Source organism: Exiguobacterium sp. KRL4, from assembly GCF_001870785.1.
GTDB lineage: Bacteria > Bacillota > Bacilli > Exiguobacteriales > Exiguobacteriaceae > Exiguobacterium_A.
In genome coordinates this window covers 1-57,671 of sequence record NZ_MOLV01000003.1, presented here as the reverse complement: position 1 = coordinate 57,671, position 57,671 = coordinate 1, and the positions used below count along the sequence as shown (strand labels likewise).

Below are 57,671 nucleotides of genomic sequence, written 5' to 3'. Positions count from 1 at the left end.
GCTGTCAGAGACAAACAAGACCCGATTCCCTGCCTCACTGAGGTAGGGAAACTGGCTTGTGTCTCGCCTGAGGAAAGCGCGTGAAAAAAAGCGTGATTTCTAAAAAACCTATACGATTTACTATGCCGCCTCAGAAAAGCGGGCGAACGGCTAGTTTTGTCAATCAACACGCAACGCAAAAAAACAGCCCTCCGCCAAGCGGAAGACTGTCGACTCAATCCATAGATCGGGTAATTAATTTTCAACCTCAAGAATAGCCTCGATTTCTGCTTCGACTTCTTTATTCACCATCTGCGAACGTTTTTTTCTCAATTCAAGATCCATTTCTTGATCAATGAAATTGTTCGTATGGTTGTCAAAACAACTGTAACAAATCGAATAAAAGTCTTTTTCCTCTGTCTTCAAAGAATTAAATTCCCACGTATTCAGTTCCAAATAACTGACTTGGTTATTCGTTTCTTTTCCGCATATTTCGCACGTCATTTTCATTATTCTCCCCTTCGTCATGCATCGATCTTAGTTTTTGCTAATTGGCGATCCTTGATGCGTTTCAAACGCCCGTGATATTTCATGATGTTCGCTTGTGATTGTTTGGCCTCTTCGCCCGTAGGTTGCAAGTTGGCAATGTCCCAGTATTTCACGACGACATCTAATACTTGGTCAAAGTATTGGAGTGGTCCGTAATTCGTATCGATCGCAATGGTTTTCATGCGCTCGGTAAAGTCCGGCATGATCGCACCCGGCATCGAGAAATTGATGATGACATCTTCAAAGAACACGATGAAGTTCGGATCGAGTTCAAGGTGCGCTTTCACTGTATCGCGGTAGAACGCATAATGAAGGGCTTCGTCTTTCGCTAAACGGCGAAGCAGTGTCGCTAAATCTTTATCGTGAGCCCCTGCTACCTTCGCTACGTTATTATAGAAAACGAGTGTCGCCAGTTCTTGCAACGACGTATAGGCCATGGTCGCTAAAGGATTCGTGAAGTCCGGGAACCAACCACTTTCAACGACGCGTCTTCTTAATTGATGCAATCGTGTCGGATTGACGTTTCGTGTCACGAGTAAATACGTTTCCAGTAAGCTCGAGTGCTGGTCTTCTTCCGCCGTCCACGTGCGGACGAAATCATTGATGACTTCCATCGAATTTTTAAATGTGTAATCCAAATGTGACGTATACCAAGGTAAATTCACTTCTGTCAGTAATGCGGTTTCTACTGCAACGATGACACCTTCCGGAAGCGTGACTTGACTCTCCTCCCAAGGAACCCGTTTAAACGACATCGCCTTGTCCCAGGGAATGAATTCGTGATAGCTCCAGTCAATATTGGCAGAGCGCTCCTTATGTAATCGATACAGTTCTTTAATGCGTGGTTCTAAGCGTATATCTAAATCTGAATTTAACATGATCATTTCTCCTTTAGATGTTTTTTGAACCTTAACCCATTCAAATGTATTTAAGCCTTATAATGATTGTACTTCAACTTATTTATAACTATAACATTTTAATGACCAGGTAGTAAAAAACAAATTCTCGTAAATTCGTTTTTTTAACGGTTAGAATTGAATGACCCTAGTATGATTGATTGAGACCGCCTGTTTCGAGTCATTTCTCATTTTTTGATCGAACTCAAATTCCTTTAACAAATCAATCATGAACATAAAAAAACCTCCTATTCGTGTGTGGATTTCACACACAAATAGGAGGTTTTGGCTGTACAACGAAGTTCAGGTTTCTGTCTTGCATGACTCAGAATCACTGAACCTGTGCTGTACAACACACTTCAGATCATCATCAACCTGTAATTACTTCTTGAGGTTGTAGAATGATTTGATTCCGTCGTAGACAGCAACGTCTGAAAGCACGTCTTCGATGCGGAGAAGTTGGTTGTATTCTAATTCAAAAAATCATATAACTAACTAAAAATATAAAAGGATACAAAAGTTATTCAACAATGAAAAAATTACCTCTCCAAATTTTCCCACTCGCTATAAACTTTTAAAATTGCTTTGTATCTAGAGGTAGTAGAATCAAACTTTTCTTTATATTGATCATTTTCTACTAATTGTCTGATTTCTACATGAAATGTTTTTTTAAACCTATGTACGTCAACCTTTTTATCAATATATTTTCCACACGCATCTTCGTATGCATTTAACTCTTCTTCTATACAAGCATTATAAAATCTTTTTAGATATTCCAATTTTTCATTTGGTTCAGAATTTATATTTCTTTCTTTGAGCTCTTGAATATAATTTATTAAATTATATGAACTTTCACGTGTATTTTTTTTAGCATTGCTAATTCGTTCATTTATCGCAGTTTCAAGTGCACCGCTTGAAATTATATTTGCATTATTAGCAGTTTCATTTGCTTGATTCGCTGTACTACTTGTTTTATAAAATGTATAGATTGACAGTAATACAGCAAAAATTGAAGTTCCTAAAGTAATTAGCTCGTAATTCATTACTTAGTTCCCCTGTCTTATAATCTCATTGACATAATTTATGAGAGATAAATGCTCTTTATTATCTGCTTCTTTTAACAATCGATCGTTTACAGCAGAATAGTTTATTGCAAGTTCAATTTCTTTAACAATTTTCATTTTATCATTAAGAACTAGTTTTCTATCTGTATTTTCATAAACAAGATTATTAATTTTATTAGCAATATTGTTTGCGTTGTTTATACTAGGATTGCTTTTTAAATTGTTAGCGTATTTTTCTCCTAGTTCCTTAAAAGTATACATATCATCTAACTCCCATTCAAATAGTTGATATAATTAAATGTCCAATGCAATCATTTTTGTATTTATACATGAAAATAAAATATTAGAAAAATATTATAGTTGTACTCTTTTTGTTTAGAGTAAGCCGTCTATATGTTATATAGACGGCTTATACTCACAAAAATTCTTAAATATTAATTCTCGACTTGAATAGATGGGTAGAGTTAATTATATTTAACTAATTTTTTGAAGTTATCATACTTCTCTTTATTTGACCCTCTTGTAGCTACAACTAAACTTCTAAATTGTTCAATTGATTTTTTTATATCTTCATGAACTTTTACTTTAGAATCTAAAGCTTCTTTCATATGTGCAGAAAATGAAATGAATAAAGGTATTATTTCTTTCCAATTCTCTACATATTCTTCTAGCGTTAAAGATTCTTTGAATGATATAGAAAATTTAGAACTAACTTTTCTTTCGATTATTTCTTCTAAAGTTTCAGATACTGCATTAATAATCAAATATATTGATCCAGCATAGCTGAAAAAATTTAAAATATCTTCTTCGCTTGAAGTCAGACCATTTTCTTTAGACTTATCTTTTAAAACTTGTTTATATTCAACTAACGATTTAAACAAAGAATAAACAAATACAATATGGCTAGCTTTTGTATTCTCATTAAATACATTTGAATATAAATCATCATTTGCCCAAATTTTTGATTTTGAGTGTGTTGCATCTGTTGGATTTCCATGAAAAGCTGTCAGAGACTGCGCTACTTGATCCGAAACAACAAGATTCTTTATTCTTTTTATTACATCGTCAGTTCCACCTCTTCTTCCACCAAGGTAATTCATTGTTGGAAATTCAGCTTTAAATTCTTTCTTAACTCTATCTTGTATGAAATCTGTACTTCTAAAATCGGATACAGTGACAGCATTTTGGCTATTATTAAATCTAATTATACTATCAATAACCTCTCCATCTTTTGATTTAATAAAGCGTACGGGAATAAGAGTAGTTTCATCTACTTCTTCTAATGCTCCAATTGCACCAGTAGTCTGCGCGCCATTAACTATGGAAATACCACTAATAATAATTTTCTGATTTAATGGACTTTGTGATCTAGTCTTTTTTGAAATCTCTATGTCGTTAACTAAAGCTGTAATTCCATTATTAAATACTAAAAAATTACTAGGTTCTGTTAACAACGTAGTTTTTATACCATTATTAATATTATATTTAGTATTTATGCTACCTAAATAATTTCTAATATTTGCAGAAAAAAGTTTTTCGTCATACTGTTTAAACATTTTATGGATCCATTTTCCACTAATAGCAGTACTAAATACTTCCCAAGTATCTTTTTGAGTAAAATATCCACCAGCAGTCTCAATCTCAAATTCATCAGTTACTAAAATTTTTGCACTTGAAGAGTCGTACCATTCTTCAATGGTCTCAATGCCTATTTCTTTACTAGAAACTTTTATTGTACTTCCGCTAAAGTGTCTTTCGAGTAATGCCTTTGCAGATTCCCCTACAATCTCCATTTCACTTTGGACTCTACTATGTTCGTGACAATTATGAATATACCAAACGTCTAACTGTTCAATCTCATCATCTAAAATTGCATTACGTAACTCTAAGATTCTTGGTAATAACAATTTGGGTATTTGCTCTTCATGCGAAGATAATACCCAACCTACTGCTGTATTCAAATCAGATGCTTTATTTGTTTTTGCAATTTTCGAAATTTTTTCTGCGAAATAACTTTGAATTATAACTCCTCTTTTGTTTTCTTTATCAATATATATTAAGTCACATTTGCGGTCATTTTTTCCATCTGTAATCGATGTGCTTGCGATATACTGAATGTTCTCTATTCTAAAGTACAATTCTAAAGCAAATAATGGCCAAGCTTCTGATTTGTAAACTTTCAAATCATTTCTTTTTTTAAAGTTTTCTATACTTGAAAACTTTACATCTGTTAAATCGTTCAATTAAATCCCCCCTATATTTAGTAAATACAAATATAATCTTACTTTAAAAGAATTTATTTGGCTATTATTTTAAAAAAATAATAGCCAAATATTTCATCTTTTTTAACATACGAATTATAATTAATCTTAACATCTAATAGAAAACACAGAAAACCTCCTACTCGTGTGATAAGTACACACGAGTAGGAGGTTTTCACTGTACATTGTTTAAACAATCAACTCAAAATTACTTCTTGAGGTTGTAGAATGATTTGATTCCGTCGTAGACAGCAACATCTGAAAGCATGTCTTCGATGCGGAGAAGTTGGTTGTATTTCGCGATACGGTCTGTACGTGAAAGTGAACCTGTTTTGATTTGACCAGCGTTTGTCGCAACAGCGATGTCCGCGATCGTTGAATCTTCTGTTTCACCAGAACGGTGAGAAACGACTGCTGTGTAACCAGCTTTTTTCGCCATTTCGATTGCGTCGAATGTTTCAGTCAACGTACCGATTTGGTTAACTTTGATGAGGATCGAGTTCGCGATGCCTTTTTCGATACCTTCAGCAAGTTTCTCTGTGTTCGTTACGAACAAGTCATCCCCAACGAGTTGGACTTTGTGTCCAATACGATCTGTAAGAAGTTTGTGGCCATCCCAGTCGTTTTCGTCACAGCCATCTTCGATTGAGATGATTGGGTATTTGTCAACGAGTTGTGCGTAGAATTCAACAAGCTCTTCTGTTGAAAGGATTTTGCCTTCGCCAGCGAGGTTGTATTTTCCAGCTGCTTTGTCGTAGAACTCAGAAGAAGCAACGTCCATTGCAAGGTAAACATCTTCGCCTGCTTTGTAGCCAGCTTTTTCGATTGCTTCAAGGATAACTGTGATTGCTTCTTCGTTTGATTTCAAGTTTGGAGCGAATCCACCCTCGTCACCAACTGCTGTGTTAAGACCCATTCCGCTAAGAACTGATTTCAACGCGTGGAAGATTTCAGCACCCATACGAAGTGCTTCTTTGAATGTTGGAGCTCCAACAGGCATGATCATGAACTCTTGGAAATCAACGTTGTTGTCTGCGTGTGATCCACCGTTGATGATGTTCATCATTGGAGTTGGCAATGTTTTCGCGTTGAATCCACCGAGGTATGTGTAAAGTGGAAGACCAAGCTCATCTGCAGCAGCACGTGCAGCAGCCATTGAGATACCAAGGATCGCGTTAGCGCCGAAGTTTCCTTTGTTTTTTGTACCGTCGAGGTCGATCATCTTTTTGTCGATTCCTGCTTGGTCGAAGACATCGTAACCGATGATTTCAGGTGCTAATTTTTCATTGACGTTGTCAACTGCTTTTAAGACACCTTTACCGAGGTAACGTGATTTGTCGCCATCGCGAAGTTCAACTGCTTCGTGCTCACCAGTAGATGCGCCTGATGGGACGAGTGCGCGACCAAAGCCGCCGTCTTCTGTATATACTTCTACTTCTACCGTTGGGTTACCGCGTGAGTCAAGAATCTCGCGTGCATAAATCTCTGTAATCATTGACATTTAAATTCGCTCCTTTGTGTGTGGAAAAATTAGTTTTTACGTGTGAGGCAGAGAACAGGACGTTCCATCGACGGGATTATTTCTTTAATACGATGGATTGACCTGTCATTTCTGCCGGTTGGTCCGCATCCAACAGATAAAGCATCGTTGGTGCCAGATCCGCCAATGCACCGGTCAATGGCTCAAGGAGTTCGACGTCCTCGACTGTGACGATACATGGAACAGGTTCTGTCGTGTGCGCCGTCATCTTACTACCATCGGCATTCAGCACTTTGTCTGCATTCCCATGGTCCGCTGTGATGATGGCTGCGCCACCTTTACTGATGATCAAGTCAACGACTTTACCAAGACACTCATCGACGGCTTCGATTGCCTTGATTGTCGGCTCGAGCATACCCGAGTGACCGACCATATCAGGGTTCGCAAAGTTCAGCATGATGGCATCGTGTTTGTCCGAGTTGATCGCATCAATCAGTGCGTCCGTTACTTCGTAGACACTCATTTCTGGTTTCAAATCGTACGTCGCGACCTTTGGAGATGGGATCAAGATGCGATCCTCCCCTTCGTACGGCTCTTCACGTTGTCCGTTAAAGAAGAACGTGACGTGCGGATACTTTTCGGTTTCCGCAATCCGTAACTGGTGTAACCCTTGTTTCGACAATGTTTCACCAAGCGTGTTTTTGATGTCTTCCGGTGGGAAGACGATATCCGTATCAATCGCATCCGAATATTTCGTCATCGAGACGAGCAGCAGGTTCTTCGGTGCGTTGTCCGGTAATGCAAAACCAGTGAAACCTGTTTTTTCTTTGTACGCCTTGGCGAGCTGAATCGCACGGTCCGGACGATAGTTGAAGAACATGATCGCATCATTGTCGTGGATCGGTGCTACTGGAGTACCGTCTTCCTGCACGACTACCGTTGGTTCAATGAACTCATCTGTTACGTCTGTTTTGTACGAAGCTTCGACCATTCCGATTGGATCGGTTGTTGTTGGACCCTCTGCGAACGTAATGACGTCATAGACTTTCTTGACGCGTTCCCAACGGTTATCACGGTCCATCGCATAATAACGACCGGAGATACTCGCGAATTGTCCAACGTTCAATTCGTCCATCTTCGCTTGTACGTCACGGAGGAAACCAGCACCCGACTGTGGATCACAGTCACGGCCGTCCGTGAACGCATGCAAGTAGACTTTTTTGATTTCGTGAAGTTTCGCGAACTCAAGCACTGCATACAAGTGATTGATATGACTGTGGATTCCACCGTCAGAGACCAAACCGAAGATATGCAAAGCTGAACCGTATTTCTTCACGTGACCTGCCGCATCGTTCATTGCTTGACGCGAGAAGAACGAGCGATCCTTAATGGCATTGTTGATTCGGGATAGCGATTGATAGACGACGCGACCTGCCCCGATGTTCAGGTGACCCACTTCTGAGTTACCCATCTGACCATCTGGCAAACCAACGTATGCACCTTGCGCATTCAACAACGTATGCGGGTATTGATTCCAGAAACGATCGAAGTTTGGTTTGTTTGCCGCCGTAACGGCGTTTCCGAACTCCTCGTCACGCATACCGAAACCATCAAGGATGATTAGTGCGACTGGACGTTTTTTCATTTAAATCGCCTCCAACAGTTTGAGGAACGATCCTGTCTCAAGACTTGCGCCACCAACTAGAGCCCCGTCGATGTCAGGTTGAGCCATATATTCTTTGATGTTTTCCGGTTTGACGCTACCACCGTACTGGATACGGACCGCTTCAGCTGCTTCTGTACCGAATTCAGCTGCGACGACGTCACGAACGAATTTACAAGAATCTTGTGCATCTTGTTCTGTCGCTGATTTGCCTGTTCCGATTGCCCAGACAGGTTCGTATGCGACAACAAGATTTTTCACTTGATCGACTGTTAATCCTTTAAGGCTGTTTGCCGTTTGTTCACGGATAACTGACTCGAATTGACCGCCTTCGCGTTGTTCGAGTGTTTCACCGACACAAACGATTGGCACGAGACCGTGTTCGAATGCTTTTTTCGCTTTGCTGTTGATGAACGCATCTATTTCACCAAAGTATTCACGGCGTTCTGAGTGACCGAGGATGACGTATGTCACGCCAAGATCTTTCAGCATGACCGGGCTGATTTCGCCTGTGTATGCGCCGCTTTCTTGGTCATACATGTTTTGAGCGCCGATTTTCAAGTCTGTTCCAGCTGCTGCTTCTGTCAAATGTGCAAGGAATACAGACGGTGCACAGACAGCCGCGTCGACTTTCGAAGAAGCGGGTACAGTTCCTTTGACTTCCTCAGCGAATGCGACAGCATCCTTGAGGCTAAGATTCATCTTCCAGTTACCTGCGATAATTGGTTTACGCATTAAAAACACTCCCTTGTGAACTTTAGATTACTTGTCGTTAAGCGCTTCGACACCTGGAAGAGCTTTTCCTTCCATGAACTCGAGGCTTGCGCCACCACCTGTTGAAATATGGCTCATTTTTTCAGCAAGGCCAAACTTCTCAGCTGCTGCTGCAGAGTCTCCCCCACCGATGATCGAGTATGCATCGCTGTCTGCTAACGCTTGAGCGACACCTTTTGTTCCGTTTGCATATTTATCAAGTTCGAAGACGCCCATCGGTCCGTTCCAGACGACGAGTTTCGAGTTCTTGATTGCTTCTGCATAAATTTCAACGGTTTTCGGACCGATATCCAGTGACATGTGATCCGCTGGGATACTGTCGATATCGCATGGTCCGACGTATGTTTCTTCGCCGAATTCCTTCGTGATGATGCAGTCGACAGGCATTAAGAACTTCACGCCTTTATCTTCTGCTTTCTTCATGAATTCCTTCGCCTGTTCGATTTTGTCAACTTCAAGAAGTGACGTACCGACTTCATAACCTTGAGCTTTGAGGAATGTATAAGATAATCCTCCACCGATGATCAACGTGTCGACGATATCAAGCAAGTGATCGATGACGCCGATTTTATCCGCGACTTTCGAACCACCGATGATCGCTGTAAACGGACGTTCCGGATTCGAGAGTGCTTTACCGAGAACTTGAAGTTCTTTTTCGATCAACAATCCAGCTACAGCAGTCTCGACATGATGGGCGATTCCTTCTGTAGAAGCATGCGCACGGTGCGCTGCACCAAATGCGTCGTTGACGAAAATATCTGCAAGTTTCGCAAAACCTTCTGCGAGTTCAGGATCGTTTTTCGTTTCGCCTGGGTAGAAACGAACATTTTCAAGAACGATGACTTCGCCTTCTTCAAGCTTGCTGACCGCTTCTTCAGCGACCGGTCCGTATGCTTCTTCAACGAGCTTGATGTCTTTACCAAGTAATTCGCTGAGGCGTGCTACGACTGGTGCAAGTGAGAATTCAGGGTTCTTCTCGCCTTTTGGACGTCCCATGTGGCTTGCGAGGATGACTTTCGCTCCACCGTCAACCAAGTGTTTGATTGTCGGAAGGGCAGCACGGATCCGTGTGTCATCTGTGATCTTGCCGTCTTCTAACGGTACGTTGAAGTCCACACGTGTAAACACGCGTTTTCCTTTTACATCGATATCGCGAATTGATTTCTTATTCATACATTCGTCCTCCGTCTCATACGTATAGTGAGGGGCTAATGCGCCCCTCCAGACTTTTTTCCGCAATAAGAGCGGAGACTGGTATCGTTTCCGCTCTTATTCAATTGCTATTTAATTGCTCGAATTACTTAGCGATTTCTGCGAAGTGTTTGAGTGTGCGAATGAGCTGGCTAGTGTAAGACATTTCGTTGTCGTACCAAGCAACTGTTTTAACGAGTTGTTTGTCGCCGATTGTAACGACTTTCGTTTGTGTTGCATCGAAGAGTGATCCGTAAGAGATACCAACGATGTCAGAAGAAACGATTTCGTCTTCCGTGTAACCGTAAGATTCGTTAGCTGCTGCTTTCATTGCTGCGTTAACTTCTTCAACTGTTACTTTCTTCTCAAGAACTGTTGTGAGCTCAGTGAGTGAACCTGTAGCAACTGGTACACGTTGTGCAGATCCGTCAAGTTTACCTTGAAGTTCTGGAAGAACAAGACCGATTGCTTTAGCAGCACCAGTTGAGTTTGGAACGATGTTAGCTGCCGCTGCACGTGCACGACGGAAGTCACCTTTAGGGTGTGGAGCGTCGAGTGTGTTTTGGTCGCCTGTGTAAGCGTGGATCGTTGTCATGAGACCTTGAACGATTCCGTAGTTATCTTGAAGAACTTTTGCCATTGGCGCGAGACAGTTCGTAGTACATGAAGCACCAGAGATAACTGTTTCAGTTCCGTCAAGAATTTCGTGGTTCGTGTTGAAGACAACTGTTTTCATGTCGCCAGTAGCAGGTGCTGAGATAACGACTTTTTTAGCTCCAGCTTTCAAGTGAAGCTCAGCTTTTTCTTTGTCTGTGAAGAAACCAGTACATTCGAGAACGATGTCAACACCGAGCTCGCCCCATGGGAGTTCTTCTGGGTTGCGGTTAGCAAGTGTTTTGATTTCTTTACCGTTGACGAGGAAGTAACCATCGTGTACTTCGACTTCGCCGTCGAAACGACCTTGAGTCGTATCATATTTTAAGAGGTGTGCAAGCATTTTAGTGTCTGTAAGGTCGTTGATTGCGACTACTTCGATTCCGTCAAACTGAAGAATTTGACGAAGTGCCAAACGTCCGATACGTCCAAATCCATTAATACCAACTTTTACTGCCATGATAATTTTCCTCCTTTTAATGTAAAGCGAGTTATCTATTATTCAAAAGGGGGCTACCCTTTCAAAATCGTTGTTGCTGCCCCTTCATCCGTAATCAGGATGATGTTCGGGGACTGTTTGACATACGCGTTGATGGCTTCTGCCTTGGAATGTCCACCCGCGACGACGATGACGTGTTCGACTTGTTTCAAGTCGTCGAGTTGCAGACCAACCGTCTTCACCCGGTGCACGATTTTCCCGTCCCGATCGAAATAATAACCAAATGCTTCTGCCACTGCGTGTTCGGTTTCAAGCTGTTCCAGTAACTCGGTTGAAGCGCGACGACGTTTCGCCATCGTTTTTGCCTCACCAATTCCATGTACCACGATTGAAGCATCTCTAATCATTTGTAACACATTTTTTATGCTTGGCTCTTCCACCATCTTGACAAACGTTTCCGTGCTGACCATGTCCGGGATGTGCAATAAGTGATAATCACTTTGTGCACGGGACGCCATTCGTGAGCAGACCGTATTCGCTTGTAATTCAAGGGTTTCGCCTAGTCCACCACGTGCTGGCACAAATGTCATCGGACGGTTTTCCTTGTCGGGCGACATCATCGCCGCGACGGAAGCCATCGTTGTTCCTCCTGTGACGGCAATCGTGTTGTGTACAGATGAAGAAAGTTCTCGTTTCAAACGTGCGACTGTCGCACGTCCCATATCGCGTTGTACCCAAAATGTCTGATCCGAGTCACCCGGTACGATGACGACATCCCGTACGCCCAGTTTTTCTTTTAAAGCTTTCGCCATATCGGAAATCCCAGCTAGTTCTGCCATCACACTGTGCATACTCCGTAAGACGGTCCGTCCTTCGTCCGTTAAAGACATTCCTTGTGTTGCCACTTCGAGCAATCCTTGCTCTTTCAGGAAGTCTACTTCGCGCCGTAATACCCGCTCCGTCAAGCCAAGGCTTGTCGCGAGTGTACGTCGACCAATCGGTTGCATCAGCCGGACATAATGAAGTATGTCGTAACGTGTCTGCATTTCTTCAATCAGATCAGGCACGATTCGCTTTTGGATCTGCACTAACTGCCGAATCATGTATTTCCCGCTCCTCTCAAACTGCTGGACACTTTACGTCCCGCGTGTCGTATCTTGTCCCACTTGGTACATCCTCATCATAACAGCCATCGCACGAGGATTCAAGCCTCACCCTTCAACTTTTTTCAAGTAAGCGGTTTCTTATGGGCTCTGTCTCAAATTTTCCATAACTCCAAATTTCAGACTGATACATTACAACCGGAATTTCATATAAAAACCGTAAGCTGAGCGCTGCATCTTCATCGATGTTGATTTCTTGGTACGTCCAACCGGGAAATTCGTCGAGTACGAAATCAAGTAAGACGGCGGCTTCCTCACATAGCGTACATCCCGGACGTGAATACAATATTAAGGTCATGTGTTCTTTTGTTTGCATCAGTCATTCGCCTCTCGTCTCTTCGTGATGTCGGACCGGGTCAATTCAAGATTCGACCGGTATTTGGCAATCGTCCGTCGCGCGACTTGGATGCCTTCCACTTGAAGACGATCAGCGATCTGTTGATCCGACAACGGCATGGTTGTTTCCTGAATCAGCTTCGCCATCCGTACCTTGATCAAAAAGCTGGATGTCCCGTCCTGCGTCTTCGATACAAAAAAATTTTCTAACGCCAATGTCCCGTGGGCAGTCCGCACCGTTTTGTTGGCAATCGCTCGACCGATCGTCGAAGGATGATATCCCGTTTGTTCGGCAACTTCCTTTTTTGTCAGTGGTTCCAGGTGAAGCTCACCTTCAAACCAGCGGACTTGTCGTTTCGTGACGACATCTAAAATCGCCTCTAGCGTCTTCCGTCGCCGTTCGTACGCACTTAAAAAGGATTTCGCTTCTTCAAGATCCGTCCAGGACGCATCGACCGGTATGTCATACCAGACAATTTGGATTTGACCATCAATCAGCTGTACTTCAGCTTCCGGTATCGTCACGACCGTTGCTGTCGGCAAGACCGGTCTTTTCGGCAACCGATTGATTCGTTGCTTCATTTGCTGTCGCTCCGTTAGATCCCTGATTCCCTCCAAGGCTTGCTTCAGCGACATCCCTTCTTGTAACTCGGTGACCAGATCAATCAGTTGGTCTTCTTCTGACTCGATGGCGTGCAACAATCGGCACTCCGTCTCTGAACGTGCCGCGATACCGGTTGGTTCACAGTGTTGGAGCAGTTGCCGCGCCTGTCTGATGATCGACTCTTCGCTCGCAAGAAGAACCGCCAATTGTGCGTCTGTCGTTCTGAGTAGTCCATCCGTATCTAAGTACATGATGAGTTGTTCCGCCATATATCCTATTTCCTGTCTGACCGATTCTAAACGTATTTGCTTCAGAAGTTCATTCTCAAACGAGTCGATCCGATCCGCAACTTGCTCTAAATCCGGATGGATTGTTTTTCTTCCATTATGTTTCGTGTGCCTGGCACGACGGATGATCCGGTAAAGATGTTGCTCTAGTTCCGCGCGCGTCTCTTCTAAAACCGATAATTGAAACAACTGTGCTGCTGACATCACAAGACGCTGCGCTTGTTCTTGTCTCTGTTCCATCTGTTCATCTTCCCTTTCTCCGACTGGATGTGGTTCTGTTTCTATTATAATGTATGGGGATTGAATCAATCGTCCTTCAGCCTTTTACAAAAAAACAAGAAACTTCAGTTTCTAGTATTGCTTTCCTGAAAAAATGTCGGTATACTATTAATTGTTCAGTAAAAACATGCACCCGTAGCTCAGGGGATAGAGCACTGGTTTCCGGTACCAGGTGTCGGGAGTTCAAATCTCTCCGGGTGTACCATACTTGAATCTACAGGCAATGCCGTTCTCGGTGTTGCCTTTTTTCTATATCGGTATGTTTACACGAAACGGTTTCAGGAAAAATACCTAGAAGTCGCGTCGTATCTTTTGACCAATCCTGACCAAAGGATTATGATAAGAACAAGTCGAATATGAGCTACATACCTACTATAAGGAGGCAAAGACTATGTTAATTCCAACAGTCATCGAACAAACCAACCGCGGGGAACGTGCGTACGACATCTACTCACGTTTGCTCAAAGACCGGATCATCCTTCTCGGGAGCGCGATTGACGACAACGTCGCCAACTCAGTCGTTGCCCAGTTACTGTTCTTAGCAGCAGAAGATCCAGATAAAGAAATCTCGCTTTACATCAACAGCCCAGGTGGTTCAATCACAGCCGGTATGGCGATTTACGATACAATGAACTTCATCAAACCACAAGTTTCAACAATCTGCATCGGAATGGCTGCATCAATGGGTGCTTTCTTGCTTCAAGCAGGCGCTAAAGGAAAACGTTTTGCGCTTCCAAACGCTGAAATCATGATTCACCAACCACTCGGTGGCACACAAGGTCAAGCATCGGATATCAAAATCCACGCGGAACGGATCATCAAGATGCGTGAACACTTAAACAAAATCATGGCTACAAATACAGGACAACCACTTGAAGTCATCGAACGTGATACAGAACGTGATAACTTCATGTCTGCTCAATCAGCAGCTGACTACGGTTTAATCGACCGTGTCATGGAACGTGCATAAGCTTTCACCGAACCGTCTTCACTTCATGTGGAGGCGGTTTTTTTTAGTCAGTGTTCAAATACCGGACTGAACTGATTTTGCCACACACTAAACAAAAGGACCTCAATCCCTTTTTCTTCCCTCAAGAAGGAAGTACGGGGACAGAGGTCCTTATTCATTAATCGATCATGTCTGTGATATCAGATACGATATCGTGGTTTTCACGAATCAGTGTGTAGATTCCGTTCGCATGTGGTGAAAGTTCTTCTTCTGCCTGTAATTGCTTCAGGAACAGGGAAGTCGCAAACGTCACGAGTGTACTTTTCGGAACACCGATCGTTTTTGCTTTTTTCGTAAGCAGTTCATCAAACTTCGCATCTACCGTCAGCGAAATACGTTTTTTGTCATTAGCCATTTCAAAAACTCCTTAATTCGAACATTTAGTTGCACCGACTATATATTATAGTAGACTATGGTTCATCTCGCAAGTTACTCCCTAAAGAGCCCCGGTCATGGATTCGCCGTTTCGGAGTTTATCCGCAATTTGATCAATCTTGCGCAATCGATGATTGATCCCGGACTTCGAGATGGCACCACTTTCGACCATCTCGCCTAACTCCTGTAACGTCACGTCTTGATGGGTCACACGTAAGATCGCAATTTCTCTGAGTTTGTCCGGTAAGACATCAAGCCCGACCGTCCGTTCTAAGAACTTGATGTTCTCGACCTGGCGTAACGCCGCACCCACCGTCTTGTTTAAATTTGCTGTCTCACAGTTGACGAGTCGGTTGACCGAATTACGCATATCCTTCAAAATCCGGACATCTTCAAAACGTAACATCGAATAGGTTGCACCAATCAGCTTCAGGAAATCAGAGATCTTTTCACTTTCCTTGATGTAGAGGATATGCCCTTTTTTCCGTTCGATCGCTTTTGCATTCAAGTCAAACTGATTCGTCAAGCTGCGTAAGGCGGCATTGTGTTCTTCATACAGACTGAAGATTTCCAAGTGGTACGAAGACGTCGCCGGATTGTTTAGTGACCCGCCCGCTAAAAAGGCGCCCCGGAGATAAGCCCGGGCACGACGTTCATCGTGGAGAATCGAATCACTGATCGAGCGGATCATCGTAAACCCTTCTCCGAGAATACCGAGGTCTTGTAGAATCTTGTCCGCTTGTTGTTTGACGCGCACGATGTAGACGTTATTTTTCTTTAGACGCATTTTTTTCCGGACCAATAAATCGAGATGGACCGCGTAAGCACGTTTGAGCAACGAATAGATCCGGCGGGCGATCGACGCATTTTCCGTCGAGATATCAAGCGTCAGTCCACGTCCGAGACCAAACGAAATTGCGCCGTTCATCCGGGCGAGTGCAGCAAGCTCCGCCTTCATCTCGTGATCGGTCATCGTGATTTGTGTTAATTCTTTTTTGACTTCTGAAGCAAAACTCACGTCAGTTCCTCCTTCCCTTCGAATTGACGGACCCGTCGGATCGATAAGACTTTCCGCATGACAAGGCTTGCGACGGCGTCCGAATCATGGCGGATGAAGTGATGGTTGTAGTCCACGATATCGTCCGCGAGCACTTCAATGCCGGCTTCTTCAAAACTTGTTTCATCGTAGGTCACCATATCCGCGTGATCCTTCTGGTATTTTCGTAAATAACTGACATCAATCGATTCGTTGTTGACGATGATCGTATCAATCACCCCTTTGCCGAGGAACCGTTCCAAGACATTCAGGTGATCGTTAGCCGTAAAGGCCGTCGTCTCCCCAGGTTGTGTCATGACGTTGCAGATATAGACGACCGGGGCAAGCGCCTGCTTGATCGCATCACGAATCTCTTCGATCAAGACGTTCGGAATGACACTCGTGTAGAGGCTACCGGGACCAAGGACGATGACATCGGCGTCAAGAATGGCCTGAATCGCTTCCGGGACGGGGCGGACGTCTTCTTCTTCGAGGAAAATCCGATCGATGACCTTCCCGACTTTTGGAATCAGCGATTCCCCCTTGACGATTGTTCCGTCTTCAAACTCGGCACATAATGTAATCGTCCGTTCCGTTGCCGGATAAACTTTCCCTTCCGCATTCAGCAGTTGTCCCATGACACCAATCGCCTCGACAAACGAACCGTTACAGAGCTGCGTAGCTGCTGTCAGCATCAAGTTCCCGAGCGAGTGCCCGTGCAGACCTTCTCCTGTCTCAAAGCGGTATTGCATGATCCGGTCCATCAATGTCTCGGACTTCGACAGTGAGACGATGACGTTTCGGATATCGCCCGGCGGCAACATGTTGAATTCCGTCCGCAAACGGCCCGAGCTTCCGCCGTCGTCCGCGACGGTGACGATGGCCGTGATATCAAGCGGGTAATGTTTTAGTCCGCGCAAAAGAGTTGATAGGCCCGTTCCTCCGCCGATGGCGACGACTTTTCGTTCCCATTTCATTATTTTTCCTCCTTTGCATGCACATAATCCCGGTGATTCGTCACGATATGGTATTGGTTCTTAAATTCTTTACTAATCGCTTCGGCAAACGTGATCGACCGGTGTTTTCCGCCGGTACAACCGAGCGCCACGACGAGCTGCGATTTCCCTTCCCGCTCATACTGGGGAATCAGGAATTCGAGCATGTCGACGAGCTTTTTATAAAACAGCTTCGCTTCCGGCCATTGCATGACGTAGGACGAGACCTCAAGATCAAGACCCGTCTTCGGTCGGAGTTCCGGAATGTAAAACGGGTTCGGCAAGAAACGTAAGTCAAACACAAGATCGGCATCGAGTGGTAAACCATGCTTAAAGCCAAATGACATCACGTTGACCGTAAACGGGATCCGTTCCCCTTCCGTAAACTCTTTTAAAATCCGTTCTTTTAAGGCAAGCGGTTTAATGTCACTTGTATCCATCAGCAATTGTGCTTTATCGCGGAACCCTTCGAGCAGGGTCCGCTCCCGTTCGATTCCGATCAGCGGTGACGCGGTCGGGGCCAGCGGATGCGACCGGCGGGATTCTTTATACCGACGAACCAATACCTCATTGCGGGCGTCCAAATAAAGCATTCGGATTTGCAGGTTCGTTTTCTTCAAATCTTCATAAACGACAAAGAAACTATCGATGAAATCACGAGCCCGTGTATCGATGGCGACGGCGATTTTCGGACGCACCTGTCCAATCACTTCGATCAATTGTGGTAGTAACGTCGGCGGTAAATTGTCGACACAAAAGTAGCCTAAGTCTTCAAAACTATTCATCGCGACCATTTTCCCGGCGCCACTCATTCCTGTAATGATGACCAGTTGCGGTTGATTCTCTTCCATCTCTTCGCCCTCCAGACAACAGTTCCGTGTGTATTTTTTACTCTGATTTCAGTATAACACAAAAAAAGAGCCAGCTTGATTGAAGTGCCCTCCAACCAAGCTGGTTCTTGAATTAGACTTGTGATGATTCCTGTAATTCCTCAAGCAAGGCTTCGATATAATGTTGCGCGTTTTGAGCCGCAATCGAACCATCATTCGTCGCTGTCACGACTTGACGTAATGTTTTCTCACGGACATCACCAGCAGCAAAAATGCCTTTGATGTTGGTTTCCATCGCTTCGTTCGTCACGACATATCCCTGATCATTCAAGATTCCAAGATCTTGGACATATCCTGTGATCGGGTTCATCCCGATGTAGATGAATACGCCGTCAATCGGATACGTTGTCGTCGCTGCCGTTTTTGTATTGATTAATTCGATGCCACCGACTTTGCCGTTATCTTCGTTAATCTGTTTGACCGTATGGTTCCAGATGAAATCAATTTTCGGGTTGTCAAATGCCCGTTTTTGAAGAATTTTTTGTGCACGTAATTCTTCACGACGGTGAACGATCGTCACTTTTTTCGCGAAACGTGTCAAGTAGACCCCTTCTTCGACCGCTGAGTCGCCGCCACCGATGACGAACAGTTCTTTTTCTTTAAAGAACGCGCCGTCACAGACCGCACAGTACGAGACACCACGTCCGCCGAGTTCTTCTTCACCCGGGACGCCAATTTTCTTATACTGCGCACCTGAAGCGATGATGATGGCGCGTGCGTAATAATCCTTATTGTGGGCATGAATCGTTTTGTACGCCGGACCGTCTTCGATACTGCGTACGTCACCATACGCGTACTCCGCTCCGAATGCTTTTGAGTGGTCGAACATCTTTTGTGAAAGATCCGGTCCAAGAATGCTGTCGTATCCTGGATAGTTCTCGATGTCTTCCGTGTTCGCCATCTGGCCGCCCGGAATACCGCGCTCGATCATCAATGTTGAAAGGTTTGCCCGTGATGCGTAAAGTGCTGCTGTCATACCAGCAGGACCGGCACCAATGATAATGACGTCATAAATTTTTTGATCAGTTCCTGTCATGATTCCACCCCATCTGTATTTTCGTTGTAATTTGAGTATAGGGGAGAAACGGACAAACGTCTAACACTTTGCCCGCGCCGGGTTCAAAAGTCGTTGATAGGAACGAATCACAGCCGCCACTTCGTCAAACGAGACATCGACTAAAGCCGCACAGTCCTCAATCAAAGTCCCTTCACGGACGTCATGAAACAGGTAAATCAACGCAGCAGCTGACGCCTCAATGGCGTCAAACGTCTCTCCGCTGAGGACGAGTCGCGCGAATCGTTCATAAAAGTCCCCTTCTAAACTCATCCGTTCTTCGTCCGAAACGTACCGTTCCGCTAGACGAATCGTCAATAACGCACGATGAATTCGGGCATCAACAATCAGTTTCTCCCCGTTCATCTCATGTAAAATCTGTTCTGTCAGCAATAAAACATCCGGATGATCCGTCACTTCCGGCATCATCGATAATGCCAGTTTCGCTTCCTCATCGTTCAGTTTACCAAGCAAAAGTGCCGTGAAAATCCGTGAGATGTCATCTTCCGTTTTCAACGCTTGAATCAACGCGGAACGGAACTGAAGGTTATGTCGGATATCATACGCTTCTTGTTCTTCTCGCATGCCTTGGGCTTCTTCTGATTGTAGGAAGGCAGCAGCTTCTTCGACATGTCCTGTCTTGAACGCTGAGATCGACAACCAGTGACCGAATAACGGGTCTCCCCGGTAACCACGACGTTCGAGTAACTTCAATTCTTCATACGCTAAATCATGACGACCGATGATTGCGAGCGTCGAAGCGACCTTGTAGCGGGTCTCGAGATTGACCGACCGGACGTGTTCGAGCTTCTGCGATAGACGGTGGGCTTCTTCGTCCTGTCCCATCTCATGTAACAAGACGAGCGTATTACAGAGGGCATGTAAGTTTCCCGGATTTCCATCAAGGACCTGTTCGAGTGAAGCAAACGCCCGGTCATTTTCACCCAGATAAAACTCGACGATGGCGAGGTTGTTGTAGGCTGGCCAAAACGTCGGATATTGGATGATCAAAGCTTCCAGTGTCTCTTGCGCCGCAAATAACATCCCTTTGTCGATTTGACGTTGTGCTTGAGCATGCAAACGAATCAATTCATCCTCATCGTCATCTTCCATCTCTTGTTCGAGATCGATCAGTTCCACGAGCGCGGCCGATGCCTCTGCGTGTTTTCCGTTCGGTGCACTAGATAAATATTCAAGCGCGTAGTTTTTTGCCTCTTCGTATAAGGAGACGTGCGCGTAGTTATTCGCTAAATAAAATAATGATTCGGTATTTGACTTGTCGAGCGTCCGCACTTGTTTCAAGACATCATTGGCATGATTGATCTCGCCTGTCTCAAACAGGACACGTGCGTAACGTAAAAGATAACGGATATCGTCGGGCCGAAGCGTCGTGGCTTCATCGAGATGATATACCGCCTCTTCAAGTCTCCCTTCCCGGTGCGCTTTCCGTCCACGGAAATAAAAAAGTTCCGCTTGGCGCATAGTAATCGCAAAGGGGTCTGCTTTGTATTCAGTTAATTCCATCATGATTCAAGCCCCCATAGATCTAAATCTGGTTTCGTAGTTGCAGAGACAAGAATAACCTATCTCGGAAACCGTTGCAACAGAAAAAAACGCCGGGGTTTACGCCCAGCGTTTCGCATAAATCGATTCCAGTTCCTTGTAATTCTCCAAGCATTTTTGTACGAAAGCATCCGCTTCTGGATTTTGTCCGTTCAGACGCGCGACATCTTTGTCGTAAGCTTGACGTAAGCTCTCGGCATAGGCCGGAATCTCACCGTCGTACGCATAAACGACACTTGGTGCGACTGTCACTTTTTCGTGCGGGTGTAGGGCTGGACGAACATGGAAGAGCGGAACATCGACCTGGTTCGGATTGTGCAAGTCACCTTGGACCGGGTGTTTCTCAACCGCCAACACTTCCACGACCAACCCTTGCGGACGTTCTGCAAATAATCTTCCGAAATACTTTCCTGTTTTATACGTAAAGCGGATATAACTCATCTCGTTTCCTCCTCTTCTCACAGTTTCGTCACATTTCATGACGGCGGAGCGGCTGACTCGATACCCGTTCGCCTGGCAGGATATCCCGATGGACGACCGATCCGGCTCCGACCATCGCGCCATCTCCAATCGTCACCCCCGGTAAAATCGTGACGTTGGCTCCGATCAACACATCGTTTCCAATCGTGACGTTCCCGATCCGGTATTCCGTCGTTAAATATTCATGGCAGAGAATCGTCGTATTAAACCCGATGATCGTATTCGAGCCGATCGTGATCCGTTCCGGGAACATCGTGTCCGGCATGACCATCAACGCGAGTGCCGTCCGCTCCCCAATCTTCATCCGCAAGAACGTCCGGTAGAGACTATTCTTAAAACGAAGCGACGGGGAAAAACGACCGATCGTGATGATGAGGAAACACCACATGACTTTAAAAAACGACACCGTCCGGTACATGTGCCACAATGGATTCGTCGTCCCGACGTGATAGCGGTCAGTTCGTCTTGGCATTCTCGGCCTCGATCCAGTCGCTTAAGTGTTCCATCGACTCGATGATCACATCCGGTTGCAACGCTTCGAGGTATGCTCGTCCTTTGATGGCCCACCCGACGGCAACGGTTTTCAGACCGGCATTTTTCCCGCCGTGGATGTCCGTATCGTTGTCCCCGACCATGATCGTTTCGTCTGGTGTTGCGCCAAGGAGTGCCATCGCTTTTTCGAACGGTTCGACGGCAGGCTTCTCTTCCGTCACGTCATCCGCTGCGATGATTGCGTCAAACAAATGCGTCAAACCAAACAGTTCGATTCCTTTTAAGGCGACACGCCGGCTTTTCGACGTCACGATCGCCATGTTGTAGCCCTCTTGTTTCAACCGACGTAATCCGTCCAGCACACCCGGATACTCAAGGACAAGCGTGTCGTGCATCGCGATGTTGTAGCTCCGGTAAAAGGCGACCATCTCTTTCCACTGGTCCGCATTCATCTCAGAAAACGACTTCTCGAGGGTCGGTCCGATGAACGGAAGCAACTCTGCTTCCGTAAACGTCCGGTCCGGGTAGTAATAGTCGAGTGTATGTTCAAAACTTTTTAGGATGAGGGGGTTCGTATCAATCAACGTCCCGTCGAGATCAAATAAAATCGTTTGAATCATCGGCTCATTTCGCCTCCCGTTTTGTTCCGTCCAAGTAACGGACGGCATTTTTCCGAAGCACCATCATGACGACCCCAAAGACGATCAAGGCAATCGACACGATTTGAGCGGTCCGCAGTCCGTCTCCCATCATCAGGCTGTCCGTTCGTAAGCCTTCGATATAGAATCGACCCATCGAATACCAGACGAGATAACCGAGGAAGATATAACCCCGACGTGGATTCCATTTCATTCGCCAGACGATCAATAAAATGACACCGATGATATTCCAGATACTTTCATAGAGGAACGTCGGGATATAATAGACGCCGTCGATGTACATCTGATTGACGATCCAGTCCGGTAAGTGCAACGTATCTTGCAGGAACGTCCATGTCGTTTCCCCACCGTGGGCTTCCTGATTAAAGAAGTTGCCCCAACGTCCGACGGCTTGGCCGAACAAGAGCGACGGCGCCAAGATATCCGCGATTTGCCAGAAGGAGATGTTTTTCTTCCGGGTATAAATCAATACCGTCAAGATCGCCCCGATGATCGCTCCATGAATCGCGATCCCACCTTGGCGAATATTGATGATCTGATCGATGTTTTGACCGTAATAGTCCCATTCGAACGCCACGTAATAGATACGTGCACAAATGATGCTGATCGGAATTGCCCAGATGACGACATCAACCGCATACTCTTCATTAAAACCGATCCGTTTCGATTCGAAGATGGCGATCATCAGACCGACGACTGCTCCTAAGGCAATGACAATCCCGTACCAATAGATCGGGATCGGTCCCAGTTCAATCGCTACCCGGTCAAACGTTGGTTGGACACTCGCTAACGTTCCCATCAAAGACCACCGTTCCCCTCTTCAATCGCTTGCGCCAGACGACCCGCAAACTCTTCTGCTGTATTGATGCCCATGTTTTTCAGACGATAGTTCATCGCAGCCACCTCAATGATGACAGCTAAGTTTCGCCCTGGACGGACTGGAATCGTCAAAAACGGAATTTCCGTATCGATGATTTGTAAGGTCTCTTGGTCAAGACCAATCCGGTCATACACTTTGGTTTGATCCCAAATTTCTAAATTACAGACGAGGCTGATTTTTTTATGTGAACGAACCGCACCGGCTCCAAATAACGTCATCACATCGATGATCCCGATTCCACGGATCTCAAGCAGATGCTGAATCAATTTCGGTGCTGTCCCGACGAGGATGCCATCACCCGTTTGACGGATTTCAACCGAGTCATCGGCGACGAGGCGATGGCCGCGCTTGACGAGTTCCAGTGCTGTTTCGGATTTACCGACACCACTCGCTCCCTTGATGAAGACGCCGACCCCATAAATGTCGACGAGTACACCATGCATCGCCGTCGTCGGTGCGAGTTCCGCCTCGAGGAAGTTGGTGATTTGAGATTCGACCGATGTCGTATGTCCCTTCGTCGTCAACAGCGGGACGTTCGTTTCGTCTGCTGCTTTGACGATTGCTTCCGGCACCTCGAATCCACGTGTGATCAAGATCCCCGGTGTCTCATCCGTACAAAGGACATTCGCTCGTTCGAGCTGTTCCTCATACGTCAAGTTATTGAAAAACGTCAATTCCGTTTTTCCGAGAATCTGGAGTCGTTCCGCTGGATAATACGCATAATAGCCGGCAAGAACGAGACCTGGTCGACAAAGATCAGCCGTCAGAATCGGGCGATGTAACCCCTCTTCTCCGGTGACGATTTTTAAATTGAATTGTTTTACGATTTCAGCTGTTCGCACTTTTGATTGCACGCTCAATCAGCCCCTTTCACTTGAAGTATTGTACCATATTTTTACGAAAATCAAGGAATTCGATTAGAAGTGGGCAATCTTGGGAATGGATTATAGATAGTCTAAAAAGGAGGGATATTTATGATGGAATCATCAGGTAGCGGTATTGGTCTCATTATCATCTTTATTTTATTCGGAATTCTCGCCATCGTTGGTTTTGTGTATCTGATCATGGCACTGATCGATATGTGGAAAGCCTACTCACGCAACCAAGATCAAACCGCTTTATTGTTCTTCATCATTTCGATCATCGGGATCTTCATCAGCGGTTCGCTCATCTCACTTATTCTTGCCATCGTCTTTTATTGGAACCGCGCACGTCGGAAAAGTTGGATGGGCATCGGTTTGATCATCGCATCGATCGTCCTGACAATCATCGGGATCATCGTGTTCATCCAATTCGGTTATGACATGAACAACTTCGAAAACATGAATTTCGATGATCCGATGATGGATCAGGATTACGATTATTAAGTTTCACCATATCAACGATGACTCCCTATCCTAAGTGATAGAGAGTTGTCGTTTTTTTGTCGAAGCCATCAAAAAAAATCCCTGCCTCCTTTTCATCAAAGGGACAGGGATTGGTTTAACTTAAAGAGCTTGTGGGCTTAAATGAACGCCGTGTGTGACAGAAATCGTGCCCGTTTTCGTCTCGGCAGCGACTTCGATTTTCGGCGTCCGACCACGACCTGACAAGAAGTGCAACTTACGGTTCACGACTTCTTTTTGATCGCGAATCAATTCCATCTCATCGAGGTTACAGTTCAATCCACCAAAGTTCGTTTCCAGCTCCCCATAAATCTCAGCACCGTGCGGCAACATCAAGGCGATGCTTCCGGCTAGGGACGATGCTTGAATCTTCGCATCTTGAACGGTTTTCAATTCACAGCGGACATTTCCGTTCGCCGTCTTTAAGTCAGACCGTTCGAAAACACCCGTGGCGATGACTTGACCGTTGGCCGTTTTTGCTTTCAGTGACTTGATTTCTGATTCTTCGATTTCAATCGAACCGTTCGCTGTCGACGTCTTGACTTCGTCACTGAACAGATCGCGGACAAGAATCCGTCCGTTTGCTGTCATTAACTGGACCGACGTCGCATCCAGTGATGACAACGTGATTTCCCCGTTTAGCGTTTGGAGAACCAATGACTCATAATGACGGCGTGGAATCTTCAGATGAATCGTCGCCCGGACACGTTTGTCCTTGAGACGAATCGATAGCGTGTTGGCAGAGACAGAATGTTGAAGAGAAGCTTGAAGTTGCTCGAGCGCCTGCTCTTCATTGACTTGGCGAAGCGGACGACCGGTCACAGTCAGTTCACATTCTTCGAGATCCCCCGGCTCAATGATGGCATTGGCATTAAAGAGGTCCAGATGAATCGTCTCACCGCTGAATGGGAATTGTTTGACGTAGGTGACGTTTGGTCCAGATGTTTGATTAAGTGACAAATCACTTTCCTTGATCCGGTTGACGAGTCCGTCAAATGCCGACATGACTTTCGACGTCAGTGAATCGACCGTATAATGATCGACCCGGTCGTAGTGTTCCGGTTCGTCCACGTACTTGTGTTCACTCGCTGTCGACTGATGCTCGTTAATCGCTTCGAGTCGTTCCAGCTTGTCAAGTGCTTCATCAATCGTCAGCTTTCCTTCTTTCACTTGTTCAAGTATCAGTTGGCGCATATCTTGCTTCATCAATATTCCCTCCTCTGATCTGACACGCGGTAATCGGTCCTGCATACTTACTACTTTCGTTCTACTTCCCTTACTTCCCTTTTTACGATTCTTGAATCAAAAAAGTTTCACGATTCGATTCGTGCCGCATCCCGTTCCAAGACTGGAGCCAGGTAGTGACCCGTATACGATTCCTTGACGGCCGCGATTTCTTCCGGTGTTCCGGTCGCAACGATCTTCCCGCCACCGTCGCCGCCTTCCGGACCAAGATCAATCAGGTAGTCGGCCGTCTTGATGACATCGAGGTTGTGTTCGATGACGAGGACAGTGTCACCGTTATCAACTAGACGCTGTAAGACTTTCAGTAAACGGGCGATATCGTGGACGTGTAAACCTGTTGTCGGTTCATCAAGAATATAAATCGTTTTCCCGGTCGACCGTTTGTGAAGCTCAGACGCCAGTTTGACCCGTTGTGCTTCCCCGCCGGATAATTCCGTCGCCGGTTGTCCAAGGCGCATATACGTCAGTCCGACATCGGCGATCGTTTGGAGTTTGCGGCTGATTTTCGGAATCTTATCAAAAAATTCCAAGGCATCTTCGACCGTCATCTCAAGGACGTCGGCAATCGTCTTGCCTTTATATTTCACTTCGAGTGTCTCACGGTTGTACCGTTTCCCGTGGCAAATTTCACACGGAACGTAAACATCGGGTAAGAAATGCATCTCGATTTTGATGATTCCGTCACCACGGCACGCTTCACAGCGTCCACCTTTGATGTTGAAGCTGAAGCGCCCTTTTTTGTAACCGCGGAGCTTCGCTTCGTTCGTCGAAGCAAAGACATCACGGATATCGTCGAAGACGCCGGTATACGTCGCTGGATTCGAGCGTGGTGTCCGACCGATCGGCGACTGATCGATGTCGATGACTTTATCGATTTGATCCAGCCCGGAAATCCCTTTATGGGCACCTGGTTTTTCTTTCGCCCGGTTCATTTCATGAGCGATCGTTTTATAAAGAATCTCATTGATCAACGTCGATTTCCCAGATCCTGATACACCTGTGACAGCGACGAACAAACCAAGCGGAATGTCGACATCGACATTTTTCAGGTTGTTTTCCGACGCTTTGTGAATCTGTAGTGCCCGACCATCCGGTTGTTTTCGTTCTGTCGGGACAGGAATGAATTTTTTCCCCGACAAGTATTGGCCTGTCAAGGAGTTGGGATCTTGCATCAGTTCTTCCGGACGTCCTGCTGCCGTGACGAACCCACCGTGGTCCCCTGCCCCTGGTCCGATATCGATCAGGTAATCGGCCGCCATCATCGTATCCTCATCGTGTTCGACGACAATCAACGTGTTTCCGAGGTCACGCATCGTCTTCAGCGTATTGATCAGACGGTTATTGTCGCGTTGATGCAAACCAATCGAGGGCTCATCCAAGACGTACAGGACCCCCGTCAGACGGGAACCGATTTGTGTCGCCAGACGAATCCGTTGCGCTTCGCCGCCAGACAACGTCCCGGCAGCACGTGAAATCGTCAAGTAATCCAACCCGACGTTTTCAAGGAACGAAGACCGTTCATGAATCTCCCGCACAATCATCTTCGAAATCGTCTGATCCTTCTCGGACAATTTGTCCGGCAACTCTTCGAACCAGACGACCGCTTGTTTGACGGACATCTTCGTCACGTCTCCGATATGAATACCGGACACCTTGACGGCAAGTGACTCGCGTTTCAAACGGTGCCCTTTACAGGTCGGACATGCCGCTTTCGCCATGTAACCTTCCATCTGTTCCCGGATATAGTCCGATGACGTCTCTTTGAACCGGCGTTGTAGATTGTTTAAGACCCCTTCAAAGAACAACGACGTATTGCGGACCATCCCGAAGTCATTTTCATAACGGAATTGAATTTCTTCCTTGCTGCTTCCGTTCAATAGGATATCACGGTGTTCTTCCGACAACTGTTCGAACGGTGTATCCATATCGATCTTGAAGTGACTGCAGACAGCTGCAAGCAACTGGGGATAATATTGTGAACTAGTCGGTTCCCAGGCAATGATTGCCCCTTCGTTGAGCGATTTATCTGGATGTGGCACGACGAGATCGACATCGACTTCCAGTTTCGTTCCGAGTCCGTCACATGACGTACAGGCACCAAAAGGTGAGTTGAACGAGAACATCCGTGGTTCGAGTTCCCCGATCGAGAACCCGCAAATCGGGCAGGCGTGATGCTCACTGAATAACAATTCTTTGCCATCCATCGTATCGACGATGACCCGTCCATCGGCGAGACGTAACGCCGTTTCGAGTGAATCGGCAAGACGCGCTTCGACGTCCGGTCGAACGACGACCCGGTCGACGACAACTTCGATCGAGTGTTTTTTATTTTTTTCGAGTTCAATCTCGTCCGTCAAATCGATAGTTTCTCCATCGACCCGGACACGAACGAACCCTTCTTTTTTTAAGTCTTCGAACACTTTGACGTGGGCACCCTTCCGACCCGAAATGATTGGTGCAAGAATTTGGAGACGGCTCCGTTCCGGCAGTTCCATCACTTGGTCGACCATTTGACTGATCGTCTGGCTCGAAATCTCGATGCCGTGATTCGGACAGATCGGTTTGCCGATCCGGGCATATAGCAGACGCAGATAATCGTAAATCTCCGTCACCGTTCCGACCGTCGAGCGTGGATTCTTACTCGTCGTCTTTTGGTCGATCGAAATCGCCGGGCTTAACCCTTCGATTGCATCGACATCCGGTTTATCCATCTGTCCAAGAAATTGCCGGGCGTAAGCGGAGAGACTTTCGACATATCGCCGCTGCCCTTCTGCATAAATCGTATCAAACGCGAGTGACGATTTTCCGGAACCGGATAAACCCGTCAGGACGACGAGCTGATCACGCGGGATTTCGACATCGATATTTTGTAAGTTATTGACGCGAGCGCCCTTGATAATGATTTTGTTCTTTTTTTCTGCCACCTTAGGCACCTGCTTTCAATTCTAAGATCAGATCACGCAATTCTGCTGCTCGTTCAAACTGCATGTCTTTTGCAGCTTGACGCATCTCTTGGTCCAGTTGTTCGAGCAACGTCTCGCGTTCTGGTTTTTTCAGCTTATTGAATTTCTCCAGTTTTTCCATCGTGTCATCACTTTCAATCGTCGTACTGATGACACCTCGGACGTCTTTTTGAATCGTCTTCGGGGTGATGCCATGTTCTTTATTAAAGGCGAGCTGAATGTTTCGCCGCCGTTCCGTTTCACCCATCGCCCGTTGCATCGAGTCGGTGATCTTATCGGCAAATAGGATGACATGCCCTTCCGAGTTCCGTGCTGCTCGTCCAATCGTCTGAATCAGTGACCGTTCCGACCGCAGGAACCCTTCTTTATCGGCATCGAGGATCGTCACGAGCGAGACTTCCGGAATGTCGAGTCCTTCTCGCAACAAGTTGATGCCGACGAGGACATCGTATTTCCCAAGCCGCAAGTCCCGAATGATTTCGATCCGTTCGAGTGTCTTGATTTCAGAGTGCATATAGTTGACCTTGACACCATGTTCTTTCAGATAATCCGTTAAGTCCTCTGACATCTTTTTCGTCAATGTCGTCACGAGGACCCGTTCATTTTTTGCGACCCGTTCCCGAATATTATCCATCAAGTAGTCGATTTGACCCGTGATCGGATGAATTTCAATCGTCGGATCGACAAGTCCCGTCGGACGGATGATCTGTTCGACCATCTCTTTTGTATGTTCGATTTCGTAAGGTCCCGGTGTCGCCGAAATATAGATCGCTTGACTGACCTTCTCTTCAAACTCTTCAAAACGTAGCGGACGGTTGTCTTTTGCTGAGGGCAGACGGAAACCATGTTCGACGAGCACTTGCTTCCGTGCCTGATCCCCATTGTACATACCACGGATTTGCGGCAAGGTGACGTGTGATTCATCAGCAATCAGTAAAAAATCCTTCGGGAAATAATCAATTAACGTGTATGGTGTCGATCCCGGTGGCATCAAGTTCAAATGACGGGAATAGTTTTCAATCCCGGAACAGTAGCCCATCTCGCGCATCATCTCAAGATCGTAGTTCGTCCGTTGTTCGAGCCGCTGGGCTTCAAGCAACATCCCGTCTTCGCGCATCTTCGCGAGTTGCGTCTCGAGTTCCGCCTCAATATTCGTGATTGCTTTTTGGAGACGGGTATCCCCCGTCACGAAGTGGGATGCCGGGAAAATCGAGATATGTTCCCGGTCAGCAATGATTTCGCCCGTCAAGGGATCCATGTCCCGAATCCGTTCGATCTCATCGCCAAAAAATTCAACCCGGACACACTGTTCGTCACGCGATGCCGGGAAAATCTCAACGACGTCCCCGCGGACACGAAACCGCCCCCGTTGGAAATCGATATCGTTCCGTTCATATTGAATGTCGATCAAGCGGCGTAACATTTCATTACGCCCCATCTCGTTGCCGACACGAAGCGACAAGACATGGTTGTTGTACTCTTCCGGATTACCAAGACCATAGATACAAGACACCGACGCGACGATTAATACGTCTTCCCGCTCAAATAGTGAGGACGTCGCCGAGTGACGGAGTTTATCGATCTCATCGTTGATCGAGGAATCCTTTTCAATGAACGTATCCGTCGATGGGACGTATGCTTCCGGCTGGTAATAATCATAAAAACTGACGAAATATTCGACGGCGTTATTTGGGAAGAACTCTTTGAACTCCGAATAAAGCTGACCGGCCAGCGTCTTATTGTGCGCCAGGACCAATGTTGGTTTTTTGATCTCGTTGATGACATTCGAGACGGTGAACGTTTTCCCTGTTCCCGTCGCTCCAAGTAACGTCTGATGGCGTTCACCATTTTTGACACCTGCAATTAGTTTTTCGATTGCCGTCGGTTGGTCGCCACCGGGTTCAAACGGTGATACTAACTCAAAATCCATCGTATTCTTCCCCCTCATCCAGTAAAAAATCTATTTTTATTGTATCACTTTACGAACAAACATTCGATTATGAAGTACTCTTTTTAGAAGTTACCCGTTTTTCGCCAAAAGAAAAAGTCCAGCTGGTTAGCTGAACTGTTTTCTTCTGCAGATTCTGATCTCGATCATTGAAGCATCCGGATTTTCGTCCGTTTGTTCCCCGGCTCACTGACGAATACGATTCCGAGATCGTGATGATCCTGTTCGTAAAAGGCACGCTGGGCAAAACGGACGTCTCCGTTATGATTCATCACTTCAAGACGGAGATACGGTTTATGTCGTTGAATCGCTTCATAAAATGCCTTCTCTGATTCGACGAACTCCCCATTGACTTTATAAATCGCTTCCCCCGGGACAAGACCCATCTCGGACGCCGGTTTTTCCGGAAGTGTTCCGAGGATGACGACACCCCGTTTTCCGTTGAGGAACACTGGCGTCTGCGAACGGTTCCAGCGTTTCGTCCGCTGATGGAGCACGATATGGACGAGGAGCAAGGCAGGTAAGCCGTACAGCCAAGCGGCTTGTTCGGTCAGAAAGGCACCTAATGCAAGAACGACCGCTGACAAGAAGCTGATCAGACGCCCTTGAACAAGCGGGCGCATCAATTGTGCCGGCAATTGACCCGTAAAGAGGAAACTGAATCCGATCGGCAGGAAGACGACCACTGGAACGAACTCCGGAAACGTCCACTGCGGAATCCACTGTTCGAGGCTACTGCCCGGAACGAGGACGACAAGCGGAATCAGCCACAATTTATTGGACGCCAGCCCGCCGATATAACGGCCCCGTTTCGACAGGACAAGTGACGGTGATAAGTTTTTCTTCCCGCGCCAGACGAGCAACATCAGTTCGGCCGCCAGTGACAAAACAGCAAGCAGCAACCAATGCGTCACGCTGACCTCACTCAGACCATCGATTCGGTCGTCGGCCACGAACCAGGTAAGACCCGCCATGACTACGAGCGGCCAAAGCGGTAAATTAAACCGGACGACTCCTGTTAGTAAGATCAGGAATGTCAGAACGGTAAATGCCATCAGAAATTCTGACGAAACCGTCAGCTTGAGACTGAGACTGATGACGGATAAGACGAGACCGACCACGAGTCCCGGGACAAGCGTTTCGAATACATCGGTCCGCTTGCTCCGGGTACGTGACCGAAACAGATTCCGTTCGCGTTTGACACGCCGCATACTGAGTAAAAAACTGACCAGAATTGCTAACCATAAGATCGGACTAACGAAGAAACTAATCGCTGTCCAACCGATTCCATCGAGTAATTCCACGCCCATTCAGACCTCTTTCTGTGAGTTATTGCGCAGCGACTTCAAGCGCCTTGATCCGTTGTACATCATTTTTTTGATCTTCGAGTTTCTTCAGCAGACGTGTTTCCATCTCAGCTGCCGTCACTGGGTCGATGTTTCCTGTCGCGTCTAGCTTCGCATCCTTCTGCAAGCGCTCGACGGCCTGCTTCATCGTATCGCCGAAATATCCTTTCTGTCCTTTTGGATCAAAGCCGATTGCTTCGAGGACCAGATGGGCATTTTCAACAGGTTTTCCATAATCACCGCTCGCTAACGTCTTGTCATCCGTCAAAATCTTCGTCACGTTGAAGTAATCCGGTTGTTTGACTTCAACGGTCGGTTTGACACCTTTTTTATGAATCCAGTTCCCGTCCGGCGTCAGCCATTTGTTCGTCGTCAATTTTAGGTCGCTGCCGTCTTTTAAGTCATAGGCACTCTGGACGATCCCTTTTCCGAACGATTTCGTCCCAACGACTTCTGCACCGGCGCCCTCTTTCAGACCGGCTGCGAGAATTTCAGACGCAGAGGCCGAACCACTATCTTCGAGGACAACGATCTTATACGGTTTCTTCTCTTCCGCTTTCCCGAATTCCTGCGTCCGTTCGCCTTTGTTGTCTTCCACTTGGAAGATCGGTGTCTCTTTCGGAATGAACGGTGCGATCATTTGCGAGACTGCCGTCAGCAAGCCACCTGGATTACCGCGGACATCAATCACCAGACCATCGATGTTTTTTTCCTCGAGTGCTGCCAGTTGTTTCTCGAATTCATCTGCTGTCGGATCAGAAAACTGGGTGACTTGCAGGACACCAATCGTTTTCCCATCGACTTGTTCCGTCTCGGAATACACCGTCTCAATCGGGATCGTATCGCGGACGATCGTGATCTTCATCGGATCTTGTCCACCCCGTTGAATCGTCAAGACGACTTTTGTTCCTTTTTCGCCCCGGATCTTCTTGACCGCTTGATCCGTTTTTTGTCCTTTGGTCGTTTTCCCGTCGATTTCTAAGATGATGTCCCCCGGTTTGATGCCCGCCTTTTCAGCCGGTGAGCCCTTGATCGGTGAGACGATGACGATCGCTTCTCCCTTTTGTTCAAGCGTCGCTCCGATTCCTTCGAACGAAGATGACAGATTCGTATTAAATGACGCCGTTTCCGACTCATCCATGTACACCGAATAGGGATCCTCGAGCACTTCTGTCATTCCTGTCAGTGCACCTTCGAGCAATTCCTGATCCGTCACGTCCTCCAGATAATTTTGTGAAATCATCTGCCGGACTTGATCAATCTTTTTCCAATCGCCTGTAGATTGTGATGAAGAACTTGTCGCCACTGTATCCGTTCCACCTGTCGCTAACATCCCGACAGCACCTGCGCCAAGCCCCAAGCCAAACGTACTGACCGCTATGACGGCCGTTGTCGATTTTTTCACGCGTGATTCCTCGTTTCTGGTGTAAACCTGCTATTTTTTTCAGTATAGCAAAAAAAGATAGGTTCCCCTATCTTTTCGTTGGTCGCTCTCTTTACCTTATAAGATATACGGTGCCGGATCGACGGCATTCGGTTGTCCGACTGCCCATTCTCCCCGATGGATCTCAAAATGAAGGTGGGGACCTGTGGACCAACCGGTCGAACCAAGTTTTCCGACGATTTCTCCCGGCATGACCGTTTGACCCGCCTTCACGGAGACGGCGTCCAGATGGCCGTAGACGGTCGTCCAGACTTCCCCCTCCATCAGGTGCGTAATCATGACGACATTACCGTACCCGGTCGCACTGCCGGCCCGGAGGACGATCCCACCCGCTGCTGCTTTGATCGGCGTCCCTTTCGCATTGACGAGATCGAGGCCGGTATGCCGTTCTGACTTCCCGGTCAACGGATTGTTTCGGGGACCAAACGGAGACGAGACATACCCGGTCACAGGCAATAAAAAGGGTTTCGCGACCGTTTCCGCCGTATCGGTTGGTGCGCGATCCTTTGCCGGTTGCTCGGTCACAGGTTTCGCCGCTGGTGCCGGACGCGAATCCGTCGTTTGTTGTTTCTGCTCCGCTCGGCGTTGCTCTTCCGCAGCTGCACGGGCTGCTTCTTCCGCTGCTTGTCGAGCGGCTTCGGCACGTTCCTTCGCTTCTTGCTGTGCCCGTAATTCCGCTTGACGCAATGCCTCTAACTCTTGACTGATCAGCCGTTGCTGATCCGCTAAAATCGCTGCTTCTTCTGCTTTTGAGAACTGCTCCTGTTGCAACTGTTTAACCTGACGATTCAGTTGGACGACTAACGTCCGTTTGATGTCCGACTCGGCGATGATGCGTGTCTGCAAGATCAATAACTTTCGTTGTTCTTTTTTTAATTGACCGAGCACGAGTTCTTGCTCCGACCGTTGTTCCGTCAATTGTTTGACGTTCGTTTGATACGTCTGTAAGATGCCGTCATCCTGTTTAATGATTTCACTGACAGTACTGAACCGCGAGATCAAATCCCCGAAATCTTTGGCATCGAGCAACACTTCGATGTATTTGACATCACCGTCCCGTTGCACGGATCGCAGACGATCCCCAATCAACCGTTCCTGTGTCCGGAGCTTGGACTCGGTCTGACTGACAGCGCGTGTGACGATATCCAGTTCTTGTTTAGCGACAGAAACAGCCGCTTGTTGATCCGCAATCTTACTCGCTAAATCATCCAAACGGCTGTTGACTTCATCGAGGAGCGCTTGTGCTTCCTTGCGCTCCCGTTTCGTCAAGACTAACTTCTCCGATGTCTGATTCTGTGATCGTTCCGTCTCTTGCAGACGGGACTCGACCTCCTGTTGTTCCTTCAACAAATCTCCCTTGGACGTTGCGTGAACGGATACACTTGAACCAATTAATGCCAAGCTTAGGACGGCAGAACAGAATCGGACCTTCATGAGAAGCATCTCTCCTCTATCTTTTATTTGATTGTTGTCATTAAATCTTCAAGAATCGGCCGAGTGACGTCGTTGATCCCCAAACACCAATAAAGGCGCCTAACGCCAGTAAAATGACGGAGACTTGGACAGACAGTTCGCCTGGTGGGATCAGTGTGAAAATGGACGCGTTCAGCGAAACGAGTTGTGGTTGCAGGGCGTTATACGTCACTTCGTACCCGAAGTAGACGACGGCAATCGGAATCAATGCCCCGAGAACACCCATCAATAATCCTTCGATGAAGAACGGTGCACGGATGAAGCCGTTTTTCGCACCAACGAGTCGCATGATCTCAATTTCGCGACGACGTGAGAAAATCGTCACCTTGATCGTATTCGAAATCAGGAACATCGCCATGAATGTCAAACCGACAATCAGGATGATTCCACCGATCCGAACCCCTTCAAGGAAATTGAACATCTTTTCAACATAATCTTCCCCATATTCGACACTATCTATATTTTCCATTTTTTTGACGGTAGTTGCAATAGTTTCTGTCTCATTTGGTGAAGTCGCTTTGACGATATAGCGGTCGTGGAGCGGATTATCCTTCTCGACTGACTGATACGCCTGTGACCCTTCGCCAAGCTGTTCCTTGAAGCGGTCCAGTTCATCTTCTTTTGAGCTATAACGGACAGATTCAACGCCCGGCATCTGCTCTAATTTTTTCCCAACTGCATCGATTTTTGCTTGATCGGATTCACGTTCGACGAACACTTGGATTTCGACGTCTTTTTCGACGTTATCGGAAATCTTGTTAACGTTAAACATGACCATTGCAAAAATTCCTACTAGTAATAAGGTCACGGTAACAGCACTGACGGAAGCAAATGTCATCCAGCCGTTTCGGACGAGACCTTTTGCCCCTTCCCGTAAATGACGGAATCCATTAAACTTCATAGCCGTACATTCCTTTCTCTTCGTCTCGGACGATTTTTCCAGCGTCAATCGCTAACACACGATGACGCATCTTATTGACGATATCCCGGTTGTGGGTCGCCATCACGACCGTTGTCCCACGGCGATAAATCTCTTCGAATACTTCCATGATCTCCCATGCGGTATCCGGGTCAAGGTTTCCGGTCGGCTCGTCGGCGATGACGAGTGCCGGGCGGTTGACGATGGCTCTCGCGATCGAGATCCGTTGTTGTTCTCCACCGGATAATTCATCAGGATAGTTCCGTTCCTTGTGCTTTAACTTAACGAGATCGAGGACCTCAAGCACTTTTTTGCGGATTTGCGATCGATCTTCCCCGACGACTTCAAGGGCAAACGCAACATTTTCATAAACCGTCAGTGACGGGAGTAGTTTAAAGTCTTGGAAGATGACGCCGATTTGGCGACGGAGTTCGGGGATTTGGCGGTTTTTGAGCTTACCGACTTCAATTCCTTTAAATAAAAATGAACCGCTTGTTGGTCGTTCTTCGCGGTACATCATTTTCATGAATGTCGATTTCCCGGCACCGGACGGCCCGACGATATAGACGAATTCACCTTGGTTGATCGTCAGATTGACTTCACGAAGTGCCGTGACACCGTTCGGATAAATTTTACTGACTTGTTGCATCTTGATCACTTGCTTCACATCCTTACTTGATTACTGATGGTGATCAGATAGGTCTTAAAACCTACCGATTCCAATTATAACAGGCAAAAAAATTTAAGCACATTACAATCAAATGTCATTTCCGACCGTTTTACAGGAAAAAAGGGACCAGATCTGATGAACACGTGTCATGTTCGTCATCTCTAGCCCCATATTATCACATAATTATTTTTTTTCAGCTAACCAGTCAGCGACGGCAACGATTTCTTTATCGTCTTTCAGGATACCCGCAGGCATCTGCCCTTTACCGTTTTTGATGATTTTTTGAATCTCTTCTGACGAGTATTTTGAACCGACTTTCGTTAAGTTCGGTCCTACATTTCCTTCTAAGTTATTCCCGTGACAAGAAGCACAGTTGTTGGCGAAGATTTTTTCCGCGTCGACCGCTGTTTCTGTCTTCGACGAATCATCACTCATCGTCGATTCATCCTTCGATGTATCTGATGAACTGGAGTCATCACTGCCACATGCACCAAGTACAAGCGTCGCGCCGAGTCCGGCTGCGAGTAAAAGATTTTTAAGTTTCATCCGTATGTCCCCCTTAAGAAGTACCAAATCACATCGTTATCTATTAGAGTATAACCGTTATTGGTCTTTCTTAAGCGTGATTTCACAAAAATTTCACTCTTTTCGAACAATTACGGCACATTTCGATACCGTTTATCGTCGGAAAAACCAAGCCCCAGTACTTCATGGGCCTCACTGACAACAAGGAAGGCGTGCGGATCGATGTGTTTGACGATTTCTTTGAGTGTCGTGATCTCACCTTGGCGAACGACGACCATCAGCATCGGTTTCCGCGTCCGGGTGAAGGCACCGGCTGCTTCGATTTCCGTCGCTCCCCGGTCAAGCGTCTGGAAAATCTCTTTTACGAGCGCTTCCCGGTGGTCCGAAATGATATAAGCCAGTTTGTCGTTCGTAATACCCAGCTGGACAATATCAATCATTTTGATCGTGATGAACAGGGCGACGAGTGCATACAAGCCGATTTCAAGTGAAAAGATGATGGCGGCACTGATGACGATCGTTCCGTCGAGCAGAGCGATACACAGATGGAGCGGTAATTTCGTGAAACGGTGGAGAATCTGAGCAATCAAATCCATGCCGCCGGTCGATGCCCGTGCTTTAAAGATCAAGCCGAGTCCGATCCCAACCCCCGCTCCACCGAAGATAGCAGCGAGCATCGGGTTCATCGTCGCGGCCGGAACATCAAACCGTTCATAGACCAGGATGACGACCGGTAAAAAGATTGAGCCGACAAGCGATTTGACGCCAAACCCCATCCCGAGAATCATCCAGCCGATCGCAAGGAGGACGATGTTGGCGATCAATTGAAACAAGCCCGGTGAAATTCCGAACAAATCGTTCAAGACGATCGACAGACCACTGACGCCTCCGGACGCTAATTGATTCGGCGCCAAAAATAAACTGAAGGCACTGGCGACGAATAAAGAACCGAGTAATAAATAGATATAGTCGCGAACGACTTCCTGACGTGTTGATGTCATAACGTTACATTTCCCCTTACATAAGTTCTACAACCCGTGTTTCATTTTAGCGGAAAAGACGGGTAACGACTAGAAGGGCTGACCAACTCGCAGTGGTCCTCTTATACCGTGCTAAAGGGTTTGGAATAACGAACGATGCCTTGAATTCCTTTTAAGGCTTGTCGCTCAAGCGGCATGATCAGGAAAAAATCAGCTGGAACCGGGAACGGGGCTTCGATTCCGTAATCAACAGCACGCTCAAAACCAAATTGCGGATAATAGCTGTCGTGACCGAGGACGACGATGTGCGACTCCCCGGCTTCCCGTGCCTCTTCAATCACTTGGCGGATCAGTTCGGAACCGATTCCTTTACGTTGCCAGACGGGTTTGACCCCGACTGGCGCTAAGGCAAGTGACGGGATGTCCTCGATATAAATCCGACTCAGTAAGACATGTCCGACGATTTCTCCTCTATCCGTCACGGCAACGCGGCTGTAATGGGGGAATGATTCCTCGTCTTCGCGTAATGCCTCGACGAGATTTGCTTCCGCCGCTTGTCCGAATGCGGCTTGATGGACGATGCGAATTGCGGCAGCATCCTTGAATTTTTCTGTACGGATTTGCATACCTGTCTCCTCCTCCAATTCGTTGAAAAAACCGCCGACACGAAGGTCGACGGTCTGTTGACTTACATATTCATTAAGCGCAGGTAGGCATCGATGAAGCCCATGATGTCTCCATCCATCGCCCCTTGCGTGTTCCCGACTTCGTAGTTCGTCCGGTGATCCTTGACCATGCTGTATGGGTGGAAGACGTACGAACGAATCTGGCTTCCCCACGCGATGTCTGATTTTTCGCCGCGGATTTCGTCGAGTTTCTTTTGTTTCTCTTCGATTTCACGTTGGTAGAGTTTCGCTTTCAACATCTTCATTGCCGCTTCACGGTTCTTGATCTGTGACCGTTCCTGTTGACACGACACGACGACATTCGTCGGGATATGGGTAATCCGAACGGCAGAGTCCGTCGTATTGATGTGCTGTCCACCGGCACCAGACGCCCGGTACGTATCGACGCGTAAGTCTTCCGTCCGGATATCGATATCGATGTCATCGTTGAATTCCGGCATGACGTCACACGATACGAATGATGTATGGCGGCGGCCTGACGAGTCAAACGGCGAAATCCGAACAAGACGATGAATCCCTTTTTCCGCTTTTAAGTACCCATAGGCATTGTGCCCTTGGATACGGAGTGTGACCGATTTGACACCGGCCTCGTCACCGGGCTGATAGTCCATCGTTTCGACTTTCCAGCCTTGTTTGTCGCAAAAACGTTGGTACATCCGGAGTAACATCGATGCCCAGTCTTGTGACTCGGTTCCGCCTGCTCCCGGGTGTAATTCAAGAATCGCGTTGTTTGCGTCATATTCGCCGTTCAACAAGATTTGTAACTCAAACTCGTCAAACTTCCGTTTGATGTCACCCAGTTCGGATTCAAGGTCTTCTTGCAGCTCGACATCCGGCTCTTCTTTGATCAATTCATACGTCAAGACGATGTTTTCGTGACCATCTGCGAGGTGTTGGTATTTATCGACCATCGCTTTCAGTCCGTTTGATTCATCGATGACTTTTTGTGCTGACTCCTGATTATTCCAGAAGTCCGGGTACGTCATCTCGTTTTCGAGTTCTTCGATTCGCGAGATTTTGTTCTCAAGGTCAAGTGATGCCTTGTATTCATCGAGTTTCTTTTCCATCCACTCGGCGGTATTGCGTATTTCTGCTAATTCCATTGTGTTCCACCTTCTCTTTCCGTCAAAAGAGGCAGGAATCTCCCGCCTCTTTCAGCCGTTTCGTCACTTATGCCTGACGGCCGTGACAGTTCTTATATTTTTTGCCGGATCCGCACCAACATGGGTCGTTACGTCCGATTTGTTCATTTGGGTTTTTGCGGACCGGTGCTTTTTTGACGACCTTGTCCTCTTTCCCGGAAACCGCGACTTCGTCTTTGACGACTTTTTCACGTTTCAAGTTCGGATCAAGATCCGCCCGCAGGACAAACTGTGTCACTTCTTCCGCGATTGCTGCATTCATCGTATCAAACATCATCGAACCTTCCGACTGATACTCACGGAGCGGATCGTTCTGACCGTAGGCGCGTAAATGAATTCCCTCACGCAACTGGTCCATCTGATCGATATGGTTCATCCAGTGTTGATCGACGGCACGGAGGACGATGACTTTTTCGAACTCGTCAAACGCTTCAGCCGGTACTTCCGAGCGTTTGTGCTCGTAGTGGGCGAAGGCACGTTCTTGTAAGAGTTCGATGATTTCTTCGCGTTCCTTTCCGAACAGATCCTGCTCGGATACTTTTTCTTCGATTGCAAGCGTCTGGTTGGCCCATTCTGCTAGCGCGCCGATGCTCCACTCTTCCGGAACGAACTCGACTGGTGTGTACAGATGGACACCCGCTTCAATCGTCTGGATCATCATCGGACGGACGATGTCTGAGACCGACTGTGCATCAAGAATTGCTGCCCGGTCGGCGTACATGACTTTCCGTTGATCGGCCATGACGTTGTCGTATCCGAGAACTTGTTTCCGGGCGTCGAAGTTATTGCCTTCGACGCGTTTTTGAGCGGATTCGACGGCACGTGAGACCATCCGGCTTTCAATCGGTTGCGAATCATCCATTCCGAGACGATCCATCATCGACTGCAACGAATCCGATCCGAAACGGCGCATCAATTCATCTTCGAGCGACAGATAGAATTGTGACGCACCCGGATCGCCTTGACGTCCTGCCCGACCACGCAACTGATTATCGATCCGGCGTGATTCGTGGCGCTCCGTTCCGAGGATGTAGAGACCACCCTTTTCGATGACGCCTTGTCCGAGCTTGATGTCGGTACCACGACCGGCCATGTTCGTTGCGATCGTCACCGCATTCGGCTGTCCTGCGTTCTCAATGATTTCTGCTTCCCGCGCGTGGTTCTTCGCGTTCAAGACTTCGTGACGGATGCCGCGTTTCTTGAGAATGCTGCTGAGTAATTCTGACGTCTCGACGGCAACGGTCCCGACGAGAACCGGTTGACCTTCGCGGTGCGCGCGTTCGATTTCGTCCGCGACCGCCGCAAACTTCCCGTTCATCGTCTTGAAGATCAAGTCCGGCTGATCGTCCCGGACGATTGGTTTGTTTGTCGGTACCGGTACGACGTGCATGTTGTAGATGTTGCGGAACTCTTCTTCCTCGGTTTTCGCTGTCCCGGTCATACCGGCCAGCTTCGTGTACATCCGGAAGAAGTTTTGGTACGTGATCGTCGCAAGTGTCATCGACTCACGCTGAATTTCAACGCCTTCTTTTGCTTCGATGGCTTGGTGAAGCCCTTCTGAGTAGCGGCGCCCTTCCATGACACGACCGGTGAATTGGTCGATGATCATGACTTCGTCTTCGCGAATCATGTAATCGACGTCACGGTGCATGACCGAGTTCGCCCGAAGCGCAAGGCTCAAGTGGTGGTTCAAGGCGATATGTTCAAGCGCAAACAAGTTATCGATGCCAAAGTATTTTTCTGCCCGGTCAATTCCTTGTTCCGTCAACAAAACACTTTTCGTTTTGATGTCGACCGTATAGTCTTCATCTGCCTTCATCATCTTCGCAAACATATCCGCCTGCGAATAGAGTGCCGTTGATTTTTCAGCGGACCCCGAAATGATCAGTGGCGTCCGCGCTTCATCGACGAGGATCGAGTCGACTTCATCGACGACAGCAAAATAAAGCGGACGTTGCACACGGTCTTCTTTATACAGGACCATGTTGTCACGCAAGTAATCGAAACCAAACTCATTGTTCGTTCCGTACGTGATGTCGCAGCTGTACGCCGCTTGTTTTTCCTGACGTGACATACTTGATAGGTTCAAGCCGACCGACAGTCCGAGTGCCGCATAAAGCGGCTCCATGATGTCACGGTCACGTTTGGCCAAGTATTCGTTGACCGTGATGACGTGAACACCGTTGCCTGCGAGGGCATTCAAATAGACGGGAAGTGTCGCAACAAGCGTTTTCCCTTCCCCTGTTTTCATTTCAGCGATATCACCGTTATGCAAGACGTATCCACCGATTAATTGCACACGATAATGACGCATGCCTAAGACACGTGTCGACACTTCACGACAAACAGCGAACGCTTCCGGTAAGATATCATCGAGCTCTTCTCCATTCTCAAGACGTGTCCGGAATTCGACCGCTTTTCCTTCTAATTCCTGATCCGATAAGGCAGCGACTTGTGCCTCAAATGATTCAACGGCATCTGCCGCTTTTTCTGCTTTTTTCAGCACACGTTTTGTCGGTGCGAATAACTCTTTTAGAAAATTAGCCATGCCTTACAGTCCCCTTACTTCGAGCGATTCTTTAAACGAACAGAATTCCGAGATTTTTCCTTTATCAAGTGTACCGAATACGCCGTCAAATTTCAACAAGCGGACCGACTGCCTCACTTGAAATCCAACTTTAGTCTGAGACACGTTCTACGAACAAACAGTTTTTTAGCATACCAAAAGGGGACTCACTCCGTAGAGTAAGTCCCCTGTAGATTCATTATTCTGGTTCAATCAAGCCATAACGGCCATCTTTTCGACGGTAGACGACGTTCGTATTACCCGTTTCTGCGTCTGAGAAGACGAAGAACGTGTGACCGAGCATGTCCATCTGAAGAATCGCTTCTTCTGTATCCATCGGTTTGAGTGTGAAACGTTTTGTTCGAACAAGTTCGAGTTCCGCTTCATCCTCTTCGTAGACAGGTGCATCTGCCTCCGGTCCCTCGAGCGTTTTGAAGTACTCCCCAATACCGCCTTCTTTGGCGCGGCCTCTCCGGTTGATCTTCGTTTTGTGTTTCCGGATTTGGCGTTCGAGCTTATCGACGACGAGGTCGATCGCTGCGTACATGTCGCCATTGACATCCTCTGCACGAAGCAAAAGATTTGGCATTGGAATCGTCACTTCGACTTTTTGTTTCTCATTGTTGACCTTGAGATTGACATAAGCCGTCTGCGCTTCCGTAGGAGTTGTAAAATAACGAGTTAACTTTTCAAGCTTTTTCTCGACGTAATCCTTGAGAGCATCTGTGACGTCCAAGTTTTCACCGCGAATGTTGTAGATCATGTAAACTCCTCCTTAAGTAACCGGTTGAACCTATGAATTCGTCATCCCTCCAATCGTTTCCTTCTGAAGGTTCCAAATTCTTTTGGTTCGTAATTATTATACCACGATAAGCTAGACAAGGAAATGAAAACGATACCATTCTGTCGAATATTCCCCTTGAAACTTAGCGTACTATAATAGTTGTTGCATGTTGATATTAGCGTATATACCCTTAACAAATTGAGATGAAACAAAAAAACCGCTTTTAGGGGATTCCTAAAAACGGTGGTGGCTGCTAGCGGGATTACAGTTTCGAAACGTTCGACGCTTGAGGACCACGATCGCCTTCGACGATTTCGAACTCGACTTCTTCGCCTTCTTCTAGTGATTTATAACCTTCTGCTTGAATCGCTGAGAAGTGGACAAAAACGTCTTTTGCGTCTGATGTCTCAATGAAACCGTAACCCTTTTCAGCATTAAACCATTTGACTTTACCTTGTTCCATTCGAATTCACGTTCCCTTCGCAAACTAGGATTGCGAGAGCAAGCTCTCTATCGTCTATACTAACAAAAGAAACAATTATTGACAATTAAAAATTCTGATTAATTTGAATTTAATATTAATTAAAACGCCATACCGCCATCTATTGCTCTATTTTTCAAAAATTACATTGTCATTACAGGTGTAGTATTGTATTATATCGTTAGTAATTACCTATTTTATCCATTGTCCTATTTAAGGAGGATGCAGTCGAATGCGACCATTCCATAATGACGAAAAGTATCGAATCACGAAACGGACCGTTGCGATTTTACCGTGCTATGACATGATGAAACAATCCATCATCGTCTTAGAAGACGGGTCAACGATCATGACACCGCTTCGTCCGTATCAACTTCTGCAATTATCTTGCAGGCAGTACAACAGTTCCATCGAGGAACGGATCGTCACCGCTAAACGTGTCGCTTCCGTGAAAGGAAAAGTTCCGGTCGTCATCGAACCGACACTTGGTCTTGTCTTTTTCCCTACCAAATCACCAAAACGTGATGATTGCGAGTGGTATGCCTGGAGTCACATGTCCGAAGTCATCGAGGAAGACGGACAGACTAAACTCAAAACTCGTAACGGCATGATCCTTCCCGTAAACGCCTCTCCTTACATCGTCCGCAACCAAATGAAAGCAACCGGCGAGCTGATGGCTCGTTACCAGCAATTGAACGCGATGACATTAGAGGACCGCTTTAATGCAATCAAATCGTAAAAAAAATGGGTTGGGCGATGAATTCGCTCAATCCTTTTTTGTTTGTGCCGATATATAATAAGATGAAGAATTTTTCAAGAAAGGAGGTTCATCGATGAATATCCAGATGAATCCAACAAGTCCGACCCGTTCGACCACACCGAGTCCCTTGTCTGAAACAAAAACCTATAGCGGAACCGTCCTTGAAAAGACCGGTCCGAACACGGCCCTTGTCCAAGTCGGTCGTGAAAAGGTCGAGATGACCTTCACGGGTGAAGTCCCGGAAGGCACCTTTCAATTCAAGGTCAAAGGACAGACGACGGAAGGCTATCTGATCGAACAAATCACGGATCAACCGGAAGTCCCGGCAAGCGGACCGGCCAAAACCGATTCGTCTGGTGTCGATGCGACCTTACTCGACGAACTCCCACCAGAACTGAAACAAGCCGTCGCCCGGCTGCTCGCGACCGGTCAACTGCCGCAGACACCGGAAACGGTTGCTAAGCTCGTTGCTGCCCTGCAAGGGACGTATAAGGACTTGGTCCTCCAGCTCGTGACGCGGCCGTCTGACAGTGCCTTACCGGCAGAGGCAGACGTCTTGATCGCGCAACTACTCGCGACGACCGATTCCTTGGTCGACGTCTTACCGGAGCGCCAAGCGGTCCTCGATAAACCGACGCTCAGCAACGTCATCGCCCTTGACGTCGCCCGTGTGACGTTACCGACACGTACTGAGATTGATCAGGCAACCCCCGTTGCCTTAAGACAAATCGCAAATCATGTACCGGCAGATCTACAACCGGACATCATCGCCCGGATTGATCGGGGTGAACTGACGCAGGTCCGGGAACAGTTGCGTCCGTATTTCCCGAGTGAACGCCCCGTTCTCGCGGAACGACCGGCACCGAGCAAACTCGATCAATTGACCGCTGTCATCACCCAGGCCCAACAACCGAGCACCGAGAAAGTCGCTCCGCTCGCCACACCCGTGCGGTCGAACTTGACTGTCATCGCCGAGGTGACACCACGGCTCGCGGAAGTGACCAATGATTTCCGGAGCCAGCAACGGACAATCGTCTCGCAACTCCGGCAAATTGAACCACTCGTCGAGGAACGACCGTTGCAGATGGCACAAGTCATCGAAAGTACAGCCAACCGCCTGCGCCAGACGTTCCAACAGACGGACGCGATGTTACATACGAGCATGCGTGATGAAAAACAACTGATTCAATTGTTATCAAAACTCGAACGAGGCACGGAACTGGCTTTGCTCGGACGCGGAACGGAAGCAAAAGCCGTCGTCCAGGACGTCCAGGTAGCCCTTGAAGCCTTCCGCTTTGCTCCGGCAAACGTCCGGACGGCGTACTTGCCGGAACTGAACACGATGCCGCGTCCCGTCGTCAATACGTCGCAGACACCAAATCAAGTAGCACCACCGCAACGCCCGATCCCGTATGAAGCGGGACAAAACAGTCCCCGTGTCTTACAGGAGACGGTCCAAAAGACGCTTCAATTGCAGACGGCGGAACTAAAACTTGCGACGCCTGCCGCAAACCCGGAAGCGGCGAAACTCCAGACATTCCTGACGACGCAACAACAGGTCAATAAACCGGACACCAATCAGCAACTCCAACAAATCTTGCTCGCGCTCCCGGTCCAACTCGTCGAAGGAACGGCCGGACTGCACGTCCACTTACAAAACAAACGACCGGATGAAGTGATCGACTGGGAAAACAACACGTTGTACGTCCAGCTTGAGACACCACGTCTTGGTGATATCGGCGTCCGCGTCGAGACGGTCAACCGGAAGATGCAGATTACGATTGAAAATGATTTCCCGTTACTGGAACGATTAGCGACGCCGTTTCTCGAACGGACGACGGAAGCCTTACAATCGACCGGTTATCAAGACGTCAGAATTCGCTTCGATGCTTTTACGAAAGATCAGACGACACCAGAAACCGTCAAACCGGACGAGACCCCGACCGGTTACGATTACCGGATTTAAGGAGGAGCCATGTATCAGAAAATTGATTTAAAACACCGTAAATCAGCGGCCGTCCTCCGGTACGATGAGGCGTCCGGCAATGCGCCGATCGTCGTCGCCCGGGCAACCGGTGCCGCAGCGGACCGGATCTTACAGGAAGCCCGCGCAAGCGGCGTCGCGATCGAACAGGATACATCGCTGCTCGGTCACCTGCTCGATCTCGATCTCGGCACGGCGATTCCACCTCAACTGTACGACGTGATGGCTGAACTCTTACTGTTGATTGAAGAACTGGATCACGCGAAAGGACGGGACCTATGACAGAACAAGAACTGTATCAGATGACACCCCAGCAATTGACGGAGACGATGTTAAAAGGTCTTGTCTTCCAATACGAACAAACGATATTCGCCCGTGATGAACGACAGTTTGACACCGTCAACGCGCGTCTGCAAAAAGCCTACCAACTGCTTGAAAAACTACAAGCGGGCTTACACGACGACGGCGGCATCATCACGGCACAACTCGATCAACTCTATTATTACTTAGCCGAACAGACGTTACAGGCATACATCGAGCCAACGTGCTTGGAAGAATTGTTACAACTGACGGAAGAATTGTTGATCACCTGGCAAGCCGCCAGTGTCAAGAAAGAACGTCCGCTCGTCCGGGCGGCACACCATGAGCGTTACGAAGGGATGGACTATTAAATGCGGATTTCAAATAATGTACAGGCCCTGAAAGCCTACCGAAACTTAAGTGCCAATCAGATGAACGTCAAGACGACGATGGATAAACTGTCGAGTGGTCAAAAAATCAACCGCGGAGCTGATGACGCGGCGGGTCTTGCCATCTCTGAAAAGATGCGAAACCGTCTCAAAGCACTCGATAAAGCGGAACAAAACGTTCTTGACGGGATCTCGATGGTCCAGACGGTCGAAGGTGGACTCAGTGAAACGCATAACCTGTTACAACGGATGCGCGAACTGGCTGTCCAGGCCGGTAACGGGACGCTTGCGACAGAAGACCGGACCTCGATTCAGGAAGAAATCAATCAGCTGACGAATGAAGTCTCGCGGATTGCCGAAACGACGCAGTTCAACGGCAAAAAACTGTTAACAGGTGACTTCAGCACAGAGGATAATGCTGTCTTCATCCAGACGAATGCCGGCGCGAACGAAGGGATTACTTTGACGATTGATGATATGCGGGCGCTGAATATCGGAATCAGTACGACCATCAAACCGAATACCGATGCCAAGGCACTTGATTATCCAAGCGTGAATGCAACACCGGAATACGCGCTCAGCGTCATGACGAGCAGCGACGCCGATCAAGCCATCAGCCGTTACACACAAGCGATCGATACGATTTCCCAGCAACGGGCAAAACTCGGAGCGATCCAAAACCGGTTCGAAGCAACATCGTCCGTCCTCAGTGTCAGTAAAGAAAACCTGACGGCGTCCGAGTCACGCATTCGCGATACTGATATGGCGCGTGAGATGATGGAGTATGCGAAGTACAATATCCTTAATCAATCGGGCATGGCGATGATCGCCCAAGCAAACGCCTTACCGCAAGGCGTCTTACAACTACTCAACTAATCAAAGGAGGAATCACCGATGGACATCCGGCGCATCCAAGAAACAAGCCGCCTGCAGACACCGAAGACCGGACCGCGTGAAGTCGAAGCGTCGACGACGTTTTCGGCCTTGATGCAAGATAAGCGTGAACATAAAGGATACGAACGTCTCCAACAGAAATTGATGCTCGTCGAAGAGCACGGTCAGTTGCTGGCAGAAAGCCAAACGATTGAACATCTCGAAGCCTACAAAGAAAAAATCAAGGACTTCCTAAAAGATGCGCTCGATCAGTCGCAACAACTTGAGGAAAAACGTGGCTTCAACCGCCGTGGACGAACGAAAATCTACAAGGTCGTCGAACAGGTGGATGCGAAGTTGCTGCAACTAACCGACAACGTCATTTCCGGTGAATCACGCCGACTCGAGATTTTGGATCAAATCGGTGAGATCAAAGGAATGCTCGTCAACGTTTTTGTCTAAATTCATCTTGAGGAGCCAGTCCGATGCCTGACCTGTATATGAAAAAATGCCGTTGCCCCTACTGTCTCAAAGAAACGGAGACGAAACGTGTCTTGAGCCGACATATTCGTGTGGAACATACCGATATGGATGGCTTCATTCATTATCAGGGGCCAAACGTCTATTTTTACGAACCTATCCAATGTAGTCACTGTCGCTTTATTTTCCATGAAGCGTTTGAAAAACTACGGCCTGATGTACGAATTCTACTAGAAACGGACATCTTATCGATGCTTCCGGTCTTACCTTTCTCTGCAACAGAGCGTTCTGTGAAACAAGTACTGTATCTATACAAACTATGTTTGTATATGGCACAAGTCACGTTACAAAAAGACAGCATCCAAGCTATGCTTGGTATTCGAATTTCCTGGATGTATCGGTTGCTGGAAGATTTAGAACAAGAAATTTCTTGGACGATGCGATCTGTCCAAAAATACGAAACCATCTACTTAGAGTATACGGACGCAGTCCGAACGGGTATTCCTCACGATGTCTTACTTTTACGGATCAGTGATTTGTATGCAACGCTAGCCGATACAGATAACGCCAAACAATGGTACAGTCTCATTTTCCAAAGTAAAACTGTTTCCGATCGAATTAAAAAGGAAGCCCGCGAGCACTGGGAATTGTACCGCGAACAACATACCATTTAATTTCCTCCCCTGTTTGTCTGCCATGTATTGGACGGAACAGGGGTTTTCTCTCTGGTTGACGAAATTCATACATATAAAACATCGAGAAAGGAGGCGAACGCATGACACGGACATATGCTATCAGTCTGTATTTGCTGGTGCTCTATCCCGTCTTGTTTTTGACATTTAATCCGTCTGTGACGCCAATCATCGCTGGGGTCAGTACGTTGATTGGCTTAAGCTACTGCGCTTGGTCCGCTTATGGTCATTTTCTCAAACCCCGTCCGCACCATCCGTATCGATTGATCGGTCACGCGATTCTTTTGTTTTGGCTCGGCATTGTCCTCAACGTTGTCTTGGCACTGTTACCAAGCCGTTTCCATCCTGTCTGGTCGGATGCACTGGCAAACGTGACGCTGACGCTGTTCTTACTCTTGACTGCTTTGACATTGGCCCGCTTGATCGTCTGGTCGTCATTCCGCCAAAAGCGGTTGCTTTATCTCGATGGCTTTATTTTATTCGGCATGTCGCTCGTCTTTGGGTATGTGATGATTTTACAGTACGTCCCTGACTTTGCCCGGACTACCGTCGAATTGATTGCGATGACGATCTACGCACTTTGTTTCATGGCACTGATTTTATTTTTCATGATTCTCTATACGACCGGCTTACGCGGTGCACCGCAACATCGGATTCTGATTCAGGCCGTTGCTTTATTTTGTTTCACGAACTTCGGCTATTATACGTTTCTGATCCGTGATCAACTCGACATCGCAGCGTTTTTTTTACCACTCTATCCGCTTAGCTTGTTTGGGCTGATTCGCTATTTTCGGCAAGTCCCACCATCGATCACATACATATACACCTTGTCACGGCCGTATTTACCGTATGTCAGTCTGGTGCTTTTACTCGTCTGGATCTCGTTTTTCAAAGTGCCGAACATCGTCTATGTCTTGGCGATCACACTGCTCTTTTCGTTATTTTTGATCCGACAATATTTTTCAGAACGCCTCAATCAGCAGTTGCTCGAGGAACATGAAGTCGTCCAGCTTGATCTCGCAAAACGCGTCAAGGAAAAGACCGCACTCCTGGAACTAAGAAAAGAAGAATACCGGCGCCTGTTTCTTGATCATCCGGAACCGATTCTGCAGGTCAATCGAACAGGCACCCTCCAGACGATGAATCCGGCAGCGATCCGGCGATTCGGTCGACAACTATCAGAACGGCTGTCACACCAACTCCGGCAAGAAGTCGTGCGTTTAGAGACGAGTCGCAAGTTGCTGTTACAAGATGATTCCCTCACGTATGACACGACGTTGATTCCGGTACCGGATCAGGATTACGTCTACGTTCTGTTAGCCGATATCACAGAGACACTCGAACAACAACAATGGCTCGAAGGGCTGGGGTATCATGACGTCTTGACCCGGTTGCCGAATCGTCGTTATTTCGAAAATTTCCTGCAAGAACGACTGACGCAGATTACAGCCGGTTCGTTACTGTTCATTGATCTTGATGGTTTCAAACAAATCAACGACTCCTATGGGCACGACGCCGGTGACTATGTTCTGCAAGAAACAGCGAATCGCCTCCGGCTCCATCTGCGGAACGACGAGGTCGCAGCCCGGCTTGGCGGTGACGAGTTTATCGTCTTCCTGCCGCGCTCGAAAGCGGACACGATTCTTTACACCGAGGAACTGATCGCTCAGCTGAATCAACCGTTTTTGTTCAATGACAGCGCGATGTCCGTCACACCATCGATTGGCATTGCCCGCTATCCGGATGATGGGGCGACGACAAGCCTGCTCCTGATTCGAGCGGACGAAGCGATGTACAGCGTCAAACAACACGAAAAAAATGCGTATCGGTTTAAATGAAAAGGACCTTCCGCGGTGGAAGGTCCTTTTCATTACAACGACTCGCGTCGATATTTTTCTTCTTCATACGCATCCGGTAAATCGGAAATCGGACGTTCGGCTTCTTCCCAGGATTCCGACTCGACATCCGGTTCGATGAACTGATCGTACGAGCCGTCAGATCGATAAAATGGTTTGACGACTTTTCGTTTTTTTTCTTCACGTTTTGTCACGCGAGATCCCTCCCTAGGCATAGAAAGTTACTGACGAGAATCAAAATACGGTGAAAAACTGCCTTCGACTTCTTCGTACGGATCGATATACGATTTCCGACTTGTTTTCGTCTGACGGAGTTGATTGATTTGTACCCCTAATTTAGCGGTTTCTGACGATAATTTCAAGTCGATTTTTTGACTGTCGGCAACAAGCTCCTGAATGACGGCCTGATTCGCACCAGCCAGTAAGTTCGAATGAGCCGCGATAAACGCTTCCCGTTCGTTCAACAAGTTCTGAATCTTCAGCAACCACTCGTCATACACGTCTTCTTCCGGCGTTTGCTCAAGCAACTCCATCAGATGTTTTGTCTTCAGACGGAGCGGGTCAAGCGGACTCATCGTTGACGCGCGAGCTTCATCGCTTCTTTCCACGTCTCACGAAACTCTTCCGAAAAACCGATCACTTCGTCGATTGCGACAATATCATTTTTGACGTTAGCATCAATCAGACGACTTTGCATATAGTCATACAAGTTATTTAAGTCTTTTGACAAGGAAATCGACTGGTTAAGAGTCAGCTGGAGTTCGAGGATAATTGCCTGCGCTTTTTGAATGTTCGTGTTTTTTTGTTCAATCAATCCTTGTTCGATTGCACGCTTGGCCAGCATGGAGAACTTGATTAGTCCTTCATACAACATCAACGTTAAGTCTTGTGGTAAAGCGGTTGTAACCGAGTTCGTTTGGTACGTTGCGTATGGGTTCGCCATCTGAAGTCCTCCTTATTGTCCTAAGTATGAAGAAAGTGTCGCCGACTGGCTGTTCGCTTGGCTCATCGCCTGTTCCATCGCTGCAAAGCGACGATAGTAAGCATTCTCTTTGCTAGTTAATTTATCTGCCCACGTCATCATACTCTTATCAAGATCGGCGAGGGATTTTCCGAGTCGATATGTCGTCGAGACAGAACCATCAAGTCCTGCGACCTTCGAAATTTTATCTCGCATCGTCGTCGCGAATCCTTGGATTTGGCGAACAAATCCGTCAAGTCCAGCTGTACCCGGAATTGGATTTCCTTGAGCATCTTTCGCCGGTTCCGGTGCATCGGTCGTAAATAGTTTATAAACGCCTTCCGGTTGTTCCTCAAGCATTTTCTTCAGTTTTGTTTCATCCAGCTTTAACTTTCCTCCATCGCGGAAATCACTTGTTGAGGTGATACCGATTTGCGACATATAATTCAGTTCAATCGCTTTTGAGTCAGCTGTGTATGAGTAACCTGTGTCGATTTTTGCAGAAATCGCACTCCGGAACGAGTTCATTCCGTCGCGTAAGAAACTATCATTTTTCAAGACACCACTGATAGCTTTCTCTTCCCATTTCTTGACTTCGTCTTCACTTAATTCCTTTCGTTGCGCATCCGTCAACGGTTGGAAATCACGATACTTTTCTTCCCGAACTTTTTTATTCATCTTATCAATCATCTCGTTATACTTATCGACAAACTTCTTAATCGAATCAAAGTTCGCTTGCGTGTCGAGTTTCGTGTTGAGGGTCGTAGCTGTCGTTGCTGTTCCGTTTAATGTGATCGTCAGACCGTTTTGCGTAAAGGTGTTGGTCCGTTGTTCGAGTTCCTGACCGCCAATCGTGTACTTTGCATTTTTACCGTCCTGCCCCATCGTCAGTGACTGGGAGTTCACAATCTCGGAATTGGCATTCGCATCACGAATCGTTATATCTGCCCCACTTGGATTCAATTTCCCGGTACTTGTCTTCGTTAAAACCAACTTACCTGTAATGTCGTTATAGACAGCACTCATGCCGAGACTTGATTTAGCATTGATAGCTGATGTTAAATCTGACAATTTTTGCGTCGCATCAAGCGAAATCGTTTCACTGATTGCTTTTCCGTCAGCAGAAAAGCTGTTGATTTGAACATTGATTTTTCCACCTGTCACAGTAAACATCCCACTGTCAGCAAGCGTTGTATCTGATGATTTTCCTGCCGTTGTCATCATCGTTACGGATGCTGCTGACGCTAATTGACCAATCTTATCAATCGTCACACTGCCTGCTGTCGCTGCCGGACTTGCTGTCACGGATACTTTCGATGAATCCGAACTTGTCGCAGTCTTCGCTGTATAATTTTTCGATAACAGCATATCACTCGCAGCTGTTCGTAAATCGAGTAAACCTCGGTTCATTTCGCGATAGGCATCACGTTGCCATGTTAACGTTTGTTTCTTTTGTGAAAGACGATCCACTGGTGCCCGTTCTGCCTGCATCAATTGTTTAATCATCGTTTCTGTATCAATCCCACTTGCGAGACCACTAAGACGTATCCCTGCCATCCAATCAGTCCTTTCCCTTAAATCCGTTTATCAATCAGTTGATTAAATTCCATGAAAGCGGCAAAAAAATCGAGTTCCTTTTTACTCGGAATTTCTTGAACGACATGGTTATTTGTATCGACGACTTGAATATAAAATTCATTGAGTTTTTCATGTTTGATGAACTTTAAGCCTGTTCGTTGTGCTTCGAGCTGGACATTTGCCTTTTCAATGGCTGTTTCAAGCTTTGCGATATGCTGTGGTGTCGGTAGAATAACGACTCCATCCTGTGCCAAATCTTCTTGATTCGCTTCGACGAAGACATTCCGTGTCGCTTCGTAAGGTAAAACATTTTCAGGCAGGTGAAGCCGAATTTCCGTGTTGATGGAATTCATGGACAAACACTCCTTTTTCTTCTCTATGTAGTATATCGGCATATTCGAGTAAGTTGTAATACCTGATTTAAAAATCAATAGAAAAAGGCCATGGAACAAGTCCATGACCTTTAAGTAAGCTGTATAACCAATTACGATTAACGGAGTAATTGGAGAACGCCTTGCGGCTGTTGGTTCGCTTGCTACGCGCATTAGCTTTCGCTAATGATAAGACTATATCTTCATCCTAGTTTTACTAGGAGCTGGGCGCTTCCCCCGCCGTTTACGGAGTACGGATTTCATAACCATAGGAAATCTCCATTAGGTCGTCTATCCTAGTCGTTGAACCTTCACCAAGGTTTCCCTACAGGTGCTTGGCTGCTGATTGTCCAATCCTTGACGTTTTTCAGAACGGTCACGCTCGCCGTTTCCAGCCACGTTGTCGTACATCAAGGCTCTAAAGGAGTTCCAGCAATTCACCCAGTCATGCTCTGATCAGTTACCCGATCAGACGCCCGGTGGAATCAATTTACCGTAGGAGTTGAAGAACGCCTTGAGGTGTTTGATTCGATTGAGCCAACATTGCTTGTGCAGCTTGCGCAAGAATCGAGTTCTTTGTTTGGTTCATCATTTCTTTGGCCATATCAACGTCACGAACGCGTGATTCAGCCGCTGTTAGGTTTTCAGAAGATGTTTTAAGGTTGTTGATTGTGTGCTCGAGGCGGTTTTGTGTTGCTCCGAGTTTAGAACGTTCTGCAGATACTTTTTGAATAGCAGTATCAAGTACTTTAACAGCAACGTTTGCTTGACCTTGGTTACCAACTTTTAAATCTTTAACACCTAAAGCTGCAGTTCCCATATCTTTAAATGCTAATTGAATGTTTTGTCCAGTGTTAGAACCGATATGGAAAGTTGCTTGTCCATCTGTGTTGATGTTAGCAGCAGCTGTTTTTTCAGTGAAGCTAGAAAGTGCATTTGTAGCCGCGCTTCTCACGTTTCCAGATGCATCTTTAACAGTTACTGTAAGACCATTGATTGCTCCACCAACACCTGCTGTACTTGCAGTCAATGAAAGGTTTCCACTTGCATCAGCAGCAAGAGCTGTGCTAGCATCGTCAGCTGTTCCATCAGTTGTTCCTAATGCAGCAGTTGTAAGAGCACCAGCAGTAAATGTATTAGTAACAGTTGCACCATCTTTTACATATGACACACTGATTACGTCAGTTGCTGTGATACCTAAGTTGTTTCCGTTTTTATCAGTTAAAGTTGTCAGAGCATCTGTTAAAACACTTGCTGAAGCAGTTTTAACTTCTGTATTCTGATTAACGTTTGCTACCGCAGCCGCTTGACCTTTATCCATTGAACCGTTTAAAAGATTTTTTGTATTGAATTGAGTTGTATCGCGAATACGATCAACTTCTTTTCCTAATTGGTTAACTTCATCTTGGATGTTTGTACGATCTGCATCAGTATTTGTATCTGTAGCAGATTGGACAGAAAGTTCACGCATCCGTTGAAGGATATCATGCGTTTCGTTAAGTGCACCCTCAGCTGTTTGAATCATTGAGATGCCATCTTGTGCGTTACGTGAAGCTTGATCAAGTCCACGAACTTGGCCACGCATTTTTTCAGAGATTGCAAGACCAGCAGCATCGTCGCCTGCTTTGTTGATGCGAAGACCTGAAGCCAGTTTCTCCATTGATTTACTTTGAGCTGCAGAAGCGCTCGAAAGTTTGTTGTGTGTGTTAAGTGCTGTAATGTTGTGATTGATAATCATTTTAAGTTTCCCTCCATAGGAATAAATTTTTTGTCTCTTTGAAGATCCTTCTTCTCCGAGATGCGCCCCCTGGCCGGCCCAAGAGTAGCGCGGTGGTTGTAGTCGATGACTGCTTCCACTCTATATATCGTCGCCGTATCGAAATGTTTAACAGTTTCTCTCAAAAAAAATAAAAAACTTCAAAGAAAAATCGCAGACGTTGTTTCCGTCTGCGATTCCTAAGTTAGAGACGCGTCGCGCCTGTCTCTTCCTGCAATTGTTCCGCAACCGCAACCAACTCTTCCATCGCGCCATTGACTTCACCAAGTGATGCCGCTTGATGGCTTGAGGCTTGCAAGACTTGCTCAGCGTGTTTCGATGCTTCTTCGACCATTGCGAGGATATTCGCCGTCGTTAAACCAACTTGATCGATTTCCTTATCCGACTTGATAACGAGTTGATCGACCGATTGAACACGGGAATAAACGCTTTCCGTCGACTGATGAATCTCTTCAAACGACGAACCTGCTTGTTCGACGAGTCCGACACCGGTCGCCACTTCTTTTTGGACGTCTGTCATGGCATTCGCTGTATCGTTGACGAGACGTTTGACACCGGAAATCAAATCGGTGATTTCTTTTGCTGATGTTGCTGTCTGTTCAGCAAGCTTCTTAACTTCTGCTGCAACAACGGCAAACCCACGCCCGGCATCCCCAGCACGTGCCGCTTCAATCGAGGCATTGAGGCTAAGTAAATTCGTCTGCGCTGAGATATCACTGATGACATCGGTAATCCGTGAGATTTCACCCGTCATGTCGGTCAAGCGACCGTTCAGTGTTGCTGACTGTTCCATCTTGCTTGAAATCATGTGCATCGCTTCGACCGAGTCTGTCGCCAGCGTCTTCCCGTTCTCCGCTTCCGTCTGCATGACGGTCGCCGATTTCAATGCTTCATTCATTTCTTTTGCCACTTCATCCATCGTCCGTTTGACGGCACCAAGTGCGTCCATCGACAGGTAAGCTTGATCGACGTTTTCATTCATCTTCATTGACAGTTCTGCCATCGCTGACTGAATGCTTTCGCCCGATGCATTGCCTTCTTGCACGGCCGCCGCGATTTCTTGCGCTGACGCTGTCAATTTATCACTTGAATTGCCCATCTGTGTTGCTTGTTTGCGAATATGTAAGACCATGACTTCGAGTTCATGCATCAATTGATCGACTTCGTCGCCACGTTTGGCTTCTTCGAAATCAACATTGAAGTTACCGTTTGCGACTTCACGTGCCGTTTCCGTCGCTTTTTCGATTGCTCTGATTGGCTGACGAAGAATCAATTGAATCAACAACGAGCCGAGAATCGAAAGTATTAATCCAATTCCTGCACCAAATAAAATCGCTTGATTTTCTGCGACATCAACTCCACGCGCAAGGAATAATGTCAGCTGTGCTGAAATCCCACCCGTAATGACTGAAATCGCCAGTACCCAGACAAATAACCGCATTTTTAAATTTTTCCGTAATCTACTCATCTTCGAAACTCCCTTTCCTGTTTCAAATCTCATCACTCTTCTTATCGGCAACTTCTGAGAACGCTTTAAGTGAATTGACCTGATTTCATAGTTCGTTATCGAACATACTTTTCACACGTATTCACTAATGAATACAAAAACGACCATCCTGACTGTTCCTATGGAAAGAACAGTCTGAATGATCGACTATTATTTATCAAAATTAGGCGATTCACCTCCCACTTCTAAACGAAGTGAAAGTGGGAGATGAATCGCCAGCCTGCCTTTCGGGTATATTCCCTTTGAAGGAGGTGAAAAATGGTGTTGAAGCACAAGGCCTACAAATTCAGAATCTACCCCACAAAAGAGCAGGAAATCCTGATCGCGAAGACGATTCGATGTTCGCGTTTCGTCTTCAACCACTTCTTGGCGAAGTGGGATGAAATGTACAAGACCACTGGAAAAGGACTGTCCTACGGTTCTTGTTCTAAAGAAATTCCTTTGTTGAAGCAGGAGTTCGACTGGTTGAAGGAAGTGGATAGTACATCTGTTCAGATCAGCGTCAAACATCTTGCTGATGCGTTTGAACGCTTA

57 protein-coding genes, 1 tRNA gene and 1 pseudogene are annotated in these 57,671 nt (G+C 46.9%); 12 read left to right on the top strand and 47 right to left on the bottom strand.

Features of this window, described 5'->3' with window-relative positions; all coding sequences use genetic code 11:
* Positions 1-234: 234 nt before the first annotated feature.
* The 13 genes from BLD48_RS02280 to BLD48_RS02220 form a co-directional block, all read right to left on the bottom strand.
* The gene (locus BLD48_RS02280; protein ID WP_071498795.1) at positions 235-489 is read right to left on the bottom strand and encodes a hypothetical protein; all 255 of its coding nucleotides are present in this window, start codon (positions 487-489) and stop codon (positions 235-237) included.
* Positions 490-503: 14 nt separating this feature from the next.
* The gene (locus tag BLD48_RS02275; RefSeq protein ID WP_071498794.1) at positions 504-1,406 is read right to left on the bottom strand and encodes an acyl-ACP desaturase; all 903 of its coding nucleotides are present in this window, start codon (positions 1,404-1,406) and stop codon (positions 504-506) included.
* A gap of 557 nt (positions 1,407-1,963) precedes the next feature.
* The gene (locus BLD48_RS02270; RefSeq protein ID WP_071498793.1) at positions 1,964-2,467 is read right to left on the bottom strand and encodes a hypothetical protein; all 504 of its coding nucleotides are present in this window, start codon (positions 2,465-2,467) and stop codon (positions 1,964-1,966) included.
* A 3-nt stretch (positions 2,468-2,470) separates the two neighbouring features.
* Entirely contained in the window at positions 2,471-2,749 is a 279-nt protein-coding gene (locus BLD48_RS02265; protein WP_071498792.1) for a hypothetical protein, read from the bottom strand.
* A gap of 203 nt (positions 2,750-2,952) precedes the next feature.
* Positions 2,953-4,731, bottom strand: a complete 1,779-nt coding sequence (locus tag BLD48_RS02260) for an AIPR family protein (RefSeq protein ID WP_071498791.1) — start codon at positions 4,729-4,731, stop codon at positions 2,953-2,955.
* Between the two features lie 226 nt (positions 4,732-4,957).
* The gene (gene eno / locus BLD48_RS02255) at positions 4,958-6,250 is read right to left on the bottom strand and encodes a phosphopyruvate hydratase (RefSeq protein WP_071498790.1); all 1,293 of its coding nucleotides are present in this window, start codon (positions 6,248-6,250) and stop codon (positions 4,958-4,960) included.
* A 76-nt stretch (positions 6,251-6,326) separates the two neighbouring features.
* Positions 6,327-7,874 (bottom strand): 2,3-bisphosphoglycerate-independent phosphoglycerate mutase, encoded by a 1,548-nt coding sequence (gpmI, locus tag BLD48_RS02250; RefSeq protein WP_071498789.1) that lies wholly within the window; start codon positions 7,872-7,874, stop codon positions 6,327-6,329.
* Positions 7,875-8,627: a triose-phosphate isomerase gene (tpiA, locus tag BLD48_RS02245; protein ID WP_071498788.1), complete on the bottom strand. Its 753-nt coding sequence runs from the start codon at positions 8,625-8,627 to the stop codon at positions 7,875-7,877.
* Between the two features lie 27 nt (positions 8,628-8,654).
* Positions 8,655-9,839, bottom strand: coding sequence for a phosphoglycerate kinase (locus tag BLD48_RS02240; protein WP_071498787.1), 1,185 nt, complete (start codon positions 9,837-9,839; stop codon positions 8,655-8,657).
* 124 nt (positions 9,840-9,963) lie between these two features.
* Entirely contained in the window at positions 9,964-10,971 is a 1,008-nt protein-coding gene (gene gap, locus BLD48_RS02235) for a type I glyceraldehyde-3-phosphate dehydrogenase (protein ID WP_026830110.1), read from the bottom strand.
* Between the two features lie 53 nt (positions 10,972-11,024).
* Entirely contained in the window at positions 11,025-12,053 is a 1,029-nt protein-coding gene (locus BLD48_RS02230; protein WP_014971165.1) for a sugar-binding transcriptional regulator, read from the bottom strand.
* Between the two features lie 115 nt (positions 12,054-12,168).
* Complete coding sequence (locus tag BLD48_RS02225; RefSeq protein WP_071498786.1) at positions 12,169-12,429, bottom strand: glutaredoxin family protein; 261 nt, start codon at positions 12,427-12,429, stop codon at positions 12,169-12,171.
* Complete coding sequence (locus tag BLD48_RS02220; RefSeq protein ID WP_071498785.1) at positions 12,429-13,580, bottom strand: RNA polymerase factor sigma-54; 1,152 nt, start codon at positions 13,578-13,580, stop codon at positions 12,429-12,431. The genes BLD48_RS02225 and BLD48_RS02220 overlap by 1 nt, the downstream gene beginning before the upstream one ends.
* A gap of 168 nt (positions 13,581-13,748) precedes the next feature.
* Between BLD48_RS02220 and BLD48_RS02215 the strand changes: the two genes are divergently transcribed.
* Together BLD48_RS02215 and clpP are read left to right on the top strand one after the other, a co-directional pair.
* A tRNA-Arg gene (locus BLD48_RS02215) sits at positions 13,749-13,824 on the top strand.
* A 183-nt stretch (positions 13,825-14,007) separates the two neighbouring features.
* Positions 14,008-14,589 (top strand): annotated as a pseudogene (gene clpP, locus BLD48_RS02210) (ATP-dependent Clp endopeptidase proteolytic subunit ClpP); the annotation flags it as partial.
* Between the two features lie 157 nt (positions 14,590-14,746).
* Here the strand turns inward: clpP and BLD48_RS02205 are convergent.
* The 11 genes from BLD48_RS02205 to hprK form a co-directional block, all read right to left on the bottom strand.
* Positions 14,747-14,983, bottom strand: a complete 237-nt coding sequence (locus BLD48_RS02205; protein WP_014971169.1) for a hypothetical protein — start codon at positions 14,981-14,983, stop codon at positions 14,747-14,749.
* A gap of 81 nt (positions 14,984-15,064) precedes the next feature.
* A complete protein-coding gene (gene whiA / locus BLD48_RS02200) occupies positions 15,065-16,021 on the bottom strand; it encodes a DNA-binding protein WhiA (RefSeq protein WP_071498783.1) in 957 nt (318 codons plus the stop codon).
* Positions 16,018-17,016 (bottom strand): gluconeogenesis factor YvcK family protein, encoded by a 999-nt coding sequence (locus tag BLD48_RS02195; protein ID WP_026830114.1) that lies wholly within the window; start codon positions 17,014-17,016, stop codon positions 16,018-16,020. The genes whiA and BLD48_RS02195 overlap by 4 nt, the downstream gene beginning before the upstream one ends.
* Positions 17,016-17,885 (bottom strand): RNase adapter RapZ, encoded by an 870-nt coding sequence (gene rapZ, locus BLD48_RS02190; RefSeq protein WP_071498782.1) that lies wholly within the window; start codon positions 17,883-17,885, stop codon positions 17,016-17,018. Before rapZ ends, BLD48_RS02195 begins: the two co-directional genes overlap by 1 nt.
* A gap of 112 nt (positions 17,886-17,997) precedes the next feature.
* Entirely contained in the window at positions 17,998-18,960 is a 963-nt protein-coding gene (trxB, locus tag BLD48_RS02185) for a thioredoxin-disulfide reductase (RefSeq protein ID WP_014971173.1), read from the bottom strand.
* Between the two features lie 60 nt (positions 18,961-19,020).
* A complete protein-coding gene (locus BLD48_RS02180) occupies positions 19,021-20,505 on the bottom strand; it encodes a tetratricopeptide repeat protein (RefSeq protein WP_071498781.1) in 1,485 nt (494 codons plus the stop codon).
* A gap of 96 nt (positions 20,506-20,601) precedes the next feature.
* Positions 20,602-20,982, bottom strand: coding sequence for a sporulation phosphorelay system protein KapB (kapB, locus tag BLD48_RS02175; RefSeq protein WP_014971174.1), 381 nt, complete (start codon positions 20,980-20,982; stop codon positions 20,602-20,604).
* 28 nt (positions 20,983-21,010) lie between these two features.
* Complete coding sequence (locus BLD48_RS02170; protein WP_071498780.1) at positions 21,011-21,493, bottom strand: acyltransferase; 483 nt, start codon at positions 21,491-21,493, stop codon at positions 21,011-21,013.
* Positions 21,477-22,133: a pyrophosphatase PpaX gene (gene ppaX / locus BLD48_RS02165; RefSeq protein ID WP_071498779.1), complete on the bottom strand. Its 657-nt coding sequence runs from the start codon at positions 22,131-22,133 to the stop codon at positions 21,477-21,479. The genes BLD48_RS02170 and ppaX overlap by 17 nt, the downstream gene beginning before the upstream one ends.
* A 4-nt stretch (positions 22,134-22,137) precedes the next feature.
* On the bottom strand, positions 22,138-22,971 hold the full coding sequence (gene lgt, locus BLD48_RS02160) for a prolipoprotein diacylglyceryl transferase (protein ID WP_071498778.1): 834 nt from the start codon (positions 22,969-22,971) through the stop codon (positions 22,138-22,140).
* Complete coding sequence (hprK, locus tag BLD48_RS02155; RefSeq protein WP_071498777.1) at positions 22,971-23,906, bottom strand: HPr(Ser) kinase/phosphatase; 936 nt, start codon at positions 23,904-23,906, stop codon at positions 22,971-22,973. Before hprK ends, lgt begins: the two co-directional genes overlap by 1 nt.
* A gap of 120 nt (positions 23,907-24,026) precedes the next feature.
* Between hprK and BLD48_RS02150 the strand changes: the two genes are divergently transcribed.
* On the top strand, positions 24,027-24,419 hold the full coding sequence (locus BLD48_RS02150) for a hypothetical protein (protein WP_071498776.1): 393 nt from the start codon (positions 24,027-24,029) through the stop codon (positions 24,417-24,419).
* 120 nt (positions 24,420-24,539) lie between these two features.
* Here the strand turns inward: BLD48_RS02150 and BLD48_RS02145 are convergent, their stop codons facing one another.
* From BLD48_RS02145 to BLD48_RS02075, 16 genes are all read right to left on the bottom strand, one after another.
* Entirely contained in the window at positions 24,540-25,643 is a 1,104-nt protein-coding gene (locus BLD48_RS02145) for a DUF4097 family beta strand repeat-containing protein (protein ID WP_071498775.1), read from the bottom strand.
* A 107-nt stretch (positions 25,644-25,750) separates the two neighbouring features.
* Complete coding sequence (gene uvrA, locus BLD48_RS02140; protein WP_071498774.1) at positions 25,751-28,606, bottom strand: excinuclease ABC subunit UvrA; 2,856 nt, start codon at positions 28,604-28,606, stop codon at positions 25,751-25,753.
* 1 nt (position 28,607) lies between these two features.
* Positions 28,608-30,575 carry an excinuclease ABC subunit UvrB gene (gene uvrB / locus BLD48_RS02135; RefSeq protein WP_071498773.1) on the bottom strand — a complete coding sequence of 656 codons (1,968 nt, stop codon included), beginning with the start codon at positions 30,573-30,575 and terminating at the stop codon, positions 28,608-28,610.
* 164 nt (positions 30,576-30,739) lie between these two features.
* On the bottom strand, positions 30,740-31,903 hold the full coding sequence (locus BLD48_RS02130) for a PDZ domain-containing protein (protein ID WP_071498772.1): 1,164 nt from the start codon (positions 31,901-31,903) through the stop codon (positions 30,740-30,742).
* A 19-nt stretch (positions 31,904-31,922) separates the two neighbouring features.
* The gene (locus tag BLD48_RS02125) at positions 31,923-33,344 is read right to left on the bottom strand and encodes a S41 family peptidase (protein ID WP_071498771.1); all 1,422 of its coding nucleotides are present in this window, start codon (positions 33,342-33,344) and stop codon (positions 31,923-31,925) included.
* 96 nt (positions 33,345-33,440) lie between these two features.
* Entirely contained in the window at positions 33,441-34,817 is a 1,377-nt protein-coding gene (locus tag BLD48_RS02120; protein ID WP_071498770.1) for a M23 family metallopeptidase, read from the bottom strand.
* 40 nt (positions 34,818-34,857) lie between these two features.
* Positions 34,858-35,757, bottom strand: a complete 900-nt coding sequence (ftsX, locus tag BLD48_RS02115; RefSeq protein ID WP_071498769.1) for a permease-like cell division protein FtsX — start codon at positions 35,755-35,757, stop codon at positions 34,858-34,860.
* Positions 35,747-36,433 (bottom strand): cell division ATP-binding protein FtsE, encoded by a 687-nt coding sequence (gene ftsE / locus BLD48_RS02110; protein ID WP_071498768.1) that lies wholly within the window; start codon positions 36,431-36,433, stop codon positions 35,747-35,749. The genes ftsX and ftsE overlap by 11 nt, the downstream gene beginning before the upstream one ends.
* Before the next feature lie 195 nt (positions 36,434-36,628).
* Positions 36,629-36,991, bottom strand: coding sequence for a cytochrome c551 (cccB, locus tag BLD48_RS02105; protein ID WP_071498767.1), 363 nt, complete (start codon positions 36,989-36,991; stop codon positions 36,629-36,631).
* Between the two features lie 110 nt (positions 36,992-37,101).
* Entirely contained in the window at positions 37,102-37,971 is an 870-nt protein-coding gene (locus tag BLD48_RS02100; protein ID WP_071498766.1) for a YitT family protein, read from the bottom strand.
* A 101-nt stretch (positions 37,972-38,072) separates the two neighbouring features.
* The gene (locus BLD48_RS02095) at positions 38,073-38,576 is read right to left on the bottom strand and encodes a GNAT family N-acetyltransferase (protein WP_071498765.1); all 504 of its coding nucleotides are present in this window, start codon (positions 38,574-38,576) and stop codon (positions 38,073-38,075) included.
* A gap of 62 nt (positions 38,577-38,638) precedes the next feature.
* On the bottom strand, positions 38,639-39,739 hold the full coding sequence (gene prfB / locus BLD48_RS02090; protein ID WP_014971191.1) for a peptide chain release factor 2: 1,101 nt from the start codon (positions 39,737-39,739) through the stop codon (positions 38,639-38,641).
* Positions 39,740-39,806: 67 nt separating this feature from the next.
* Positions 39,807-42,326, bottom strand: coding sequence for a preprotein translocase subunit SecA (secA, locus tag BLD48_RS02085; protein ID WP_071498764.1), 2,520 nt, complete (start codon positions 42,324-42,326; stop codon positions 39,807-39,809).
* A 3-nt stretch (positions 42,327-42,329) separates the two neighbouring features.
* Positions 42,330-42,470, bottom strand: coding sequence for a hypothetical protein (locus tag BLD48_RS16240; RefSeq protein WP_161487686.1), 141 nt, complete (start codon positions 42,468-42,470; stop codon positions 42,330-42,332).
* 73 nt (positions 42,471-42,543) lie between these two features.
* Positions 42,544-43,107 (bottom strand): ribosome hibernation-promoting factor, HPF/YfiA family, encoded by a 564-nt coding sequence (hpf, locus tag BLD48_RS02080; protein WP_014971194.1) that lies wholly within the window; start codon positions 43,105-43,107, stop codon positions 42,544-42,546.
* 283 nt (positions 43,108-43,390) lie between these two features.
* Positions 43,391-43,591 carry a cold-shock protein gene (locus tag BLD48_RS02075; protein WP_014971195.1) on the bottom strand — a complete coding sequence of 67 codons (201 nt, stop codon included), beginning with the start codon at positions 43,589-43,591 and terminating at the stop codon, positions 43,391-43,393.
* A 250-nt stretch (positions 43,592-43,841) separates the two neighbouring features.
* Between BLD48_RS02075 and BLD48_RS02070 the strand changes: the two genes are divergently transcribed.
* The 8 genes from BLD48_RS02070 to BLD48_RS02035 all read left to right on the top strand — a co-directional run bounded on the left by BLD48_RS02070 (position 43,842) and on the right by BLD48_RS02035 (position 50,925).
* Entirely contained in the window at positions 43,842-44,348 is a 507-nt protein-coding gene (locus tag BLD48_RS02070; RefSeq protein WP_026827557.1) for a competence protein ComK, read from the top strand.
* 94 nt (positions 44,349-44,442) lie between these two features.
* Complete coding sequence (locus BLD48_RS02065; protein ID WP_071498763.1) at positions 44,443-46,335, top strand: hypothetical protein; 1,893 nt, start codon at positions 44,443-44,445, stop codon at positions 46,333-46,335.
* A gap of 9 nt (positions 46,336-46,344) precedes the next feature.
* Positions 46,345-46,635, top strand: coding sequence for an EscU/YscU/HrcU family type III secretion system export apparatus switch protein (locus BLD48_RS02060; RefSeq protein ID WP_071498762.1), 291 nt, complete (start codon positions 46,345-46,347; stop codon positions 46,633-46,635).
* The gene (locus BLD48_RS02055) at positions 46,632-47,024 is read left to right on the top strand and encodes a flagellar protein FliS (protein WP_071498761.1); all 393 of its coding nucleotides are present in this window, start codon (positions 46,632-46,634) and stop codon (positions 47,022-47,024) included. The genes BLD48_RS02060 and BLD48_RS02055 overlap by 4 nt, the downstream gene beginning before the upstream one ends.
* Complete coding sequence (locus BLD48_RS02050; RefSeq protein ID WP_071498760.1) at positions 47,025-47,918, top strand: flagellin N-terminal helical domain-containing protein; 894 nt, start codon at positions 47,025-47,027, stop codon at positions 47,916-47,918.
* Positions 47,919-47,936: 18 nt separating this feature from the next.
* On the top strand, positions 47,937-48,377 hold the full coding sequence (locus BLD48_RS02045; RefSeq protein ID WP_014971201.1) for a YaaR family protein: 441 nt from the start codon (positions 47,937-47,939) through the stop codon (positions 48,375-48,377).
* A gap of 38 nt (positions 48,378-48,415) precedes the next feature.
* Complete coding sequence (locus tag BLD48_RS02040; protein ID WP_236629916.1) at positions 48,416-49,069, top strand: DUF2225 domain-containing protein; 654 nt, start codon at positions 48,416-48,418, stop codon at positions 49,067-49,069.
* A gap of 101 nt (positions 49,070-49,170) precedes the next feature.
* A complete protein-coding gene (locus BLD48_RS02035) occupies positions 49,171-50,925 on the top strand; it encodes a diguanylate cyclase domain-containing protein (protein WP_071498758.1) in 1,755 nt (584 codons plus the stop codon).
* Between the two features lie 32 nt (positions 50,926-50,957).
* Here the strand turns inward: BLD48_RS02035 and BLD48_RS02030 are convergent, their stop codons facing one another.
* From BLD48_RS02030 to BLD48_RS02000, 7 genes are all read right to left on the bottom strand, one after another.
* On the bottom strand, positions 50,958-51,137 hold the full coding sequence (locus BLD48_RS02030; protein WP_071498757.1) for a hypothetical protein: 180 nt from the start codon (positions 51,135-51,137) through the stop codon (positions 50,958-50,960).
* Positions 51,138-51,164: 27 nt separating this feature from the next.
* Positions 51,165-51,551 carry a hypothetical protein gene (locus BLD48_RS02025; protein WP_236629915.1) on the bottom strand — a complete coding sequence of 129 codons (387 nt, stop codon included), beginning with the start codon at positions 51,549-51,551 and terminating at the stop codon, positions 51,165-51,167.
* The gene (gene fliS / locus BLD48_RS02020; RefSeq protein ID WP_071498755.1) at positions 51,515-51,886 is read right to left on the bottom strand and encodes a flagellar export chaperone FliS; all 372 of its coding nucleotides are present in this window, start codon (positions 51,884-51,886) and stop codon (positions 51,515-51,517) included. Before fliS ends, BLD48_RS02025 begins: the two co-directional genes overlap by 37 nt.
* A gap of 12 nt (positions 51,887-51,898) precedes the next feature.
* Positions 51,899-53,461, bottom strand: a complete 1,563-nt coding sequence (fliD, locus tag BLD48_RS02015; RefSeq protein ID WP_071498754.1) for a flagellar filament capping protein FliD — start codon at positions 53,459-53,461, stop codon at positions 51,899-51,901.
* 17 nt (positions 53,462-53,478) lie between these two features.
* Positions 53,479-53,835: a flagellar protein FlaG gene (locus tag BLD48_RS02010; RefSeq protein WP_071498753.1), complete on the bottom strand. Its 357-nt coding sequence runs from the start codon at positions 53,833-53,835 to the stop codon at positions 53,479-53,481.
* Between the two features lie 508 nt (positions 53,836-54,343).
* Positions 54,344-55,591: a flagellin N-terminal helical domain-containing protein gene (locus tag BLD48_RS02005; RefSeq protein ID WP_071498752.1), complete on the bottom strand. Its 1,248-nt coding sequence runs from the start codon at positions 55,589-55,591 to the stop codon at positions 54,344-54,346.
* A gap of 223 nt (positions 55,592-55,814) precedes the next feature.
* Positions 55,815-57,098 (bottom strand): methyl-accepting chemotaxis protein, encoded by a 1,284-nt coding sequence (locus BLD48_RS02000; protein WP_071498751.1) that lies wholly within the window; start codon positions 57,096-57,098, stop codon positions 55,815-55,817.
* Positions 57,099-57,395: 297 nt separating this feature from the next.
* Here BLD48_RS02000 and BLD48_RS01995 point away from each other — a divergent pair.
* On the top strand, positions 57,396-57,671 hold a 276-nt coding region (locus tag BLD48_RS01995; protein WP_201723127.1), incomplete at its 3' end, for a helix-turn-helix domain-containing protein.

Bases quoted from the DNA above. Each gene is read 5' to 3' on its own strand.
- BLD48_RS02230 (WP_014971165.1), bottom strand. From the start codon at position 12,053: ATGATTCGGCAGTTAGTGCAGATCCAAAAGCGAATCGTGCCTGATCTG.
- BLD48_RS02150 (WP_071498776.1), top strand. From the start codon at position 24,027: ATGATGGAATCATCAGGTAGCGGTATTGGTCTCATTATCATCTTTATT.
- BLD48_RS02065 (WP_071498763.1), top strand. From the start codon at position 44,443: ATGAATATCCAGATGAATCCAACAAGTCCGACCCGTTCGACCACACCG.
- BLD48_RS02035 (WP_071498758.1), top strand. From the start codon at position 49,171: ATGACACGGACATATGCTATCAGTCTGTATTTGCTGGTGCTCTATCCC.
- fliD (WP_071498754.1), bottom strand. From the start codon at position 53,461: ATGGCAGGGATACGTCTTAGTGGTCTCGCAAGTGGGATTGATACAGAA.
- BLD48_RS02055 (WP_071498761.1), top strand. From the start codon at position 46,632: ATGACAGAACAAGAACTGTATCAGATGACACCCCAGCAATTGACGGAG.
- lgt (WP_071498778.1), bottom strand. From the start codon at position 22,971: ATGGGAACGTTAGCGAGTGTCCAACCAACGTTTGACCGGGTAGCGATT.
- rapZ (WP_071498782.1), bottom strand. From the start codon at position 17,885: ATGGAAGAGAATCAACCGCAACTGGTCATCATTACAGGAATGAGTGGC.
- fliS (WP_071498755.1), bottom strand. From the start codon at position 51,886: ATGGCGAACCCATACGCAACGTACCAAACGAACTCGGTTACAACCGCT.
- BLD48_RS02205 (WP_014971169.1), bottom strand. From the start codon at position 14,983: ATGGCTAATGACAAAAAACGTATTTCGCTGACGGTAGATGCGAAGTTT.
- gap (WP_026830110.1), bottom strand. From the start codon at position 10,971: ATGGCAGTAAAAGTTGGTATTAATGGATTTGGACGTATCGGACGTTTG.
- BLD48_RS02120 (WP_071498770.1), bottom strand. From the start codon at position 34,817: ATGAAGGTCCGATTCTGTTCTGCCGTCCTAAGCTTGGCATTAATTGGT.
- ftsX (WP_071498769.1), bottom strand. From the start codon at position 35,757: ATGAAGTTTAATGGATTCCGTCATTTACGGGAAGGGGCAAAAGGTCTC.
- BLD48_RS02195 (WP_026830114.1), bottom strand. From the start codon at position 17,016: ATGAAATGGGAACGAAAAGTCGTCGCCATCGGCGGAGGAACGGGCCTA.
- BLD48_RS02265 (WP_071498792.1), bottom strand. From the start codon at position 2,749: ATGTATACTTTTAAGGAACTAGGAGAAAAATACGCTAACAATTTAAAA.
- trxB (WP_014971173.1), bottom strand. From the start codon at position 18,960: ATGACAGGAACTGATCAAAAAATTTATGACGTCATTATCATTGGTGCC.
- BLD48_RS02225 (WP_071498786.1), bottom strand. From the start codon at position 12,429: ATGCAAACAAAAGAACACATGACCTTAATATTGTATTCACGTCCGGGA.
- BLD48_RS02005 (WP_071498752.1), bottom strand. From the start codon at position 55,591: ATGATTATCAATCACAACATTACAGCACTTAACACACACAACAAACTT.
- BLD48_RS02180 (WP_071498781.1), bottom strand. From the start codon at position 20,505: ATGATGGAATTAACTGAATACAAAGCAGACCCCTTTGCGATTACTATG.
- BLD48_RS02070 (WP_026827557.1), top strand. From the start codon at position 43,842: ATGCGACCATTCCATAATGACGAAAAGTATCGAATCACGAAACGGACC.
- BLD48_RS02075 (WP_014971195.1), bottom strand. From the start codon at position 43,591: ATGGAACAAGGTAAAGTCAAATGGTTTAATGCTGAAAAGGGTTACGGT.
- BLD48_RS02130 (WP_071498772.1), bottom strand. From the start codon at position 31,903: ATGGGCGTGGAATTACTCGATGGAATCGGTTGGACAGCGATTAGTTTC.
- BLD48_RS02045 (WP_014971201.1), top strand. From the start codon at position 47,937: ATGGACATCCGGCGCATCCAAGAAACAAGCCGCCTGCAGACACCGAAG.
- ppaX (WP_071498779.1), bottom strand. From the start codon at position 22,133: ATGATTCAAACGATTTTATTTGATCTCGACGGGACGTTGATTGATACG.
- uvrB (WP_071498773.1), bottom strand. From the start codon at position 30,575: ATGGATTTTGAGTTAGTATCACCGTTTGAACCCGGTGGCGACCAACCG.
- prfB (WP_014971191.1), bottom strand. From the start codon at position 39,739: ATGGAATTAGCAGAAATACGCAATACCGCCGAGTGGATGGAAAAGAAA.
- BLD48_RS02050 (WP_071498760.1), top strand. From the start codon at position 47,025: ATGCGGATTTCAAATAATGTACAGGCCCTGAAAGCCTACCGAAACTTA.
- secA (WP_071498764.1), bottom strand. From the start codon at position 42,326: ATGGCTAATTTTCTAAAAGAGTTATTCGCACCGACAAAACGTGTGCTG.
- BLD48_RS02000 (WP_071498751.1), bottom strand. From the start codon at position 57,098: ATGAGTAGATTACGGAAAAATTTAAAAATGCGGTTATTTGTCTGGGTA.
- BLD48_RS02275 (WP_071498794.1), bottom strand. From the start codon at position 1,406: ATGTTAAATTCAGATTTAGATATACGCTTAGAACCACGCATTAAAGAA.
- BLD48_RS02270 (WP_071498793.1), bottom strand. From the start codon at position 2,467: ATGAATTACGAGCTAATTACTTTAGGAACTTCAATTTTTGCTGTATTA.
- BLD48_RS02170 (WP_071498780.1), bottom strand. From the start codon at position 21,493: ATGCCAAGACGAACTGACCGCTATCACGTCGGGACGACGAATCCATTG.
- kapB (WP_014971174.1), bottom strand. From the start codon at position 20,982: ATGAGTTATATCCGCTTTACGTATAAAACAGGAAAGTATTTCGGAAGA.
- gpmI (WP_071498789.1), bottom strand. From the start codon at position 7,874: ATGAAAAAACGTCCAGTCGCACTAATCATCCTTGATGGTTTCGGTATG.
- BLD48_RS02145 (WP_071498775.1), bottom strand. From the start codon at position 25,643: ATGAAGCAAGATATGCGCCAACTGATACTTGAACAAGTGAAAGAAGGA.
- BLD48_RS02010 (WP_071498753.1), bottom strand. From the start codon at position 53,835: ATGAATTCCATCAACACGGAAATTCGGCTTCACCTGCCTGAAAATGTT.
- BLD48_RS02240 (WP_071498787.1), bottom strand. From the start codon at position 9,839: ATGAATAAGAAATCAATTCGCGATATCGATGTAAAAGGAAAACGCGTG.
- tpiA (WP_071498788.1), bottom strand. From the start codon at position 8,627: ATGCGTAAACCAATTATCGCAGGTAACTGGAAGATGAATCTTAGCCTC.
- BLD48_RS02095 (WP_071498765.1), bottom strand. From the start codon at position 38,576: ATGCAAATCCGTACAGAAAAATTCAAGGATGCTGCCGCAATTCGCATC.
- BLD48_RS02220 (WP_071498785.1), bottom strand. From the start codon at position 13,580: ATGGAACAGAGACAAGAACAAGCGCAGCGTCTTGTGATGTCAGCAGCA.
- BLD48_RS02040 (WP_236629916.1), top strand. From the start codon at position 48,416: ATGAAAAAATGCCGTTGCCCCTACTGTCTCAAAGAAACGGAGACGAAA.
- BLD48_RS02060 (WP_071498762.1), top strand. From the start codon at position 46,345: ATGTATCAGAAAATTGATTTAAAACACCGTAAATCAGCGGCCGTCCTC.
- hpf (WP_014971194.1), bottom strand. From the start codon at position 43,107: ATGATCTACAACATTCGCGGTGAAAACTTGGACGTCACAGATGCTCTC.
- eno (WP_071498790.1), bottom strand. From the start codon at position 6,250: ATGTCAATGATTACAGAGATTTATGCACGCGAGATTCTTGACTCACGC.
- BLD48_RS02280 (WP_071498795.1), bottom strand. From the start codon at position 489: ATGAAAATGACGTGCGAAATATGCGGAAAAGAAACGAATAACCAAGTC.
- BLD48_RS02100 (WP_071498766.1), bottom strand. From the start codon at position 37,971: ATGACATCAACACGTCAGGAAGTCGTTCGCGACTATATCTATTTATTA.
- cccB (WP_071498767.1), bottom strand. From the start codon at position 36,991: ATGAAACTTAAAAATCTTTTACTCGCAGCCGGACTCGGCGCGACGCTT.